The 57,671-nt window shown below is 71.9% G+C and carries 43 protein-coding genes, 1 pseudogene and 1 riboswitch (2 of these 45 running past the window's edge); of the genes and pseudogenes, 19 read left to right on the top strand and 25 right to left on the bottom strand.

All coding sequences use genetic code 11. The features are described from left to right. Nucleotides 1–943 (bottom strand): annotated as a pseudogene (locus WMF45_RS05055) (IS4 family transposase) (it extends 217 nt beyond the left edge of the window). A 498-nt stretch (nt 944–1,441) separates the two neighbouring features. On the opposite strand from WMF45_RS05055, the gene WMF45_RS05060 reads away from it, so the two are divergent. The 3 genes from WMF45_RS05060 (at nt 1,442) to WMF45_RS05070 (ending at nt 6,380) form a co-directional block, all read left to right on the top strand. After that, the gene (locus WMF45_RS05060) at nt 1,442–2,758 is read left to right on the top strand and encodes a sigma 54-interacting transcriptional regulator (RefSeq protein ID WP_437715826.1); all 1,317 of its coding nucleotides are present in this window, start codon (nt 1,442–1,444) and stop codon (nt 2,756–2,758) included. A 136-nt stretch (nt 2,759–2,894) separates the two neighbouring features. Further along, entirely contained in the window at nt 2,895–3,668 is a 774-nt protein-coding gene (locus WMF45_RS05065) for a hypothetical protein (RefSeq protein WP_437715827.1), read from the top strand. A 90-nt stretch (nt 3,669–3,758) separates the two neighbouring features. Beyond that, nucleotides 3,759–6,380 (top strand): protein kinase domain-containing protein, encoded by a 2,622-nt coding sequence (locus WMF45_RS05070; protein WP_437715828.1) that lies wholly within the window; start codon nt 3,759–3,761, stop codon nt 6,378–6,380. A gap of 661 nt (nt 6,381–7,041) precedes the next feature. Here the strand turns inward: WMF45_RS05070 and WMF45_RS05075 are convergent. Continuing rightward, entirely contained in the window at nt 7,042–7,902 is an 861-nt protein-coding gene (locus tag WMF45_RS05075) for an MBL fold metallo-hydrolase (protein WP_437715829.1), read from the bottom strand. A 143-nt stretch (nt 7,903–8,045) separates the two neighbouring features. On the opposite strand from WMF45_RS05075, the gene WMF45_RS05080 reads away from it, so the two are divergent. From WMF45_RS05080 to WMF45_RS05090, 3 genes are all read left to right on the top strand, one after another. Then, the gene (locus WMF45_RS05080; protein ID WP_437715830.1) at nt 8,046–9,269 is read left to right on the top strand and encodes an MFS transporter; all 1,224 of its coding nucleotides are present in this window, start codon (nt 8,046–8,048) and stop codon (nt 9,267–9,269) included. A gap of 678 nt (nt 9,270–9,947) precedes the next feature. Then, nucleotides 9,948–11,198 (top strand): DNRLRE domain-containing protein, encoded by a 1,251-nt coding sequence (locus tag WMF45_RS05085; RefSeq protein ID WP_437715831.1) that lies wholly within the window; start codon nt 9,948–9,950, stop codon nt 11,196–11,198. Nucleotides 11,199–11,362: 164 nt separating this feature from the next. Then, entirely contained in the window at nt 11,363–12,256 is an 894-nt protein-coding gene (locus tag WMF45_RS05090) for an N-acetylmuramoyl-L-alanine amidase family protein (RefSeq protein WP_437715832.1), read from the top strand. Nucleotides 12,257–12,262: 6 nt separating this feature from the next. Here the strand turns inward: WMF45_RS05090 and lon are convergent, their stop codons facing one another. Further along, nucleotides 12,263–14,674 carry an endopeptidase La gene (gene lon, locus WMF45_RS05095; protein ID WP_437715833.1) on the bottom strand — a complete coding sequence of 804 codons (2,412 nt, stop codon included), beginning with the start codon at nt 14,672–14,674 and terminating at the stop codon, nt 12,263–12,265. Between the two features lie 117 nt (nt 14,675–14,791). Between lon and WMF45_RS05100 the strand changes: the two genes are divergently transcribed. Continuing rightward, nucleotides 14,792–15,787, top strand: coding sequence for a lysophospholipase (locus WMF45_RS05100; protein WP_437715834.1), 996 nt, complete (start codon nt 14,792–14,794; stop codon nt 15,785–15,787). Between the two features lie 13 nt (nt 15,788–15,800). Then, nucleotides 15,801–16,187 (top strand): NFACT RNA binding domain-containing protein, encoded by a 387-nt coding sequence (locus WMF45_RS05105; protein ID WP_437549763.1) that lies wholly within the window; start codon nt 15,801–15,803, stop codon nt 16,185–16,187. Nucleotides 16,188–16,278: 91 nt separating this feature from the next. Here WMF45_RS05105 and WMF45_RS05110 read toward each other — a convergent pair whose 3' ends face one another. Continuing rightward, on the bottom strand, nt 16,279–16,737 hold the full coding sequence (locus WMF45_RS05110; RefSeq protein WP_437715835.1) for a hypothetical protein: 459 nt from the start codon (nt 16,735–16,737) through the stop codon (nt 16,279–16,281). Between the two features lie 218 nt (nt 16,738–16,955). Between WMF45_RS05110 and WMF45_RS05115 the strand changes: the two genes are divergently transcribed. Next, nucleotides 16,956–17,312 carry a hypothetical protein gene (locus tag WMF45_RS05115; protein WP_437715836.1) on the top strand — a complete coding sequence of 119 codons (357 nt, stop codon included), beginning with the start codon at nt 16,956–16,958 and terminating at the stop codon, nt 17,310–17,312. Between the two features lie 48 nt (nt 17,313–17,360). On the opposite strand, the gene WMF45_RS05120 is transcribed toward WMF45_RS05115, so the two are convergent. Next, nucleotides 17,361–18,008, bottom strand: coding sequence for a hypothetical protein (locus WMF45_RS05120; protein ID WP_437715837.1), 648 nt, complete (start codon nt 18,006–18,008; stop codon nt 17,361–17,363). Nucleotides 18,009–18,587: 579 nt separating this feature from the next. Between WMF45_RS05120 and WMF45_RS05125 the strand changes: the two genes are divergently transcribed. The 4 genes from WMF45_RS05125 (at nt 18,588) to WMF45_RS05140 (ending at nt 25,656) form a co-directional block, all read left to right on the top strand. Further along, nucleotides 18,588–19,877, top strand: coding sequence for a glycoside hydrolase family 5 protein (locus WMF45_RS05125; protein ID WP_437715838.1), 1,290 nt, complete (start codon nt 18,588–18,590; stop codon nt 19,875–19,877). Between the two features lie 167 nt (nt 19,878–20,044). Then, entirely contained in the window at nt 20,045–21,901 is a 1,857-nt protein-coding gene (locus WMF45_RS05130; protein WP_437715839.1) for a hypothetical protein, read from the top strand. 413 nt (nt 21,902–22,314) lie between these two features. After that, nucleotides 22,315–24,111 (top strand): AMP-dependent synthetase/ligase, encoded by a 1,797-nt coding sequence (locus WMF45_RS05135; protein WP_437715840.1) that lies wholly within the window; start codon nt 22,315–22,317, stop codon nt 24,109–24,111. A gap of 54 nt (nt 24,112–24,165) precedes the next feature. Continuing rightward, nucleotides 24,166–25,656, top strand: a complete 1,491-nt coding sequence (locus WMF45_RS05140; protein WP_437715841.1) for a hypothetical protein — start codon at nt 24,166–24,168, stop codon at nt 25,654–25,656. A gap of 40 nt (nt 25,657–25,696) precedes the next feature. On the opposite strand, the gene WMF45_RS05145 is transcribed toward WMF45_RS05140, so the two are convergent. The 16 genes from WMF45_RS05145 to WMF45_RS05220 all read right to left on the bottom strand — a co-directional run bounded on the left by WMF45_RS05145 (nt 25,697) and on the right by WMF45_RS05220 (nt 43,931). Further along, nucleotides 25,697–26,419: a glutathione peroxidase gene (locus WMF45_RS05145; RefSeq protein ID WP_437715842.1), complete on the bottom strand. Its 723-nt coding sequence runs from the start codon at nt 26,417–26,419 to the stop codon at nt 25,697–25,699. 276 nt (nt 26,420–26,695) lie between these two features. After that, nucleotides 26,696–27,883: a methylated-DNA--[protein]-cysteine S-methyltransferase gene (locus WMF45_RS05150; RefSeq protein ID WP_437715843.1), complete on the bottom strand. Its 1,188-nt coding sequence runs from the start codon at nt 27,881–27,883 to the stop codon at nt 26,696–26,698. A 43-nt stretch (nt 27,884–27,926) separates the two neighbouring features. After that, a complete protein-coding gene (locus tag WMF45_RS05155; RefSeq protein ID WP_437715844.1) occupies nt 27,927–28,769 on the bottom strand; it encodes a helix-turn-helix transcriptional regulator in 843 nt (280 codons plus the stop codon). Nucleotides 28,770–28,932: 163 nt separating this feature from the next. Then, nucleotides 28,933–29,346 (bottom strand): PAAR-like domain-containing protein, encoded by a 414-nt coding sequence (locus WMF45_RS05160; protein WP_437715845.1) that lies wholly within the window; start codon nt 29,344–29,346, stop codon nt 28,933–28,935. Nucleotides 29,347–29,360: 14 nt separating this feature from the next. Continuing rightward, complete coding sequence (locus WMF45_RS05165; protein WP_437715846.1) at nt 29,361–30,236, bottom strand: DUF3540 domain-containing protein; 876 nt, start codon at nt 30,234–30,236, stop codon at nt 29,361–29,363. Nucleotides 30,237–30,256: 20 nt separating this feature from the next. Beyond that, nucleotides 30,257–32,251 (bottom strand): pentapeptide repeat-containing protein, encoded by a 1,995-nt coding sequence (locus WMF45_RS05170; protein WP_437715847.1) that lies wholly within the window; start codon nt 32,249–32,251, stop codon nt 30,257–30,259. After that, complete coding sequence (locus WMF45_RS05175) at nt 32,248–34,674, bottom strand: DUF2169 family type VI secretion system accessory protein (protein WP_437715848.1); 2,427 nt, start codon at nt 34,672–34,674, stop codon at nt 32,248–32,250. The genes WMF45_RS05170 and WMF45_RS05175 overlap by 4 nt, the downstream gene beginning before the upstream one ends. Before the next feature lie 7 nt (nt 34,675–34,681). After that, the gene (locus WMF45_RS05180; RefSeq protein ID WP_437715849.1) at nt 34,682–36,466 is read right to left on the bottom strand and encodes a hypothetical protein; all 1,785 of its coding nucleotides are present in this window, start codon (nt 36,464–36,466) and stop codon (nt 34,682–34,684) included. A gap of 37 nt (nt 36,467–36,503) precedes the next feature. Further along, the gene (locus WMF45_RS05185; protein ID WP_437715850.1) at nt 36,504–37,172 is read right to left on the bottom strand and encodes a COMM domain-containing protein; all 669 of its coding nucleotides are present in this window, start codon (nt 37,170–37,172) and stop codon (nt 36,504–36,506) included. 21 nt (nt 37,173–37,193) lie between these two features. Beyond that, entirely contained in the window at nt 37,194–38,630 is a 1,437-nt protein-coding gene (locus WMF45_RS05190; protein WP_437715851.1) for a type VI secretion system Vgr family protein, read from the bottom strand. Nucleotides 38,631–38,670: 40 nt separating this feature from the next. Next, nucleotides 38,671–40,206 carry a DUF2169 family type VI secretion system accessory protein gene (locus tag WMF45_RS05195; RefSeq protein WP_437715852.1) on the bottom strand — a complete coding sequence of 512 codons (1,536 nt, stop codon included), beginning with the start codon at nt 40,204–40,206 and terminating at the stop codon, nt 38,671–38,673. Nucleotides 40,207–40,486: 280 nt separating this feature from the next. Further along, a complete protein-coding gene (locus WMF45_RS05200) occupies nt 40,487–41,329 on the bottom strand; it encodes a nucleotide-binding enzyme (RefSeq protein WP_437715853.1) in 843 nt (280 codons plus the stop codon). Then, nucleotides 41,326–41,778: an RNA polymerase sigma factor gene (locus WMF45_RS05205; RefSeq protein ID WP_437715854.1), complete on the bottom strand. Its 453-nt coding sequence runs from the start codon at nt 41,776–41,778 to the stop codon at nt 41,326–41,328. The genes WMF45_RS05200 and WMF45_RS05205 overlap by 4 nt, the downstream gene beginning before the upstream one ends. Next, nucleotides 41,750–42,247 carry an HD domain-containing protein gene (locus tag WMF45_RS05210; RefSeq protein ID WP_437715855.1) on the bottom strand — a complete coding sequence of 166 codons (498 nt, stop codon included), beginning with the start codon at nt 42,245–42,247 and terminating at the stop codon, nt 41,750–41,752. The genes WMF45_RS05205 and WMF45_RS05210 overlap by 29 nt, the downstream gene beginning before the upstream one ends. 137 nt (nt 42,248–42,384) lie before the next feature. Next, on the bottom strand, nt 42,385–43,566 hold the full coding sequence (locus WMF45_RS05215; RefSeq protein WP_437715856.1) for a caspase, EACC1-associated type: 1,182 nt from the start codon (nt 43,564–43,566) through the stop codon (nt 42,385–42,387). 5 nt (nt 43,567–43,571) lie between these two features. Continuing rightward, nucleotides 43,572–43,931 (bottom strand): hypothetical protein, encoded by a 360-nt coding sequence (locus WMF45_RS05220; protein WP_437549783.1) that lies wholly within the window; start codon nt 43,929–43,931, stop codon nt 43,572–43,574. A gap of 296 nt (nt 43,932–44,227) precedes the next feature. Between WMF45_RS05220 and WMF45_RS05225 the strand changes: the two genes are divergently transcribed. Continuing rightward, on the top strand, nt 44,228–44,827 hold the full coding sequence (locus tag WMF45_RS05225) for a DUF1990 family protein (protein ID WP_437715857.1): 600 nt from the start codon (nt 44,228–44,230) through the stop codon (nt 44,825–44,827). Nucleotides 44,828–44,882: 55 nt separating this feature from the next. Here WMF45_RS05225 and WMF45_RS05230 read toward each other — a convergent pair whose 3' ends face one another. Further along, nucleotides 44,883–45,692 (bottom strand): haloacid dehalogenase type II, encoded by an 810-nt coding sequence (locus WMF45_RS05230; RefSeq protein ID WP_437715858.1) that lies wholly within the window; start codon nt 45,690–45,692, stop codon nt 44,883–44,885. A gap of 192 nt (nt 45,693–45,884) precedes the next feature. Here WMF45_RS05230 and WMF45_RS05235 point away from each other — a divergent pair, with 192 nt between their 5' ends. Next, nucleotides 45,885–46,823, top strand: a complete 939-nt coding sequence (locus tag WMF45_RS05235; RefSeq protein WP_437715859.1) for a LysR family transcriptional regulator — start codon at nt 45,885–45,887, stop codon at nt 46,821–46,823. Here the strand turns inward: WMF45_RS05235 and WMF45_RS05240 are convergent. Further along, entirely contained in the window at nt 46,811–47,305 is a 495-nt protein-coding gene (locus WMF45_RS05240; RefSeq protein WP_437715860.1) for a hypothetical protein, read from the bottom strand. The two genes, WMF45_RS05235 and WMF45_RS05240, sit on opposite strands and share 13 nt — an antisense overlap. A gap of 85 nt (nt 47,306–47,390) precedes the next feature. Continuing rightward, the gene (gene typA / locus WMF45_RS05245) at nt 47,391–49,277 is read right to left on the bottom strand and encodes a translational GTPase TypA (RefSeq protein ID WP_373372266.1); all 1,887 of its coding nucleotides are present in this window, start codon (nt 49,275–49,277) and stop codon (nt 47,391–47,393) included. 171 nt (nt 49,278–49,448) lie between these two features. Next, nucleotides 49,449–49,656, top strand: a riboswitch (cobalamin riboswitch). Nucleotides 49,657–49,896: 240 nt separating this feature from the next. Here typA and WMF45_RS05250 point away from each other — a divergent pair. Next, a complete protein-coding gene (locus tag WMF45_RS05250; protein WP_437715861.1) occupies nt 49,897–52,098 on the top strand; it encodes a TonB-dependent receptor in 2,202 nt (733 codons plus the stop codon). Nucleotides 52,099–52,111: 13 nt separating this feature from the next. Here the strand turns inward: WMF45_RS05250 and WMF45_RS05255 are convergent, their stop codons facing one another. Continuing rightward, nucleotides 52,112–52,606: a hypothetical protein gene (locus WMF45_RS05255; protein ID WP_437715862.1), complete on the bottom strand. Its 495-nt coding sequence runs from the start codon at nt 52,604–52,606 to the stop codon at nt 52,112–52,114. A 432-nt stretch (nt 52,607–53,038) separates the two neighbouring features. Between WMF45_RS05255 and WMF45_RS05260 the strand changes: the two genes are divergently transcribed. The 3 genes from WMF45_RS05260 to WMF45_RS05270 all read left to right on the top strand — a co-directional run. Next, nucleotides 53,039–54,943 (top strand): hybrid sensor histidine kinase/response regulator, encoded by a 1,905-nt coding sequence (locus tag WMF45_RS05260; RefSeq protein ID WP_437715863.1) that lies wholly within the window; start codon nt 53,039–53,041, stop codon nt 54,941–54,943. Nucleotides 54,944–55,112: 169 nt separating this feature from the next. Further along, nucleotides 55,113–55,808 carry a DNA-directed RNA polymerase gene (locus tag WMF45_RS05265; RefSeq protein WP_437715864.1) on the top strand — a complete coding sequence of 232 codons (696 nt, stop codon included), beginning with the start codon at nt 55,113–55,115 and terminating at the stop codon, nt 55,806–55,808. A 96-nt stretch (nt 55,809–55,904) separates the two neighbouring features. Beyond that, a protein-coding gene (locus tag WMF45_RS05270) for a sensor histidine kinase (protein WP_437715865.1) crosses the window boundary here: on the top strand, nt 55,905–57,671 show its 5' portion. Its footprint extends 834 nt past the window's final position; only the first 1,767 of its 2,601 coding nucleotides appear in the window; the start codon lies at nt 55,905–55,907; the stop codon falls past the right edge of the window.

The raw sequence follows: 57,671 nt of genomic DNA on the forward strand, positions 1-57,671 counted from the left end.
CAAGAGCGCATGAGCGATGGCCGCGAGCAGCAGCAGGCGATCGCGCCGGCCGGCGTTGTGGATGTGCGTGGCGGAGAGGCCCATCCCGAAGTGGTTGTCCTTGATGTCTCGAAACGTCTCCTCGATCGTGAACCTCTTGCCGTAGAGCTTGACGATGTCGCCCGCCTTGCGATCCGAAAGCGATGTGGCCAGGCACCACGCCTCCTTCATCTTCGGCGCGTAGACAAGGACGACGGCTGGAACCTTGGCGCGGTCGCCCGTGACGCGCACCTCGCGCAGCATCGTGGCGCGGCGGCTCGCCGGCACCCACGCGTCGGCGGGCCTCGCTTCCCCGACCGCGTTCTCGACGGTGATACACCCGCGGAAGCGGATGACAAAGTTCCTGCCGATGAACTCCAAAAAGTCGTAGAGCTTGCGATCGCCGAAGCCCCGGTCGGCGAGCAGAACGACCTCAACAGACTCGTCAATGGCGCCGTGGAGCCACTCGATGAGCTCGTATTCGTGGTCCTTCTGGGTACCTTTCAAGGCGGACTTCTTTACGGGTTTTCCATGCCAGCGGTGTCGCACGGCCATGCCGTGTCACGAGGTAGGCGCAGAGCGTCGTGTGGTCGTCCTTCTCGAAGTCCGTCCAGTCCAACGCGATAACGATCTCTTTGCGGACCCCGATCACGAACTTTACCCACGATCTCAGGGATTGGAATACGTCGATGCCGGTATTGCTCAGCAGCCGGTCGACCTGCTTGACCCCACTCTTCGGTTTGACATTTGCGACCTTCGCATACGCTTGGCCGATGGCATGGATGGCCAGCACCGCCGCGTGCAGGACGCCGAAAACACCGTTTGCGAGCGACAGGACGCGCATCGCGTGCAGGTCATCGCCGAACAGATTCTCGCCGAAGGTCTGGATGTACTTCGGGTCGACCGTCGGACGGCTGGTCCGCACAGACGGCGCAGGCGCGGAGTCATGTGCGGCAGGCTTATGTGCGTTCTTCGCGAGAATCGTCATGATGTCGCTCGGACCAACGGCGCATGTGCCAAGCTCGCTGGTCGCCTCCTACCAATGTATATTCCGGTCAGCGACGACGATTTCTCACTCACATGGCACAACTCTTCACTTCGGGGTCCATGAAGCGCAGGATTTTGGTGACTCCTGTCGCCAATAAACCTACACACGCCGACCATGAGGCGGTTCTATGCGACCATCAATTTCGCCAAATTTTGTCACGAAATGAGGGGATCCCTCAGGTGAAGCCGAGCTGGAGCGAGCCTCCGCGCAGGCGCACGCGCGCGAGGAGGTTGACGATGATTACCGAGAGTCTTGCTCGCTCCTCTCCGGAGCCTCGGGCCCCCGCCGGAGGCCTCCGTTCCGCCCAGGAGCGCTCCGGCCAGCGCGGGGCGCGGGCTTCTCGACCTGCGGCTCGATGAGCTAGAATGTGCGACCATGCGCGCCTCCGAGACCCTCGACGACGATGCCGGCGCGGCGTGCGATGCGCAGGGGGAACCTCAGGCCGGGCTCGTTCTCATCTTCTCGGGAGAACAGCCTCGCTTCGAGATGATCCCGCTCGTGGCGGGCGCTGTCGAGCTCGGGCGCGGTGAGGTCGCGGGGGTGCGCATCGACGACAAGCGCATGTCAAGGACGCATGCCAGCGTCGCCTTCGACGGTCACCGCTGGAAGGTGCGGGACGGAGGGAGCCGCAACGGGACGGCGATCGACGGGGAGGCGATCGCCGGCGCGCGCGTGTTCGAGGCGCCGCGGCTCCTGCGCACGGGGGCGTCGCTGTTCCTCCTCGCGACGGACGTGCGCCCCTTCCGGCTCGGGATAGCGCGCGCGGGGGACGTGGTGATGGGGCCGGCGCTCCAGCGGAGCTTCCAGGCCATCGCGCGCGCAGCCAGGTTCGGGCGGGTCCTGCACCTGACGGGGGAGAGCGGCGCGGGCAAAGAGATCGCGGCGCGGGCCTTTCACGACGCCGCGCGCGGCGGGCCGTTCGTCGCGGTCAACGGCGCAACGCTGCCCGAGGGGATGGCGGAGCGCCTGCTCTTCGGGGCGCGCAAGGGGGCGTATACCAGCGCGGTGGACGCCAAGGGGCTCGTGCAGAGCGCCGACGGTGGCACGCTCTTCCTCGACGAGATCGCCGAGCTCTGCCCGGGCGTGCAGGCCAAGCTGCTGCGCGTGCTCGAGACGAAGGAGGTCTCCGCCCTCGGCGCCGAGCGGCCGGAGCGCGTGGACATACGCCTCGTGTCGGCGACGCTCAAAGATCTGCGGTCCGAGGTGGCGGCGGGCCGGATGCGCGCGGATCTGTTCTTCCGGATCGGGATGCCCGCGGTCCCGCTGCCCGCGCTCCGCGACCGGATCGAGGAGATCCCTTGGCTCGTCGAGCGCGCCGTGCGTGCGGTGAGCGAGGCCGCCGGCGGGCTGCGGCTGCACGCCTCGTTCGTCGAGGCCTGCCTGCTCCGGCGCTGGCCCGGCAACGTGCGTGAGCTCGCGGCCGAGGCGCGCTCCGCCGCGCAACTCGCGGTCGACGACGGGGGCGTGGTGCTCGCCCGCCACCTGGCTTCGAACGCCGGCCTGGCCGTGGAGGCCACGTCGCCGCCGCCGAAGATCTCCGACGACGTTATCGAACAGGCCCTGCTCGCCGCTGGCGGGAACGTCTCTCAGGCGGCGCGCGCGCTGGGTATGCACCGCAATCAACTCAACCGCTGGCGGGCCAGGCGCGAAGAAGGCAACGGTACCGGGGGCCCGAGGTCCGAGGAACCCTGAGCTCTGGCACACGCGTTGCTTGACGTATGGGCAAACGCATGGCGAAGGCGGAGCACGCGAAGCGCCTGAACGTGAGAACAGCGCCGCTGCGCCGTCAGGCGGAGCCGCCTTCCGTGGAGGCCAAGGAGAACATATCATGACTGTCAATCCCATGATTGAAGAGGGGGGGACTCGCGTCCTCGACGAGAACGGCAAAACGATCGGATTCGTCTTCACCGAGCCGGTCCGCGGTGCTCCCGAGAGCCAGATCCAGCGGTGGATTCTGTTGGGAACGGAGATGTCGTACCGGTTCGAGAAGTGTACGATCCCGTGCAAGGAGACGTGGAAGAAGATGGTGACCACCCCGGCACCGTCGGGTGAAGGCCCCTCCTGGGGCAAAGATCCGGAGAAGGGGCTCTGGGTGAAACGGGCGCTTTACGTGGTGGCCCAGTCGACGCTGGTGACGAAGTGGCTGCCGGGGCAGGTGCCCTCGCCGACGTACCCGAAGTGTGCGGGAGCACTGTTCCCGCCGTCCAGCGACGCCTGGCCGCGGAAGTGCGACAGCGAGCAGATCATCATCGACAGGGTCGGTATCGTGAACCATCGCGGCAACATCGTGGGGCATTGCTTCGGTGATCTCACCGAAGACGCGCTGAATAAACAGCTCTTCACGAGTGCGGAGTATGTCTTCATCTCGGAACGTGAATCAGAGATGCTTGTCGGCGCGGACACACCGTGGAAGTCGATCAAGCGAGGGAAGGATAAGTGCAAAACTGCGCGTGCATTCCATGATAATTACGTAAAGAACTACGGACAGCCCAATCGGCTCGGTGGAACGCGCTACGACGTCATCGGTTGCTGCTACTACAGAAGCGGGGACAAGCCGCCGCCGGGCAACGATAAAAAGCTGGAGACGTTCTTGTTCGGCTGAGCGCCGTCGGCGCAGCAGCGTATCCCGGCCGTCATGCGCCGTTCGGTGCTCGGTTGTTGCGGAACGCCCGCTCGGGTAGCCTCCGGCTCGATGCCGAGCGTAACGAGCGAGGGGGGGGCAGGCGAGGCGGCGAGCGCCGAGCTGGGGAGTCGGATCGCGCTCGCAGGGCGCTACCGATTGCGCGCGGCGCTCGGGCGCGGCGCGTACGGCGAGGTCTGGGAGGCGGACGACCTCGTGCTCGGCGAGCGGGTGGCCATCAAATGGCTCCTGCACGCCGGCCCCGAGCCGTCGCGGGTGCGCAGCGAGATCGCCACGCTGCGCCTGCTCCGCCTGCCGGGCGTCGCCCGGCTGCTCGACGAGGGCATGGAGGAAGGCCGCCCCTTCTTCGTCATGGAGCGCGTCGACGGCACTCCGTTCCCCGGCCGCTCGGGCATCCACCCGAGCATGGCGACCGTGCGGATGTCCGTGCACCTGAGCGAGACGGTCGCCGGCGACGTCCCGGAGACCGTGGGCGCTTCGGCCACGCTCGCCGCGCCCGGGCCCGTGCGGCAGGCGCTTGCGCCGCGCCTGCCCCGGCGGAGCTGGCTCGAAATTGCCCCATCGACGGAGGCGCTCCTCGAGATCCTGGCGCGCGTGCACGCCGCCAGCATCGTTCACCGCGATCTCAAGCCGGAGAACGTGCTCGTCCGCGCCGATGGCCGCCCCGTCGTGCTCGATTTCGGCATCGCGCTCGGCCGCGCTTCGCCCGCAGGCGCCGCGACGGACGGGCAGATCGCCGGGACGCCGGCCTACATGGCGCCGGAGCAGATCAGCGGTGAAGGGGTCGAGATCGACGCCCGCGCCGATCTCTATGCGCTGGGCGTGATGCTCTACGAGGCGCTCACGGGGAGCCTCCCCCACGAGGCTTCCAACATCTATTCCCTGATGGTGCTCCGCACGACGACGGCGCCCGCGCCGGTGCGCGACCGGGCTCCGGAGGTCCCGCCGCACGTGGCGGCGCTCGTCGATCGCCTGCTCGCGATCGCGCCGGAGGAGCGCCCGCGCTCCGCGGCCGCAGCGCTGGCCGCGCTGCGCGGCCAGTCCGAGGGCCGGGGGGTGGGCTCGGCGCTCCTCGGCGCGCTCGGCCCTGGGCCGATCGCCGAGGCGGCGCTGCGCGAGCTGTTCGTGGGGCCGGATCGGTTCTTCCACCTCCGCGAGGATGGTGCGCGTGCGCTCTGGGCGCGAAGCGCCGGCGTGCCGGCGCGGGTCGCCGCGGAGCTGGACGCGTGGGTGCGCGCCGGCATCGCCCGCTGGGATGGCGATCGGATCGCGATCGATCGCACGACGCTCGACGAGCTCGGGGTGGGCCCGCCCATCGCGGCGACGCTCGCCCCCGGGGGGCCGGCCGATGCGCTCGACGGATCGGAGGACGGGCGGCGCCGGGGCCGCCGCACGCTGGCCGAGACGATGCCGCAGGGGGAGCCCGGGCGCCTGGTCCATCTGGTCGCCGCCGGCGAGGACGCGCTGGTCGCGGCGGAGGCCCTCGCGCTGGCGCGTCGCCTGGCGCAGGAGGGCCGCCTGGGACAGGCGACGACCGCGCTGCACGAGGGCCTGCTGGCGATACGGCAGGGGCCGCTGGATCTGACGGCGTCGGAGGAGCCGCGGCTCCTGTCCCTGTGGGTCGAGGTTGCCTTCGCCGAGCGCCGGCCGCACGCCCTCGACCGGGTGCTCTACGAGATCTGCCGCTCGGTCTCCCGCGCCTCACCGGACGTCGCGCACCTCGAAGGCCTGGTGCGGGTCGCGCTCCTCGTCGACAGTCCGAGCTGGCGAGCGCGCGCCCGCGCGCAGGCGGACGCGCTCGCCGCCTTCGACGATCCGGCGCTCGAGCGCTGGCGCCAGTGGGTGCGGGTTCGCGCAGGCCTCCGCGAGTCGCCCGAGGCGGCGGAGGCTGCCGTCGCCGGGACGCAGGTGTGGGCCGGACGCACGGCGCACCCCGCCGCCCGGGCGTCGGTCGCGGGGGTGCTCGGTCTCGTCCGCTACGAGCAGGGGCGCTTCGATGAGGCCGCGCGGTGTCACGCCGAGGCGGCGGCGAGCGAGGCATGGCTTCCCCTTCAGCTCGCCGCGACGCTGAACGAGGCCGGGGCGCTGCTCGATGCCCTCCGGCCCGAGAGCGCGCTGGCGCGGGCACGCGCCGCCGGCGAGATGGCCGCGCGCTGCCGACACCTCTATTTCGAGGTGCGCGCCGCGTGGATCGCGCGCACGGCCGCGTTCCGCCTGGGAGAGCTTCAGGCGCCCGATCGGGAGCTGGTCGAGGCCTCCGTTCAGTTCAGCACGGCGCTGCTCGCCATGGTGTGCTTCACCGAGGCCGCCGTCGCGTACCGCGCAGGCGCTCTCGAGGCGGCCGGCGAGCTGGTCGATCGCGCCCTCGACGCGTCGCGCCGCGTCGAGCGCCGCTGGCTGGTGATGTTCGGGCGCTGCCTGGCAGCGGCCGTCCGCGGCGTCTCCCGCGACGAAGCCGAGGAGCTCATCCAGTCCGCGTGCGGCTGCCCGATTACCGGCCTCGGCATCCAGGCCCTCGGGCTGCTGCGGCGAGGCTGTCCCTCGCTCCCTCCCTTCCCGGACGACGTGCTCGCGCCGCTCTGCCGCGACGTCCCCGAGGACCGATGGGACGCGCGTCTCGACGTGCTCTCGGTGCGCGAGTCGCTCGCGGCGTGCCGGGCCGTGGCGATCTGAGGCGGCTCACGAGCTCCGCGCGCGGCCGCGCTCGCGACGTCATCGTCACGATCGTCCGCCGCGGCGCCGCGCTGCGTCCCGGGGGCGAAGGGGGCGCGGGCCTGACACGGTGTCGACACGGTGTCAGGCGCTCGACCCCGCACGAACAGGCGGGGCTCCGTTCGCGATGTCCAGCGCTCGACCTCGGCGCCAGTCCGTCTTGGATGAACGGGTGCGCCTGCCAGGTTCGTCGGAGCGTCATGCACGCCGGCGGTCTGGACCCTGAGCACGTTGCCATGACGTGCTCGAGACGACCGAGCCGGACCGAGCGCTCTACCTGGCCGTGAGCCAGACAGCGTCCCTCCCTCTGTGCCAACGTCGCATGAGACAGGCTCCCCCTGGAAATCTGTGGCGAGAGGGCGGAGACTGGACCCCTTGTAGCCCGCGACCCGCCCGTCGTTGCCCTCCGACATGCAGTGAAGCATTTCGGACGTGTCAAAAAGTTATCCATGGCTGCCCCGCACAGGAGACGCCGGATGTCGACGCCCTCGTCTGCTGCGTCTTGGCGCCTCTCTTCTACCGCTGTGGGCAGCTCGCCCGACTCTGGGATTTCCTCGTCCAATCATGCCTCCGCCGGGCGATGGATTCCCGACTCCGTGACGGACGAGCGGATCCCTCAGCCCTAAATCCACACCTCACCGAGCAGCGGCAGCACCCCCATCCTCACATCGCGCGACGCGCGCCCCAGCCTCTCGGCCAGCCGCTCTCCCTGCATCGCGGGGAGCGCGATGGCCGGGCGATCCATGGGAAGGAAGAAGTTGTCCCAGTGCGAGAAGAGCACCGCGCGCGGCGACAGGGCGCGCGCGACGCGCTCGGGGAAGCCGCGGGAGGCGGTCCAGCCGGCCACGCAGAGCAGGAGCAGGTCGGGCTCCCTGCAATCGAGGCCCGCCTCGACGAGCTCCGCGCTGCCCAGGTGGACGATGCGCCGGTCCGCGACCCGGATTTCCACCGCAAAGACGGCGCCGCACCGGTAACGCTCGGCCCGGAGCGGGACCTGGTCGCAATCGGAGATGTCGCCGGGGAAGGGGACCCGGCCGAGCAGCAGGCGGGAGTGAGCGCTCGGGAAGAAGCGCAGCTGGAACGGGCCGACCTCGGCGACCACGGGCTCGCCGCCCGGCGCGCGCTCGACGTCGCGCACGCGCGCCGCGGGGACGCCGGCGGCGCGGCAGAGCGCCGCCGCGGAGCGCGAGCCGAAGACCGTGGCCCCGGTGCGGAGCGCGATCTCCGGGATGTCGAGCGCGTGATCGAAATGGGTGTGGCCCGCGATGACGGCGTCGGCGCGCGGCGCGTGGCGCGCGATGGCGGCCACGTCTGGGGCGAGCCGGCCGGCCACGCAACGGAGGAGCGAAGCGCGCGTGAGATAAGGATCGATGAGCACCACCGCGCCGGCGTGCTCGATCGCGAACCCCGCCGTGCCCAGCCACCGCACCCGGACCGCGCCCGCCGGCGCGAGCGACCGCGGAGAGAAGGTGTCGGCGATCATCGTCGCGGGCTCGTCCGGCCGGCAGACGGGGTGAGTCGGTGCGGCGTGCTCATCGAGATCGAGATCCGATCGAGATCGAAACGTACGTCAGTGTCCGTGTTTCCGGCGACCGAAGCTCGTCCGCTCGGTTACGATTGTCGGTCGTGGCAGACCGAACGCGCGCCGGCACGATCGCCGCCCTCGCCGCGCTGTACTTCGCACAGGGCATCCCGTTCGGCTTCCAGGCGACGGCGCTCCCCGTCTTCCTGCGGGCGAGCGGCGTCTCGCTCTCGGGCGTGGGCTTCGCCGGCGCGCTCGCGCTCCCGTGGGCGGCGAAGGCGCTCTGGGCGCCGCTCGTCGACCGCTACGGGTGGGAGCGGATCGGCAGGCGCCGCTCGTGGATCCTGCCGCTCGGGGTGCTGCTCTCGCTCACGTGCGCGGCCGCCGCGTTCGTCCCGCCGTCGCGCCACCTCGGCGCCCTGCTCGCGCTGGTCTTCCTGATGAACCTGCTCGCGGCCACCCAGGACATCGCGGTCGACGGGCTCGCGATCGACCTGCTCGGGCGCGGTGAGCTCGGCCTGGCGAACGCCGCGCAGGTGGTCGGCTACAAGGTCGGCATGCTCGTCGCCGGCGGGTTGCTCGTCTGGGCGAGCGCCTGGATCGGCTGGGGCGGTCAGTTCGGGGCGATGGCCGCGCTCGTCTTCCTCTCGGCGCTGGCCTCGCTCGCGCTGCGCGAGCCTCCCGCGAGCGAGGTCGAGGCGTACGCGCGCCGGTCGCTCCGCGAGGTGCTCGCGACGGTCCTCGCCGCCCTGCGGGCGCCCGGCGCGCTCTGGGTCGTCGCCTTCCTCGGGACCTACAAGCTCGGCGAGGCGATGGTCGACATGATGTTCAAGCCGTTCCTCGTCGACGCCGGCTTCCCGCCGCACCAGATCGGCCTCTGGGTGGGCACGTACGGCCTGGTCGCGTCGATCGCCGGCTCGCTCGCGGGAGGCCTCCTGTCGCACCGGATCCCGCTGCTCGCCGCCGTCGGGGTGACCTCGGCGCTGCGCACCGTCGCGATGGCGGGCGAGTGGACCCTCGCCGCGGCGGGGGCGCCCACGGCGAATGCCGTCGTCGCGGTCACCGTGGCCGAGCACCTCTTCGGCGGCGCCCTCACGACAGCGGTGTTCGCTTTCATGATGTCGCGTGTCCGGCGGTCGGTCGGCGCGACGCACTACACGCTGCTCGCCAGCGTGGAGGTGCTCGGCAAATCGCCCGCTGTGTGGCTCTCGGGCGCCGCCGCCCAGCGGCTCGGCTATGCAGGCCTGTTCGCCCTGGGGACGGTGATCTCGGTCGTCTTCCTCGGGCTGCTCTTGCCGCTGCGGGAGCGGAGAGCGGGAGAGGGGTGAGCGGACCCCGTCGCCCCATTTTGCCCCGGTGACCAATTTTGCCCCAGTTCCGTGACCTGGCGAAATTGCATCGTAGAAGCAGAGAAGACGCCGGAACGCGGGGGAACGCGGGGGAACGCGGGGGAACGAGGGGGAACGAGGGGGAACGCGGGGGAACGAGGAGAGATGAAGAATTTTTGCTCTCTCCTCTTCCCTCGGCGCCCACGGTGCCCACCATGGCTCCTTTTCTCACGAGATCAGGCGGACAGCCTTTCTCGTCGCGGCGCCGGCTGGTGCGAAAGACGATGATCCGGGCGCCCATTTCATGATATAACCAGACAGCGCTACGGCTGGCCGCTGCAAGAATCGCTCGTGACCGCGCTCGCCCGACTTCATCCATCGCTCGCCCGGCCTGCGACGACCCTCATCCCCCAAGGGGGGTGAGATCCTCCTGGGAGCCAGGGAGGTCGAGGTCGGCCGCGATCCGGGAGGCGAGCGCCTGGTGACGGCCGTCCCATTGTGCCGTCGTGCCGCACGCGCTGCTTGACGAATGACTCCTTCAGCGCTCCGCCTTCGGGCAAATGGAGCACCGTATCCGCATCGCCCAGTTTGGAAGAAGTATTTCTAAATCCACAGCGTGCGGCAGCTCGCCGCACAGCGCGGCGCCGCCATGCCGGCGCCGCAACGAGGAGCTCTCCCATGAGAACCGCCTATCTGTCGATCTCTGCCTCTGCGCTCGCGCTCGCCTCGATGATCTCCGGCTGCATGGCCACGGCCGAGCCGCACGACGATACCGAAGACGCCATCGGCGAGGGCGCGGCGGCGCTCGTCTCCTGCTCGGTGCTCCCCTCCGGCAACATCGTCACGAACGGCAGCTTCGAATCGCCGAACGTGTCGTCCGGCACGTCGTCGATCTACAACGGCTCGATCACCGGCTGGCAGGCCGCCTATGGTCAGATCCAGATCCATGACCACTCGAACGGCATGAGCCCCGCGCACGGCAGCCAGCACGTCGAGCTGGACGCCACGGACTCGAGCGGCATCTATCAGGACCTCACGACTGTCCCGGGAGCGACCTACCAGCTCCGGTTCGCCTTCGCCGCGCGCCCCGGCACGAGCGCGAACCAGAACGTGCTCGGCGTCGTCTGGGGCGGCCAGCAGGTGGCCACGCTCACGACCGCCAGCACCGCATGGGTCAATTACACCTATACCCTCGTGGCCTCCGGCACGACGACGCGCCTCCAGTTCAACGATCTGGGCATCTCGAACGGCCAGGGGACGCTCCTCGATAACGTCACCGTGGTCGCCGCCGATACGGATCAGGACGGGGTGTTCGACTCGTGCGACAACTGCCCGGCGCTGGCCAACCCCTCCCAGGCCGACGCCGACGCCGACGGCATCGGCGACGCCTGCGAGCCCCCCCCGCCCGCCGAGCCCGTGTGCGTGGTCGTGCAGCGCGGCACCTACGGCAGCGTGCAAGACGCGCATATCCAGCCCGGTGTCTCGTGGCCGTACGGCGATTACCCGTACGTCGTCATGAACACGTTCCCGGAGGGCGTGCAGCTGGGCGTGCTGGCCTTCGATCTGTCGTTCATCCCGGCGGGCTCCGACGTCGAATCCGCGACCCTCTCGCTGTCTCACACGTGGAAGGCGAGCGCCAGCACCATCGAGCTGCACCGCGTGAACGGCCCCTGGCAGGAGTCGACCGTGCACGCCGGCAACTTCCCCGGATACAACCCGGCCGTCGAGGCCTCGATCACCACCGTCGGCCAGGCGAGCGCCGTCGTGACCGCCAACGTGGCGGCCCTCGTCCAGTCCTGGGTGGATGGTTCCCCGAACCACGGCGTCGCGCTCCACGACCTGAACGGTCGGACCGATATCCGATCGAGCGAGCAAACGACCATCGCCCCCCGGCCGAAGCTCGAGGTCTGCTACACGCCGGCCCAGTAACGGGGTCCCGGCCGAGGTGCGGAGGGACACGCCGCGTCACGAGCTCCGGACGCCCCGGGCGAGCTCGGGATGTCGCCACGTCATGCCTCCTTCGTCACCCCGGCCACGCTCGCTTGCCGAGAACCTGACGCCGCGCTCCGCCTTTGATAGCAAGCGGAGCCGCGGTGATCTCGCGCAGGAAGCTCGTCCTCGGTCTCGCCGGCGCCGCCGGCGCCGCCGCCCTCTCACGGGCGCTCGCCCCGGGCTCCCCGCGCGAGATCGCGGCACGGCGCGCCCTCAAGCTCCCGATCGCGCCGAGCGGGTGGCCCTTTCCAGGGGCCCGCGTCGTCGCCCCCTCTGCCGTCTTTCCACGGGATTTCGGGGTCCGCCGCATCTACCTCGACGCCGGACATGGCGCCCCCGGCAACACCGGCAACCTCTCCTGCTTCTGCGTCGACGAGCAGGACTTCACCCTCGCCGCGGCGCGCGCCCTCGCCGAGCGGCTCAACGCCACCGGGCGCTTCGAGGCGCGCGTGGGCAGGGCCGGCGACCGCCCGTTGCCGTACGCGGAGCGCGTCGAGGACGCCGCCCGGTGGGGCGCCGACGCCTTCGTCAGCCTGCACTCGGACGTGCGCGGCAGGACCGAGACGTGGTCGCCCGGCCAGGGCCGCCAGTGCCCGCTCAGCCTCGCCGCGCCGGGGTTCGCCGTCCTGTGGTCGGACGAAGGGGATCCCGCCCTCTGCGCCCTCCGGCTCGCGCTCGCGCGCGGCTTCGCGGGGCGCATGGAAGAAGCAGGCCTGTTGCCCTACGACGGCGCCGCGTACAGCGGCCTGTACGAGCCGGACACCGCCCAGCCCGGCGTCTTCCTCGACCGGCGCCCCCCGGGACAGCGCATCTTCGTGCTGCGCCGCCCTTCCATGCCCTCCATCCTCGTCGAGACCCACCACGCGCTCGACGCCCGCGAGGCGACCCGCTGGACCGAGCCCGCCACGCTCGACGCCTTCGCCGCAGCCGCCGCGGCCGCGCTGGCCGATGCGCTCGGCGGCGCCGGCGCGCCGGCCTCCCCGCCGCCCACCTGAGGCGCGTCAGGACGCCCGCGCGTGCGGCATCTCCTCGGGCGCCTCGAGGCGGATCGAGCGGAGCCGCAGGCAGAGCGCGAGCGCCTCGTCGAGCGTGTTCACCAGGTAGAACTCGAGCGAGCTCCTCACCTCGGCCGGCAGATCGTCGAGATCCGCCTCGTTGTCCGCCGGCAGCAGGATCTCGAAGATCCCCGCGCGGTGCGCCCCCAGCACCTTCTCCTTGATCCCCCCGATCGGCAGCACCGTCCCGCGAAGCGTGATCTCCCCCGTCATCGCGATGTCGCTCCTGACCGGCCTGCCCGACAGGGCGCTCACAAGCGCCACCGCCATCGTCACACCCGCGCTCGGCCCGTCCTTCGGCACCGCCCCCGCCGGAACATGGATGTGGACGTCCCGCCGCTGCAGCCGATCGGATGGCACGCCGAGCTCCGCCGCGTGCGCTCGCGCATAACTCAGCGCCGCGCGGCCGCTCTCCTTCATGACGTCGCCCAGCTGCCCCGTGAGGACGAAATCGCCCTTGCCGGGCATCACGCTCGCCTCGACGTGCATGATGTCGCCACCCATCTGCGTGTAATACATGCCGGTCGCGACCCCCGGCTGATCGTACTGGAGCCTCCGCTCAAGGCGCATCCTCGCGCGGCCGAGCAATTCCTTCACGTCGTCGTCGACGCCCACCACAGCCCGCTCGATCTCGCCGGCCGCGATCCGGCGCGCGGCCTTCCGCGCCAGCGAGCCGATCGTCCGTTCCAGCTGCCGCACGCCCGCCTCGCGCGTGTAGCCGCTGATGATCCCGCCGAGCGCCGTGCCCGTCACGCGCAGCTGCTCCTCGCGCAACCCGCACTCCTTTCGCTGCCGGGGGAGCAGGTACTTCCGGGCGATCTCGTGCTTCTCCTGCTCCGTGTACCCGGCGAACAGCGCGGGCTCCATCCGGTCGAACAGGGGAGGGGGGATCGTCTCGCGAAAGTTCGCCGTGCAGATGAACAGCACCTCGGACAGGTCGAACGGCAGTCCGAGGTAGTGGTCGACGAAGCCGTCGTTCTGCGCCGGATCCAGCACCTCGAGCAGCGCAGCGCCAGGATCGCCCTGGTAAGAGGCGCCGAGCTTGTCGACCTCGTCGAGGACGATCACCGGGTTCTTCGAGCCGATCCGCTTGATCCCCTGGAGGATGCGGCCAGGCATCGCGCCGACGTACGTGCGCCGGTGGCCGCGGATGTCCGCCTCGTCGCGCGCCCCGCCCAGCGAGACGCGGACGTACTTGCGCCCGAGCGCCCGCGCGATCGACTCCGCGATGGACGTCTTGCCGGTCCCGGGCGGACCGAGGAAGAGCAGGATCGGCCCGCGGGAGATCGCGCGGCTCCGCTCACCCTCGCTCCTCGCCTGCTCCAGGCGCAGCTTCCGGACGGCCAGGAACTCGAGAACCCGGTCCTTCACGTCGCCCAGGCCGTAGTGATCCTCGTCGAGGATCGCCCGCGCGCGATCGAGATCGACGTGGTCGTCGGTCCGCTGGTTCCAGGGCAGATCCGCCACCCACTCGAGCCACGTCATGAGGACCTGCGCCTCCGGCGATGTCTCCCGCCCCATGCGCCGCAAGCGCGCGAGGTCGCGCCGGGCCTCCTGCAGGATCTCCGCCGGCAGGTTGGCCCGCTGCAGCTTGTGCTCAAGACGTGCGGCGGCGTTCTCGTCGTCCTCCTCGCCGAGCTCCTTCTGGATCGCGCGCAGCTGCTCGCGCAGGTAGATCTCCCGCTGCCGCTCGCCGAGCTCCTCCTCGACGGTCGTCCTGATCTTCTCCTGGGTCTCGACGATGCCGATCTGCCGGTAGAGGTGCAGCGCGAGGCTGCGCATCCGCTCTTCCGTCGAGAGGATCTCGAGCAGCGCCTGCTTCTCGGGGGTCGGGAGGTCCAGGTAGAAGGCGATGTGGTTCACGAGCTCGGCCGGGCCGTACATGCTGCCGACGAACTGCTTGAGCACGTCCTCGGGCGCGCCGCGGTGGCGGCCGTACTCGACGGCCCGCTCGCGCACCTCGCGGGAGAGCGCCTCCAGGGCGCCGTCCTCCTCTGGACGGAGGGGCAGATCGGCGAGCTCGATGACGGGGGCGCGGATCACGCCGTCGACCTCGGTGTAGCGGGGCGCGGCCGCTCGCCGCTCGCAGTAGAGCACGAGCTGAAGGCCCGACCCGAACCGCTGCACCTGGGTGATGCGGGCGATCACGCCGATCGAGAAGAGGCCGCCCGCGGTGGGCTCCTCGGCGGCGTCGCGCTGGGCGACAGCGAAGATGCGCTTGTCTTCTCCCTCGACCCGGAGGGCGGCCTCCACCGCGCGGAGCGTCTTCAGCCGTCCGACCGTGATGGGCGTCGCTATCCCAGGGAAGAGGACGGTGTCGCGCAACGAGAGCACGGGCAACGATCGGCGCTCGGGCATGGCCGGCCTTTGTGCGAACCTCATGCCATGGAGGACCGTACCGAAAACTCCTTTCGGCGCGGAAGCGTCGAGAATCGTGGTCAGACGCGCGCGGAGCGGTGGTACGGTCGGCTGGCGATGCCCGCGGACACCTTCACGTTTCAGGCGGACGATGGCCGGGAGCTCTTCGTGTACCGCTGGCTCCCGGACGGCGGGGCGCGCGGCGTCGTCCACGTCGCTCACGGCATGTCGGAGCACGCGGGCCGCTACGCGCGCCTCGCGCAGGCGCTCTGCGCCGACGGGTGGGCCGTCTACGCGAACGACCACCGCGGCCACGGCGCGACGGCGCGCGGGAGCGACGAGCTCGGCTTCTTCGCGAGCCAGGGCGGCTTCCAGCGGGTCGTCCGCGATCTCGCGCAGCTCCTCGCGCGCGCGCGCGGCGAGCACCCCGGCCTGCCGGTCGTCCTCTTCGGCCACAGCATGGGCGCCGCCCTCGCGCAGGAGATCCTGATCGAGCACGGCGGCTCGATCGACGGCGCGGTGCTCTCCGGCGCGGCGGGCAAGGCGAACGCGCTCGTGGACGCGGGCCGGCTCGTGGCCCGCGCCGAGCGGAGGCGGCTGGGCGAGCGCGGCAAGAGCCAGCTCCTCCAGACGATGAGCTTCGACAGCTTCAACAAGCTGTTCGCGCCGACGCGCACGCCCTTCGACTGGCTCTCTCGCGATCGCGCCGAGGTCGACGTGTACATCGCCGATCCCCGCTGCGGCTTCCCGGCGACGACCTCGCTCTGGGTCGACCTGCTCGACGCGATGGCGGCGCTCGCGCGCCCCGAGCGGCTCTCGCGCATCCCGAAGGACCTGCCCCTCTACGTCTTCTCCGGCTCCCGCGACCCGGTCGGCGGGCTGCTCAAGGGCGTCACCCAGATGATCGAGGCGTACCGCGCCGCCGGTCTCCGCAGGGTGGCGCAGCGGTTCTACCCCGGCGGGCGCCACGAGATGCTGAACGAGATCAACCGCGAGGAGGTCGTGCGGGACCTGCTCGCGTGGCTCGCCGCCGAGGTGGCGGGCGAGGCGAGGGCGCCGGCGAGGCCCGCGCAGTCGGGCGCCGGGCCGCGCGCAGGCGCCGCGCCCGGCTGACGGCGGGGTCGGCATGGGCAGCAAGGGGCGGCCGTACCGCACGCTCACGATCGATGGCTTCGAGGTGCTCGTCGGCCGCGGCGACGAGGACAACGACGCGCTCACCTTCGAGATCGCCGAGCCGCACGATCTCTGGCTGCACGTGGCCGGCGGCACGCCGGGCAGCCACGTGATCGTGCGCAACCCCGAGCGCGTGGAGGTCCCGCGGGAGGTGGTCGAGCGCGCCGCGGCGGCCGCCGCGTGGTACTCGAAGGCGAGGAGCGCCGCCAAGGTGGAGGTCCACGTCTGCCGGGCCGGGGACGTGAGCAAGCCGCGGGGCGCGCCCGCCGGGCTCGTTCAGCTCGCGCGGTGGAAGAGCGTGCGCGTGCGGCCGGAGATCCCCGGGCGCGATCCAGGGTGACCGCCGCTCTAGCGCCGGGGCGTGGTGCGAGGGCGACGGCGAGCCGCGCAGGGGCGAGCGACGGCTCGGTACGCCGTCGTGGGGGCGCGGCTCAGCGCTCGTTCGCGATCACGCACGCTCCGGCCTGGCAGGAAGCGGTGAGGCCGGAACACGGCGCGACGAAACACGCCACCTCGTCTCCCGGGCACTTGGGCGCGGGCGTGCCCGTGGGGACGGCGTCGCAATTGCAGCCTCCACAGTAATTGTCGACGAGGCTGCAGTCGGCGTCGGTCACGCACTGGCGCTTCGGGGCGGGCACGCACGCGGCGCTCCCCTTCCGTTCTTCGCAGACAAACCCGTCCATACAGCGGACGACAGCGCAGGTGCGGCGGCCGCCCGCGGGCCCCGCGAGCTCATCCGTCTGCTCGGAGAGGGTCTCCTCCTCGACGCCATCGAGATCGCCCACGGGCGGGGCGCCGCACGCGGAGAGGAGCGTCGTGAGCGCCGCGGTCGTCGCGAGCAGCGCGCAAAGGTGCATCTTCATCGAACGCAGGTTGGTGTCATGAAACATGATGTCTTCTCCCATCACTGTGGTGAGGGGCGAGCCGCCGCCTCCATCCGAAGGCCGGGCGTCTCGCCGTCGTCGATAGAGGAGTATGCGCGATGCTCGCCACATCTGACATCGCGTATCGATTTCTTCATCGCTTCTTCATCGCCGCATTTCACCATGGCGGCAATCTCGCAGCGACAGCTGCTCGTCAGGCGCTCGCGAACAGCTAGACTGTCGCCATGCAGCTTCGCATCGAAGGGGATCGATTGACGCTCACCCTGGAGGGCGCCGAGCGGCTCTGGGCCGTGAGGCTCCGGCCCATCGTGGTGCCCCGCGAGCACGTGGCGCGGGCGGAGGCGGCGCTGCCGCCCTCCACATGGAAGGAGATCCGCGCGCCCGGGACAGCCTTGCCTGGGGTGATCAAAGCGGGGACCTACTTCACCGCGCACGGCAAGGAGTTCTGGTACTGGGTGCGGAGCCGGAAGGAGCACCCGCTGACCATCGAGCTCGAGGGGGAGCGGTATCGGCGGCTCGTCCTCACCATCGACGGTGCTGCCAGCTGGGCAGCGCGGATCAACGCCTGGGTCAGCGGTTGAGTCCTCCGGGCCCGAGGGCCGAGGCGGCGCGCTGCGAGGCCACCGCGCTCACGCGCAGAGCGAGGCCGCCCTGCTCCGTCCGCCGGGCCCGCTCCGCGCGTGCTCGCCGCCCGCGGCGGCCAGCGCCGCGAACCGCCGCCTGAGGCGGCTGCTCCAGGCCTGCACCGCGCAGGCGCTCATGCCGGTCCGCGCGCAGACCGAGGCGATCGGCTCCTCGTCGATGAGGAGCGCCTCGAGGAGCGAGAGCCCGAGGGGGCTGAGCTCCGCCCGGAGCAGGCCGAGGGGGCGCTCCAGCGCGTCGCGGGCGAGCACCCTGGCCTCCGGATCGTCATCGGACCGGGCGCCCTCCTCCGGGGCGTCGTCGAGCGGCAGCGCCGCGTCGTCGAGCTGCCGCTTCCGGCAGCGGAAGGCCGCCGCCACCCTCTGGTCGGCGATGAGGCCGACCCAGTTGGCGAGGCTCAATCCGCGGGCCGGATCCCAGGCGCGGAGCGCCCGGCTGTCGTCGCGGAACAGCTCGACGAACACGTCCTGCACGAGGTCGTCCATGCGGTCGTCCGCGCCGCCCGCGAACCGCGCGCGGCGCCGGTGGAGCGCCCGGCCGACGCGCGCGTGAATCACCGGCGTGAGCGCGGCGATCACGGATCGGAGGGACCGGATCTCTCCGCCGAGCGCGGAGTTGAGGACGGATGTCGTCATGTTGGCGTCGGGCAAGCGGATCTCCTCGGGGTGTAAGCAGGGGCGTCCTCGCTCGTCTCGCCATCCATCTGCCGCCCTCGCCCGCGTCCGCGGGGGTGCGCGCACGGAAGACAGGAGGCGGCAGAAGAAAGATGCGAGGCGGATGCGGCGGACGTGACCCGCTCCGCGCCCCGCTCCGTCATCGGGTGTTCGAGAACGCTGCGAGGCGCTCGGGCCTTGCCGTCGTAGCAGCCTGCGTGCCTGCGCCGGCGCCGCGGGTGCAGCGCGCTCCAGCGAGCGTGAAGTGTCACCCCTGGCCAACTCGTGCAACTCTTGCACGACCGGGCCAGGTAACTCTTGCCTGATCCCGGTAACTCCTGCACCCGGCGGGCGCCCCGCCCGCCCGCGCGCGGCGGCAGGGCGACGGCGAGCCGCCCCCCTGGTAACGAGCCGCCCCCTGGTCGCGAAGGCCGAGCTCGGGCTCCCTGGAGCCGGCGCGGATCGCGGTCCGGGAGCGTCCGTGCGATTTGTGACGGCTGGCAGGGGCGCAGCGCAACCTGAGAGGGAGACGAGCTTCTTTCCATCACCCGCAGAGGACCCATGACCCACGCGTATCGACTTGCTTTCTTCTCGATTCTCGGCTGGCTGGTCGCTTGCAACTCGACGGATCCCGAGGTCACGTCGGGCGCAGGCGCGGCCTCTGCCGCAGCCACCGGAGGCAGCGGCGGAGGCACCACCACGGGCGACGCCGCGACGGGCGGTGCCGGTACGGGCGACGCCGGCACGGGCGGCGCCGGTGCGGGCGACGCCGGCACGGGCGGCGCCGGCACGGGGGGAGTCGGGGGCTCCGGCGGGACCGGCGGAGCAGAGACGCCGGTGGACGCCGCGGCCATGGTCCCCGACATGGGTATCGGGGCCAACATCGGCAACACGCTGGAGAACACCACCGAGTGGGAGACGGGCTGGGGCCAGCCGCTGATCACGCAGACGTTCATCAACGGCATGGCCAGCCACGGCATCAAGACGGTGCGCGTGCCCGTGGCCTGGGACACCTACGCCGCCAACGGCACGATCGACGCCACCAAGATGGCCCGAGTCAAGGAGGTGGTGGGCTGGATCGAGGCCGCAGGAATGTACTCGATCGTGAACATCCACTGGGACGGGGGCTGGATCTACAACGAGGACAACGCCGATAAATACAAGCTCACCGACGGCGTCAAGACCAGGTTCGCATCCTACTGGACCCAGATCGCCACGGCCTTCAGCGGCGTCGGTCACAAGCTGATCCTCGAGGGGATGAACGAGGAGGGGAACTACTGGGTCAACGGCGTTCACGACGGCGGGACGCCGGACTACGCCGCTCTGAACGAGATGAACCAGCTCTTCGTCACCACCGTGCGCAAGCAGGGCGGATACAACGCGAGCCGCGCCCTGCTCATCTCGGGCTTCGTGACGGACATCGACAGGACGTGTGTGAGCGAATTCAAGGCGCCGACCGATCCGGCCGGCACGAAGAGCCTCTTCCTCTCGATCCATTACTATACGCCCTACACCTTCTGCGGCCTCGACACGGTGGAGAGCTGGGGCTCTCCCAAGACGACGTGGGGCACCGAGCCCGAGAAGGCGGAGCTGAAGAGCAAGTTCGACACGCTCGGCGCGTTCAGCGCGCAGCGGAGCCTCCCGATCATCCTCGGCGAGTTCGGCGTCACGCGGGGCACGAACTACCCCCGTGAGCCGGCGTCGCGGACGCTGTGGATGCGGTCGGTGGTGGAGGCGGCGAAGTCTCGCGGCGTCGTTCCCGTGCTGTGGGACACGGGGACGGACATCAAGCGCACGGACGGCTCGTTCTCGACGGAGTGGCAGGCCGTCGTGAGCGCCGTCAACCGGTAGTCGGCGCCGCTGGCGCTCCGGTGCCGGGAGGGCGCGGCGCGCCCCCGGCCGTCGCTTCGTCCGGCCATCGCGAAACTGGATGGCGGCGCGAAACCACCAACCCTTGCCCGCGTACCTGGGGTGGCTGGACGACATGGAGAGGTCCAGACCACACCAAGGAGAGGGGCATGTCATCGACAACCAACGTCGGGATGGCGAGGATTTCTGCGTCCGCCGTGCTGTTCTTCGCCGCGGGGGCGTTCGCCGCGTGCGCCGTCCCCGAGGGCGCTGAGCCCTCGGGCGATCATGAGGGCTCGGAGCCCTCCGGCGATCCCGCTGAGCCGCAGGCCGAGGCTGAATCGACGGCAGAGGCGGAAAGCGAGCTCAAGGTGAACGACTGCGTGAATCCGCACCCGTTCGCCGGCTGCAACGACGCGGCCGTCCAGAGCTGCGTTTGCGCGGCGGACCCGTTCTGCTGTACCACCCAGTGGGACTCGATCTGCGCCGGAGAGGTGACGAGCCTCCATTGCGTACCGCCGTCCGCGGCCGTCATCGGGCGCCTGCAGTGCGCCGCGCCGGACGGCGCGGGGACGATCACGAGCCCGCTCGCGTTCGTGCCGCTCAGCATTCCCGGCCTCGGGAGCGGCGTGACGGACGCGAACGGCGATTTCAGGATCCCCATCTCGTCGACGGCGAGCGCGAGCGTGCACCTCGACGTGACGTACGACGGCGTCGTGAGCTCGAGCGGCGTGACGACGCCGCTCACGATCATGGACGACCTGCACGCCCCGCGCGGCCAGGGGGCCGACGTCGCCGGCAGCCCGCGCTCGAGCGGCGATCTCGACGTCGACGTGGTCACGCTGAGCGGCGTCGACTGCGAGCTCTGGCGGCTCGGCGTCGATACCCTGCGCGACTTCCACGCTGCCCGCGGGGCCCAGCCGCCCGCGCACGCGCTGCGCATGCTGCGCTGGAGCGGGGTCTACCTGGGCACGCCCTTCACGTTCTACGACTACATCAACGTTCGCACGGACTTCCTCACGAGCACCTGGGGGAGCACGGCCGCGGAGCGCCGGCGGGTCATCACCCACGAGTTCGGGCACAGTGTGCGGCACGTCGCCGACGGGGATCTGAACCACTGGAATGGTGACGACGTGGCCTATGTCTATGGGCGCTCTCATGACGGCTCCGAGATCGCCAACCAGGGGTACGCCTTCAACGAGGGCTTCGCGGACTACTGGGAGCAAGCCCGGGTCGGCGCGCGCGGCCGCCTCTGCGGCGCCGGGGCCGCGTGTCCGTCGAGCCAGTACCGGGACTGGAACGAGAAGCGCATCGCCAACGCGCTGCTCGATCTCTCCGATGTCGTGGGCGACGGCGCGATGATCCAGGTGCTGGAGGCGAACCCCGGCGCGATCCACAGCCTTCACGAGTTCCAGGCGCGCCTCCACGTGCAGAACCCCGCCGTCCCGGCCCCCGCCGCGGTGCCGGCCTGCCCGCCCGGCTTCAGCGATGACGGCGCGACGTGCTCCTCCACCGTGGCAAAACCGAGCTACGGGCGCGGCGTCGGCGCGGCGCCGACGCTCTGCGGCGCGGGCCAGCAGGTCGACGCGGGTCTCTGCTATCCGGCCTGCGCGTCGGGCTACTACGGGGTCGGCCCGGTGTGCTGGCAAAGCTGCCCGGCCGGGTACTCGGACGACGGCCTCACGTGCCGGCGCGACGCGCAGATCATCAACGCCAACAACTCCGCGTGCCCCTGGTATGACGCCTGCGGCCTGACCTTCGCCAAGGGCTGCTCCACCTGCCCGGCGGGGTATAGCAACGACGGCTGCACGTGCCGGCGCGACGCGCACATCTTCGGAAAGAGCTCTTACGGGCGCGGCGCCGGCTCGGTGCCGACGAGCTGCGGCGCGGGCCAGCAGTACGACGCGGGTCTCTGCTATCCGGCCTGCGCCTCCGGCTACAGCGGCGCGGGCCCCGTGTGCTGGGGGAGCTGCCCGGTCGGCTACGTCGACTTCGGCGCGACGTGCACCAAGGTCATCTCGAAGTGATCGACGGACCGCTTGCCTCCTCGAGGGCAGCGGGAGAGCGCTGAGGCCTCCGCGTCGCCGTCGCATCGGGGCATCGGGGCCACGCCCGGCGGCGTCACCGCCTGCGCTTCGCGAGGCCGTAACGGTTCATCTCGAGCACGAAGGTCCGCGGCGGCATGTGGAGCGTCTCCGCCGCCCTCGTCTGCTCCCCTACAACCGGCGCGGTCGGCCCAGGAGCACCACGCCGCTCCGCGGCAGGCGGAGCACCGAGGAGGAGGAGCTCCCCTGCACCACGAGCAGGGTGCGATCCGCCCTCGTCGGCCCCGCGCGGCGCCTCGTTCGAGGGGCTCCTCGACGCTGATTGACAATGCCCCGGCGGCTCCCGCATCCTGGCCACCCCGCGACCCTCGAGGCCTTGAGCCGCAGGAGATGCCATGAGCACCGTCCTCCACCGTCTGGAACAGTGGGCTAACGAATCTCCTGACGCGCCGGCCCAGCGCTTCAAATCTCAAGGCGAGTGGAAGACGCTGACCGCGCGCGACTACCGTGACCGGGTTCACCACCTCGCGCTGTTCCTGGAGTCCAGGGGCTTCGACGCGAGCCAGGTCGGCGCGATCCTCTCGTACAACTGCCCGCAGTGGGTCCACGTCGACCTGGCGGCGCTGCTCGTCGGGGGCAAGTCGGCGGGCCTCTACCCGAACTCCACCGCGAAAGACATCCAGTACATCCTGAACCACACCGAGGCGACGCTGCTCTCGGTGCAAAACAAGGAGTACTTTCACAAGATCTCCGGAGAGAAGGGCGAGTATTCCGTCCCTGACAGCGTGAGTTGGATCCTCGTCTTCGATGGTGACACATCGATCTCTCCCAAGGCGATCTCGTACGAGCAGGCCCTGGCCGAGGGCCGCGCGCTCGCGGGGCAGCCGGGCGCGAAGACGTTCGCCGACTACCTGGCGAAGATCGACCCCAGGGCCGGCGCGTTCCTGATCTACACCTCGGGCACGACGGGCAACCCCAAGGGGGCCATGCTCTCGCACGACAACCTGGCTTACACGGCCGACATGGCCGTGAAGTACTGGAACCTGCCGTTCGCGCGCGGCACGATGTTCTCGTTCCTCCCGCTCTGTCACATCGCCGAGAAGCTGCAGTGCGTCGGGGCGGGCCTTACCCAGCGCTACACCGTCCACTTCTGCTCGAAGTTCGAGAACGTCTCGAGCGAGCTCCCCGAGGTGCAGCCCACGCTGCTGCTCTGCGTGCCGCGGCTCTGGGAGAAGATGATGGAAGGCGTGATGGCGAAGGTGCGCGGCGGCAAGGGCGCCAAGAAGAAGCTGGCCGAGTGGGCGCTCGCCGTGGGAGCCCGCGTGGCCCAGGCGAAGTACGCGCAGCGCGCGCCGAGCGCGCTCGACGCCTTGCAGCTCAAGCTCGCCGACAAGCTCGTGCTGGGCAAGGTGCGCGCGGCGCTCGGCCTGGGCAAGGCCGAGGTGCTCGCCTCGGGCGCGGCGGCGCTCGCGCCGCACATCTCGACGTGGTTCCGCGCGCTGAACCTCGAGATCCTCGAGGACTTCGGCCAGACCGAGTCGACAGGCGTCATCTGCATGACCGAGCCGGGCATCGAGAGCGCGGGCACCGTGGGCAAGCCCGTGCCGGGCGTCGAGTTCAAGCTGGCCGAGGACGGCGAGATCCTGACCCGCGGCCGGCACGTGTTCGTGGGTTATTACAAGGACAAGGCGGCGACGGAGGCCGCGCTCGAGGACGGCTGGCTGCACACGGGCGATCTCGGCGAGTGGAACGACCGCGGACAGCTCAAGATCCGGGGCCGCAAGAAGGAGATCCTCAAGACCTCGGGCGGCAAGATGATCGCGCCGCTCCCGATCGAGGAGAGGCTCAAGGCGGCGGAGATCATCAGCCAGGTGTGCATGGTGGGCGACGGCCGCAAGTACCTCTCGGCGCTGATCACGCTGACCGAGGGCAAGCTCGCCGAGCTGAAGGATCGGGGCGCCCTGAGCAGCGACGCCGCGATCACGAGCGCCGAGGTGGTAAGCCAGGTGAAGGTGCACGTCGACGCCCTGAACGCGGAGCTCGCCAGCTTCGAGCAGATCAAGCGGTTCACTGTCCTCGGCCGCGAGTTCTCGGTGCAGGACGGCGAGATGACGCCGACGCTGAAGATGAAGCGCAACGTGATCGAGCAGCGCTTCCGCGGGACCATCGACGAGATGTATCCCGCCGAGTGAGCCATCGCCGGAAGAAGTGATGCGCGCGGCCGTTTCATGTGGGAGGGAAAAGCCATGAGTTCACCGAGAAGCCACCTCGTGCTCGTGCCGGGTTTCGCGGGGTTCGATATCCTGGGTTCGATCGTCTATTACAGCGGTGTCACGGAGATCCTCCGAAACACCGATACGGGGCCGTATCAAGGCCCGCTCTCGGTGCATTGCTTCGCGAACCTTCCCACGGCGAGCGTGGACACCCGCGCGCACGCGCTCCTCCGCTGGCTCGCGGATCGGTTCAGGCAGGGGGTGTTCTACGGGGGCGCGGGCCGCGGCCAGCGGGACTGCGTCCACCTCGTGGGCCACTCGACCGGCGGGCGGGACATCAAGACGCTGATGCTCCTGCTCCTGGCCGAGACCGAGCAGAAAGGGTCGGTCTACGGCGTCCCGGTGGAGATCATCCTCGAGAGCATCTGCTCGATCCAGTTCCTCTCGACGCCGCACCGCGGGACGAACCTCGCCCACGTCCTCCACCGGAGGCAGCCCCTCCTCACAGGCCTGGCCGGGGCCCTCCACTGGTGGCTCCGCCTGGCTGGCCCGAAGGACGCGAGCTCCGCGGCCCGCCGCGCGAAGACGCTCTTGCAGCTGTTCGGCCAATCGGACGGCATCGTCCGCGCCGCCCTCGACACGATCGAGCGCTTCCACGCGCTGCCGTGCGACGACCTCGCCAGGGCCGAGGCGCGCGGCGAGTACTTCAACGTGCTCCGCTGGCTGCTGCACGTCGCCGAGGACACCGAGGCCTTCGAGGATCTCGATCCCCTGCCGCTTTCAGGCCGGCCGCCGCGCGAGGAGCGCTGGTCCAAGCAGGGTCTGTCCGCGCGCGGTATCGGCGCCTGGCCGCGCGAGCTCGCGGCCTCCGTCAAGAGCGCGAAGCGGACAAGGAAAGCCAGCCTCCTCGGGGCGGAGCTCGAGGAGGAGCTGAGCGCGTATTACGAGCAGCGGGGCATCGCGCTCCGGTCGATCGTCACCCGGGCAAAGCGTGATCCCGGCGGCCCGTTCCTGGGCGCCTTTGGCATCTTTCACGGCATCACGGCCAACATCAAGGAGCCGAAGGTGGTCGAGGCCCTCGGGCCGCCCTGCTCCGTGCCACGGTTCGAGAACCCGACCCAGACAGAGCCGCTCACGCCGGAGATGAACGACGGGATCGTCAACTGCGTATCGATGGTCTATCCGGACACGAAGCGCAGCTTCCTTGTCGACGCCGACCACGCCGACGTGATGGGCCATTATCGGTTCATCGCCCCGGAGGACGGCGACGGAGCGGACCCGAAATACGGCGGATACGACCTGTTCCAGTCCCGGTCGACCTTCGATCAGGCCGAGTTCGACAGGTTATGGAGCAGCATCGGGCAGTTCGCCATGAACAGCGACAGGTGCGCCGCCGCGGCGCGCCGCAGCTCGGCCGTCGCCCCCGTCGAGGTGCCGGCCTCGGCGCCGGCGGTGTCGCCGGCCTCGGCGCCCGCGGTGACCCATTTCCGCGCCGAGCCGTCGGACCCGGAGGGCGGCGCGTAGGCGCCCCCGTCGCCGGGGGCGCCCGGGCCGCCTTCGTGAATCAGGCCTTCGCGAGGTAGGCTTCGAGCTCGTCGGCGCCGCCGATGTGCTTGCCGTCGATGAAGACCTGCGGGGTCGTGCCCTTGCCGCTCACCGCGCGCAGGCGGCGAGGCGAGGACGCCACCTCCTCGTAAGGGATCTTCCGCGCGTCGAGGAGCCGCTTCGCCTTGGTGCAGTAGCCACAGCCCGGCTTCGTGAACAGCAGCACGTCGTGCGGCGCCTTCGACGACGGATCCAGGTACTTCAGCATCGTGTCCGCGTCCGACACATCGAAGGGATCGCCCTCCACCTCGGGCTCGATGAACATCTTCTTGATCACGCCGTCGTCGACAAGCATCGAATAGCGCCACGAGCGCTTGCCGAAGCCGAGGTTCGCCTTGTCGACGAGCATGCCCATCTTCTCGGAGAACTCCCCGTTCCCGTCGGGCAGGAACTGGACCTTGTCCGCCTCCTGCGCCTTGCACCACTCATCCATCACGAACGCGTCGTTCACGGACACACACGCGATCGTGTCCACCCCGCGCCGCTCGAACTCCTCCGCGAGCTCGTTGTAGCGCGGCACGTGGCTGCTCGAGCAGGTCGGCGTGAAGGCGCCCGGCAGCGCGAACACAACCACCTTCTTGCCGGCGAACACGTCCTTGGTTGTCACGTCCTTCCACTGACCGTCGACACGCGTACGAAACGTGACCTCCGGAACGCGCTGCCCTTCGAGGTTCTTCAGCATGACTGTCGTGCTCCTCTCGTGCTCTTCTCGTTGCCATCCGCGACGGCAACCTTGTCCAGCGTCGTGCGGCGCTCCACGCGGCGCTCTCGGGCCGGCGAGAACTTAGCCCCGGGCCTCGACGCCGGCCAGCGCGACGGCGAGCCCGACCGAGGGCCGCGCCGCAATGGCGAGCCCGACCGAGGGACGCGCCGCGAAGGCTGCTCGCCCGGGCGACGGCGACCGCGCCGGAGGAGGCGCCCCGCTGGGCAGCCCCGGCGCCGCCGCGGGGGCGAGGCGTCAGCCGCCCCGCGCCAGATCGACAGCGCGCCAGAGGTACCAGCTCGCCACCGTGCGGTACGGCTTCCACCGCGCGCCGCGCTTCTCGAGGTCCGCGCGCGCCGGCGGCTCGGGCCGCTTGAACGCGATCGCGAAGCCCTTGCGGACGCCGTAGTCGTCCACGGGCAGCACGTCCGGGCGGCCGAGGCGGAACATGAGGAGCATCTCCACCGTCCACCGGCCGATGCCGCGCACCCGCGTGAGGCGCTCGATGATCGCCTCGTCCTCCAGGCCGTGGACCTCGGCGAGCGTGGGGAGCTCGCCGTCCTCCGTCTTCCGCGCGAGGTCGCGCAGCGCGAGGAGCTTCGCCTGCGAGAGGCCGGCGCCGCGGAGCTTCTCGTCGGAGGCGCGCAGGAGCTGCGCGGGCGTGGGGCCCTCGTGCGCTCGCGGGAAGAGCGCGCGCACGCGCGCGAAGATGGTCGCGGCGGCCTTGCCGGTGAGCTGCTGGTAGACGATCGACTCCGCGAGCGCGAGGAAGAGGCTCGACGTCCTGTCGACCCGCATGGCGAACGGCCCGACCGCGTCGATGACGCGCGCGAGCGCCGCGTCGGACGCGCGCAGGTGCTCGACGGCGGCGCCCGGATCGAAGCCGAAGTCGCCGCCGGGCGCGGCCTTCGGGGCGCCGCGCGCCTGGCCGCCCTCGATCGCGAGGAGGCGGAGCTTCGTCGTGACGCCGCCGTTCGCGGAGAAGCCGCCGGCCTTGCCGCCGGCCGCGAGCACGCGGTGGCACGGGACGATGATCGCGAACGGGTTCCGCCCGAGCGCCTGCCCCACGGCGCGCGCCGAGCCGACCGCCCCGAGGCGCGCCGCGACCTCGCCGTAGGTCAGCGTGGCGCCCGGCGGGATGGTGCGCGCGACCTCGTAGACGCGGCGGTGGAACGGCGGCACCCGATCCATGTCGAGCGCGACGGCGGACAGGTCGCTCGCCTCGCCGCGCAGGAGCGCGACGATCGCGTCGACCGCGCGCTGCACCTCGGGCGGCGGCGCCGCCGCCCGGGCGCCCGGCAGGCGCTGGAGCAGGCGCGACCGCGTCTCGGGCTCACGCGCCTCGGGGAGCTGCAAGGCGGCGACGCCGCGCTCGCCCCACGCGATGCCGCAGCGGCCGATCGCCGTATCGAACAGGAGGAAGCCGTGTGCCGTTGCTGTCATGGGGTCCTCGCGGGGAGGCAGGCGCCCGCGTCCGGCGGCCATCCTAGGAGCGCGCGGCGAGGCGATCTTGGAAGATCTTGCGATCCCCCCGCGCCGCCTTCCGGAAGCCGCGGGGCGAGACGCCGGCCGCGCGGTGGAAGGTGCGGACGAAGTTGGAGAGGTCGCCGAACCCGACGTCGAGCGCGATGTCGGTGATCGACCGGGCGCCGTCGGCGAGGAGGCGCGCCGCGCGGCGCAGGCGGGCGCGGACCAGGTACTGGTGCGGGGTCACGCCGACGACCTTCCCGAAGACCCGCAGGAAGTGGAACGGGCTGAGCCCGGCCTCCCGCGCCGCGCCCTCGAGGTCGATCGGCTCGTGCGCGTGCTCGTCCAGCCAGAGCGCCGCCTCGACGGCGCGGCGGCGGTCGCGCACCCCGGTGTCCGGCGGACTTCGCTTCCGGCCGGAGGCGACCTCGACGAAGCGGGCGGCGAGGAGCACCCCCACCTCGTCGACGCCGAGGTCGCTCCTGCCCTCGGCGGCCGCCTGCGCCAGCTCGCCGAGCACCATCAGCTCGGGCACCGGCGGCAGGCCGCCGGCCCGGAACGCGCCGGCGCCGTCGCCGAGGGCCTCGACGAGCGCCGGCGCGAGCTGGAACGACAGGCACTCATCGCCGACGACGTGCTCGTGCGAGCACGTGTACTCGTCGCCGGGGTGGCCGACCAGGAGCGACCCGGCCACGAGCTCGAACGCCTCCCCCCGGACGCGGTAACAGAAGCTGCCCTTGCGCACGTAGGAGACGGAGAAGCCGCGGTGGAGCTCGGCGAACGGGGCGTCCCCAGGTCCGGAGCGGCACCGGTAGTCGACCACCGAGATGGCGTCGCCCCGCACCAGCGTCGTGACGTCCATGGGTCACCGAATGTACTTGCGGCGGCGAGGCCGAGCAACGCGCCCCGCGCCCGTGCTGCGCCGCCGTGCGTCGGCCGCGCCAGGTTCATCGACGATCGAGCGTGCCTGTGCGCCGCCCGGGGAGGGAGCCGAGCGCGAGGCGGCCCAGGGGACCCGCTCCAGCCTACATCGCGACAGACACCTTCGTCTGCGATGGAGACGAGTGCACGCCGGCGGGCATGTTGGCGTTCGTCCCGTTGTGCGCGGTCATGCACGTCTGGAAGACGACCGGCTGCCCCTCCACCTTGACCTTGGCCGACCCCTGCTTGAACTGCACGGGGCCCTTGATCATGCCGGAAACCACGCCGCCCGCCGCGCCGGCCTCGTCGCCGGCGCTCATCGGGATCACCGTCTGCCTGGTGACCACCGGCTGGTTCAACACCTTCACCTTCTTCGCGCAGGTCCCCGGATTGGCCTGCACGAGCTGCGCGGTGTTCGGGTAAGGCACCGGCACGGGCGGGGCCGGCGGCGCCGGGGTCTTGCACGTGTCCGGGAAGGCTTCGCAGGTCCCTCCCTGCTTCGTCGCCATGGGAAACATCGGCCCTCCTCCGCTCATCCGAGGTGGATGCGCTTGCCGTCGATCTTCACGTCGTCCTCGGCCTCGATCGAGGTGTGACCCGCCTTGACCGAGTAGGCGCCGGAGGCGCGCGTGCGCACGCGTCCGGCCAGGAGCTCGTCGAGGTCCTCCACGCGGCGGAAGGAGCGCTTGAGCCGCTGGAGGACGTGGACCGCGACCGTCTCCATCCGGTCCGCCACCACCTTGACCTGCTCGACCGCCGCCGACAGCTGGACGCCTCGATAGCTCGCCTCCGCGAAGAGCACCTCGGCCCGCTCGCCGACGAGCTTCAGCGTGCGGGCGCCGAGGCGCGCCTCGGTCCGCCCCAGCGTGAGCGACGGCCGGGCGCCCGCCTCGCCGTCGCCGGCCTCGAGCGCCACCCCGGCCGCGCCGCGGCATCGGATCGCACCCCCGGCGACGAGATCGATGTTCCCCTGCGGCGCGGAGAGCGCGAGATCGCCCGCAGGTACGGAGAGCAGGCCGCGGCCCAGATCGGGGCGATACTCGAAGACCAGCCGCCCGGCCGGGTCGCGCACCTCGATGCGCTCGCGCTCGCCGTCGGTGGACACGGCCGCCGAGGCGCCGGACCGCGTGGTGAGCCGCCGCTCCGACGCAGGGACCGCCTCGTCGCCGAGCACGCCGACGACGTAGCAGCGATCGAGGTCCTCTCCGGTCACCAGCACATGACCACCGACCTCGAGCCGCGGCGCCGGCGAGATCGCCACCACCGCACCCAGATCGAGGGCGCGGCCCTCGTGCTCGACGCGCACGACGCATCGTCGCTCGCTCTCGACCTCGACCACCGCGGCGCGCCGCACGTAGCTCGTTGTCGCTTCCCTGGGGCTCACGCTGGATACGGCAAGCTTCGACATCGTCCCTCCGCCTCGGGTGACTACGCGCCGGGCGGCTGCCAGTCCTCGGCAGCCGCCAGATCCGGATCGGTGCCCCGGGCCCGCTCGCGGTTCGCGAGCGCCCAGATCGCGCCGGCATCGTCGATCCGGTGCAGGTTGGCGCCCTCCACGTCGGCCTGCGTGAAGTCCGCGCCCGCGAGCCGCGCGTGCGAGAGATCGGCGTAGCCCAGCCGAGCCTCGCGGAAGAGCGCGCGCGGGGCCTCCACGCGCACGAGGATGGCCTCGCGCAGATCGGCCTGGGTCAGGTTCGCGCCGCCGAGCGCCGCCCCCTCGAGGTACGCCATGCGGAGGTTCGCCTCGCGCAGGTCGGCCTGCTGCAGCTGGCTCCCGCTGAAGTTCGTTGCCTCGGCGCCGGCGCCGCTCATCACCGCGCGGCGCAGCGCCGCGCCGCTGGCGTCCGCGCGGGTCAGCGTGGCGCCGCCGAGCCGCGCGCCCGTGAGGTTGGCGCCGGAGAGATCGGCGTCGGTGAGATCGGCCCCCGACAGGTCGACGCCGCGGAGGTCGGCGCCCGCGAGGCGGCAGCGCACGAAGGCGTTGCTCTGGAGCCTGATCTTCGAGAGATCGGCGCCGGAGAGGTCGACGCCCGTGAACCTGGCCCGCCGGAGATCGGCGCCCGCGAGCCGCGCTCCCGCGAGCCTGCTCGCCCGCAGCTGGGCCCCGGCGAGGCTCGCGCCTTCGAGGTCGGCGCCGCTCGCGTCGCACCGATCGAGCGCCGCGCCCGCGAGGCTCGCGCGCGAGAGCTTCGCGCCGATGAGCGTCCCGTCGGCGAGCGCCGTGCGGTCCAGGACCGCGCCCGTCAGGTCGGCCTTCGTGAGATCGACGCCCTCCGCCGAGATCCCGCGCAGCTCGGCGCCGGCGAGGATCGCGCCGGAGAGGTCGGCCCCGTCCAGGATCGCGCCGTCGAGCCTGGCGCGCGAGAGCTTCGCCCCCGACAGCGAGGCCCTGGCCAGCCGCGCCCGCCGGAGATCGGCGCCGCCGAGCTCGCACCCGCGGAGATCGGCGCCGGTGAGATCGACGCCCGCGAGCTTCGCGCCCCCGAGATCGCTCCCCGCGAGCTCGGCGCGGACGAAGCTGCCGCCGGTGAGATCCATGCCGCGGAGGTCGCAGCGCGCGAGCCGGCCGCCGCCGTGATCGCCCGCGAGCGCGCCCAGCGCGGAGAGCGACATGCCCGCGAGCCGGAGGCGGTCGACCCGCGCGCCCGCGAGCGGCGGCGCCGCCGGGGTGACCTCGACGAGGGCCGCGCCGTCGAGGTGCGCCCCGTCGAACGACGCGCCCTCGAGGTCGCAGCGCTCGATCCGCGCCGCGCGGAGGGTCGCGCGGTCGAGGCGCGCCGCGGAGAGGTCGCAGCCCGAGAGGGCGGTCTCCGCGAGGTGCGCGCCCGAGAAATCGGCGCGGGCGAGCTTGCCGTCGTTGACGGACGCCCTGTCGAGCCGCGCTCCCTCGAGCGACGCCCCGGTGAGCGTGCAGCGCTCGAGGATCGCCCCGGTGAGATCGGCGCCCGCGAGCCTCGCCCCGGCGAGATCGACCCCCTCGAGGACGGCCCCCTGGAGCCTCGCGCCCGTGAGATCGGCGCCCCCCAGGTCGAGGAGCCGGCGCTGCAGGCCTCGCACGCCCGCGCCGGCGAGCGCGTCGGTCTGCTCGCGCGACAGCGCGGCGGCGTCGAGCGGGATCTCCACGACGGCCTCGCGATCCACCGCCACGTCGAGCGAGCTGAAGACCGCGCCCGCGAGATCGGCGCCCGCGAGCTTCGCGCCGTGGAGGTCGCACGAGATGAACATCGCCCCTGCGAGCCGCGCCCCCGAGAGATCCGCGCCGGCGAGGCGAACGCGGTGGAGCACCACCTTCTCGAGGGGCGCGCCGCGCAGATCGGCGCCGGCGAGATCGAGCTCCGGCAACACCGGCGGATCGGACGCCGGGCTCGCGCGCAGGCGCTCGAGCAGGCCCGCCACGTCCTTGCCGGTGACGCCCGCGGTCATCCCGCCCCCCGCTTGGCGAGCTTGGTCGCCTTGAGGTTCGCGCCCTCGAGCCGCGTCCCGGCGAAGATCGCGTCGAGCAGCTCGCACCCGTACAGGTTCGCGTCCCGGACGTCGGCCCGGGTCAGGTCGGCCTGCTCCAGCGTGCCCTGGAACAGGTTGACCGCGGTGAGCAGCGCCGAGTCGAGCTTCGCCTTGCTCAGGTTGGCGTTCTTGAGGACGGCGCGGTGCAGGTTCGCGCCCGACAGATCGGCGCCCGACAGATCGGCGCGGATCAGGCTCGCGCCGCGCAGATCGGCCTCGCGCAGCGACGCGCCGGTCCAGCTGGACCCGTCGGCCCTCGCCGCGCGGAGATCGAGGCGCCAGAGCGACGCGCCGTCGACCGCGCGCGCGCCCGTGAGATCGGCCTCCGCCATGGAGACGCGCTCGCCCGAGGCGCCGTAGAGCGAGGCCTCGCGGAGCGACGCGCCGCCGAGCTGCGCGCGATCCAGCGCGCAGCCCGTGAGATCCGCCCCGTCGAGCGAGGCGCCGCGCAGGTCGGCGGCGGTGAGCGTCGCGCCGTGGAGGCGTGCCCCCGCGGCGTTCGCCCCGCGCGCCCGGACCTCCGCGAGGTTCGCGCCGCCGAGCTCGGCCGCGCGGAGCGACGCGCGCTCGAGGTTGGCCTGCGCGAGCGTCGCGCCCGTGAGATCGGCCTCGTCGAGCCTGGCGTCCGGGAGCGCCGCGCCGCGGAGGCCGGCCCCCGAGAGGTTCGCCGCGGAGAGATCCGCGCCCGTCAGGTCGGCGCCGTAGAGCTCGGCCTCGACGGCGACGGCGCGCCCGAGCGACGCGCGCGTGAGATCCGCCCGCTCGAGGCGGGCGCCGGTCAGATCGGCGCCGTCGAGCCGCGCTTCCCGGAGGCGCGCGCGCGTGAGATCCGCGCGCGTGAAGACGAGCCCGCGCAGATCGAGCTCCGACAGATCGAGGCCCGCGAGCTTCGCGCGCGCGAAGCTCCCGCCGGCCTTCGCGCGCGCGGCCACCTCCTCGCGCGTGAGCGCCGGCGCCGCGGACGGGTCCTCGGGCGGCGCCGGCTCGTCGAGCAGCGCGGGATCGTGGCCGTGCTCGATCAGCAAGCGCCGCGTCCGCTCGCGCGAGTCGCGCTCGAGGCGCGCCGCGGCCTCGGGGTCGTGCCGCAGCTCCCCGACCACGATCGCGAGGAACGCGTCGGGCGAGGTGACGCCGCGCAGCCGCTCGATCACGTCGCGCGGGACCCCCGATTTCTCGAGCATCGCGCGCGCCTGCTCGAGCCCGGCGGCGATCTCGGGGTCGACCTCGCCAGGCTTGCCCTGCTCGCCCCCGGGCGCCTTCGCCGCGCTCGGCTTTGCCGCGATCTCGGGGGCCGCCGGGCGCTGCCACCACGCGGGCTCGCGGTAGCGCGCGGCCGGGAGCGGCGCCTCCGCGAGCGGCTCGGTCGCCAGCAGGATCCGCCGGAGCTCCTCGTGGTCGCGCGACGCGATCGGCGTGAGGCCGCGCCAGACGAGCGCGATCCGGCCCGCGTCCGCGTCGATCCAGAGCGTGTCCAGGTGGAGCTGCACCTCGCGGACCTCGGCCTTGCCGCGCGCCGCGGCCTCGACGAAGCAGCGCGCGCGCAGGCCGGGCAGCCGCGACTCGTAGCGCGGGAGCTCGGGGTGGAGGTTCTCGAGCGCGATCGCCTCGTCGCCGCGCAGGTAGCCCGCGATCTGCTGATCGGGCGGGGCGGCGTTGAAATAGCCCCAGTCGAAGTCCTCGGGGAGGCCCGGCCAGCGCTCGTTCAGCCAGCGATCGTCGTAGGTGCCGGCGCCGGCGGCGCGCTGCGCCCACGTCCTGGCGATCGGGCCGAAGCCCGCGGGATCCGGGGTCTGCCGCGGCGAGGTGATCAGGCTGCCCGGAAGCTCCAGGTTGGGCAGCGGCCAGCGCTCGACGCCCGCGGCGGTCTTGACCTTGCCGCGCCCGCGCCCGAGCGGGTTCTTCGCGGAGCCCTCGCCGCCGAAGCTCAGCTCGTACCGGAGCGGCATCGCGCGGAACGGCCGCGGCTCGGTCGCGATCTCGCCTTCCCAGAACCGGTCGCCGATCACCGCGATCCGCTTGCGCAGGCGGCCGACCTCGAGCGCGGCGTACGCGATCGGCTGCGCCTCGCCGCGGGGCGTGCGGCAGGTGCCGACCAGGAGCACGTCGGCGCGCGGCTTGAAGTAGGCGAAGTCGGAGGCGTAGACGAGGCTCTTTCCAGGGGAGTCGTCGAGGTGGCGGTCGCTCTCGAGCAGGAGGCGATCGTCCGGCGCGGCGAGCGCGGCGGGCGCGTTCGGCGCCAGCGTGAAGGTGCCTTTGACGATCACCGTCAGGCTGTGCGCGGGCGGCCGCACCCGGCCCGCGAGCCATCCGAGCTTGAGGCCGGTGTCGTTGAGGATCTCCACGCGCGGCCTACTGGACGGTCAACGCTCGGTTGGCGCCCAGGGTGATTTGTCCGCTGATGTTGGCGCTCGTGCTCTTGAGTTGGATAGTGCCGCCGGTCAACAGCTTCAGGATCGCGCTTCCGTCGTTGGTCTGGAGATTGAGGTTGTTCCCCGCGTTGAGGGTCATGTTTCCGTTGGCCTTGAGCTGGAGCCAGCAGTTCCGGTTGTTCTCGAGCCACACCAATCCTGGCCCGTCGGCTGCCTCGCCCACGTAGAGCTTGCTCTGCATCACGCCCGCCGCGTTGTTCTGCTGGATGAGGACCTTGTCTTTATCCATCTTGATCTCGGCCTGCGAGACCGGAGCCCCGGCCTTGTCCTTCAGCGCGACGACCACCGCGGCGACGAGCCCGGCGGCGAAGACGCCGGCCGCGGTGCCGAGGCACCCGGCCGGGGTGGCCGCAACGCCGCTGCTGTCGACGGTCCCCGCGGCGGTGCACCCCGAGAGGATCGCCACCGGGACGGCGGTCGCGGCGGCGATCCCCGCGAGCACCAGGTTCCGGCCCCCGCCGACGCCCTCGTGATCGGCCTTGATGCGCAGGTGGATCTCCTTGCGCGCCTTGAGCTCGTGATCGCCGGCCGTCTTGATGTCCTTGCCGTCGACGTTCGAGTACTTGAGGCCCATCCCGAACTCGCAGGTGAACCCCATGCTCGCCGTCAGCGCCAGCGCCAGGCTGAGATCGACCTTGCCGCCGAGGAAGACGGTGTTCGTCAGGCCGAACATCGCGTCGAACTTGTAGCCGCCGAAGAAGCTCTCCGTGTCGCCGAACGTGTAGGTGTCGCTGGAGTTGTGCCCCATCTCGCGCTTGCGCCAGCTCTTCTTCCCGGCCGTGAGCACGTCCTGCTCGAAGAACTCGACCCGGTAGACGGGATCGGCGTTGTACACCTCGAGCGTGCCGGCGCCGAGGTTGAGCCGGTACTTGCCCGCGACCGTGTCGGTCTTGTTCCCGCCGATCAGGACCGTCTCGTCCTTCTCGATGCTCTCCCGGTTGTTGCCGCGGACCACCAGCGTCCGGTCGCCGTCGGTGTACTCGAACCAGCCCGGGTAGGTCTTGGCCGGATCTCCGGCGCGGAGATCACCGGCGTTCTGCACGCCCGTGTCGAGCAGCGCGTTCTCGGTGGTCGAGTCCGACGCGCCGATGCGGAGGTAGCTCGTCTGTGTCCCCGTCGCGTCGTCGTAGTCCGGGGTCTTGAGGATGAGCCAGGTCCCGGTGACGCTGAACTGCACGTAGTTGATCGAGGCGCTCACCTCGCTCGACGTGTTCCCCGCGCTGTCCTGGAACTGGGCGCTCACCGTCTTCCGGCCGTAGCCGTCCGAGAGCGTCCACCACACGCTGGCGGTCACGGCCTGCCATTCTCCCCACCCGCCGCTCTCGTTCTTGAGCCGCACCCTCGCGACGGGGGAGCCCGCGTCCGTCGCGTCGAGCGTGAGGGCGACCTGCCGTGTCGCCGTGTCCGCGGCCCCGCCGTTGATCACGATCGACGCGCCCGTCGGGGCCACGGTGTCGAGCGTGATCGTCGCCGTCTCCTCCGCGCCCGCGGCGACGCCGCCCTGGCCGAACTGCACCCGGACCGTCTTCGCGCCGTCGCCCGACGACAGGGTGTGCGCCTTGGTGGCCGACAATGGCTCCCACGGCCCGAACGTCGCGCTGTCGTTGGCGAGCCGCATCTGCGTCGCGCCCGCGGGCGCGGCGAGGGTGAGCGTGACCGACGTCGAGCTCGTGTACCTGGCGCCGTTGTTGATCGTGATGCTCATGGCCATTCTCCGCCGGCGGTCGCCGCCCTCGCGATCGCTATCCCTGCGCTTTCGGCTCGCCGGAGGGCGGCCGCGGCGAGCCGGCGATCATCCGCTCGATCCGGTCGCACGCCTCCTTGATCTGCCCGAGCGCCTGCGGCGCCACGTAGATCGTCGTGCGCTCGTCGCGGCCCCCGTCGCGCAGGCGCAGCGTCAGCACAGCGAGGGGCGCGTCGAGGTGCACGCCCCGGTCCGAGCCGGCGATGCGGTCGACGCGCCAGTCGAGCCCGACAAGCACCTTGCCGTGATCGAAGATCGACTCCTCGAGGATGCCCCGCCGGACGACGGCCTTCGCCGCCTCGTACCACGAGAGCACCGCGACGCCGCCGCGCGCGTCGCCGCCCGAGAGCGCCGCGATGTCCTCGGCGACGTCGGCCGCGGGGAGGTCGAGGCTGCCGGCGCGCGAGAGCACGAAGCGGCACACGCGGAGGCTCGCTTGCAGCTCCGGCGCGGCGAGGTCGTAGAGCCGGCAGAACGCCTCCGCGCGCCTCTCCATCGCCGCGTCGACCGAGCCGGCGAGGCTCGGCGCCAGGATCTCCCAGAGGTTCTGGCGGGCCTTGTCCGGCAGCTCCAGGAACCGCTTCCAGTCGCGGACGACGTCGGCCGGCGCCGGCTGGCCGTCGAGGCAGCGGAGGCGCGCCGCTGAAGGGGCGGGGGCTTGGTTCATGCGGGGATCTTCCATCTCGCTTCAGCGCCGGTCGCGGATCTCGATCATCGCCCCGGTGGCCGTCGTGATCCGGTGGCGATCGGCGGACGCGGTGTTGACGGCCGACGGCGCCGCCGCGTTCGGGACCGAGCCGACGATGAGCGGCCGATCCGGATCGCCGTCGGCGAAGACGAGGAGCACCTCGGCGCCGGGCCGCAGCGGAAAATGCATGTTGTGGTTCGGCCCGGCGAAGGGCTGCGCCATCCGTACCGGGTGCGAGCTCTTCTGCTCCCCCGGCAGCGCCGTGTCGAAATGGAACTGCACGGTGTAGCGGCCGTCGCCGTCGAGGCGCGCGACGCCGCCGGACTCGCCCCCGGGGCCCGGCTGCACGACGCCGGTGACGAACCCGTGGATGCGCGGCCTCGGCGTCCGCCGCGGGGGGCGGTAGCTGACGCTCCCGGGCACCGCCGTGAACGTGTTCGCGTAGGACGCCTGCACGCCCGCCTCGTGGAAGGCCGGCAGCCTCGCGGCGTGCTCGACCTCGACGAGGAGCAGGTCCTCCGGCGCCTCGAACCGCGGGTGCTCCCGCAGGAGGGTGCGGTGCCCTGCGGTGAACGCCGGCAGCGCGCTCTTGCCCTCGTAGACGCGCTGCCCGGAGAGGCGCTCCTCGGCGCGGATCTGGGCGAGCTCCTTCGCCTCCTCGGCCGTCTTGACGTGGCTGCCGAACTCGACGATTCCCCCGCCCGACGCCCCGTCGAGCGTGTGATAGGCGGCGATGTCGAGCAGCGGCCTGCGGTAGTTGTAGTCGTGCACCACGTACGCCGAGGGGATGATCCTGCGCGTCACCTCGAGCGCGAAGACGTCGGACGCCTCGCCCCGCGGCCGGAACTGCGCCTCCGCGGCGCCCTCCGCGGGGCGAAAGCCCGCCGGGTGGTCGGTGAAGACGACGACGTCGCGGTCGACCCGGTGCTCGAAGGTGAAGCTGATCCCGAGGTGCTCGGCGAGGCGGCTGATGAAGGCGAGATCGCTCTCCTTGTACTGCACGACGAGCTCGCGCAGCGGGTATGCCCTGAGGAGGCGGAGCTCGAAGTCGCCAGCGCCGAGGCCGTGCCGCTCGAGCTTGCGCCGGATCACGTCCGGCACGCTCACATCCATGTAGATCTCCTGCGTCTCGACGAGCGCCAGCTTGAACAGGCGCGGGACGACGCGGAGGCGGTAGGCGCCGAGCTCGTCGGCCGGGTCCAGGCGATCGAGGATCTGCTCGAGGATGCCGTGGATGCGGCGGATCTCCTCACCCTCGACGAGGAAGACGACGCTGAGCCGGGCCCCGGGTACGGCGTCCTCGGGCAGGTCCAGCTGCGGATCGCACACCACGTCGAGGTCGAACGAGAAGACCTGGGAGATCGCCTCGCGCCCCGAGAGCACGCGGACGTGGACCCCCTCCCACTGGACGCCGGCGGTTTCGACGCGGATTTCCATGGCTCGGCTGGCCCCCTGGAGCGTGGTGAAGGATCGCCACCTACGGCCGCCCCTTGCTGGACCCGTAGATGACCTGCTGGATGTCGAGCTTCTGCTGCTTCGGGGCCTTGCGAGGCGGCACGGGCTCGATCGCGACGTTGCTCGCGGCGCCGCCCCACGGCGATCGCGGCGCGGGAGCCGCGGCGGGCGGCGCGGGAGCCGCGGCAGCGGGCGGCGGCACGGGAGCCGTGGCTGCGGGCGGCGGAGCGGCAGCCACGGCGGGCGGCGCAGGAGCTTCGGCCGGCGGCGCGGGCGAAAGCCCGGTCCGTCGAAACGGGAGGAGGCTCTGCTGGACGGCGTGATCCTGGTCCTCGTGAGAGATATCGTGGGTCTCCGAGACGGAATGCCGCTTCGGCGGCCGTGGCGCCTGCGGGCTGGGCGCCGGCGCGGCACCCGGGCGGAACGGGAGCGGGGCCGCCGAGCCGACGGGGGCTCGCCTCGTCTGCTCGACGGTCGCATCGAGGCGCCGGGCGGCGCCGCGCCGATCGCGCCCCTCGACGTCTCCATCGGACAGATCGAGCGTCGCCCCGGGCGCATCGGGCGTCGCGGCCGCGCGCGGGGCCGCCATCGCGATCTCGGCAGGAGCCAGCCACGCGGGCGGGGCGCCCGGCACCTCGACGCCGACGACGACACGCACCGCCGCGAGCGCTGCTTCACCCGCGAGAGGGAAGCTGCGTCGCCAGACCAGCGAGCACGACTGCCGGTCGCCGTCGACGTGCACCGTGTCCAGCACGAGATCGAGCGGCTGCCCCTCTCTCACGCCGAACGCGGAGAGGCCATGGACGTGCGCGAGGGCGCGCGCTCCGGGGAGGCGCGTCCGCAGCACGGCGAGCGTCGGGTGAACCCCCGCGAGCACGAGCCATTCGTCGCCGGCCAGGGCTTCGACGCGCTGATCCGGGGGGGCCGCCTGGAAGTAGCTCCAGTCGAAATCGTCGGGGATCTCGAGGATGGGCCCCTCGAGCGCCTTGCGGGTCGTGGGCCCGAGCAGCCGCCTGCGCGACGGCCACACGCTCCCGATCGGCCCGAAGCCCGCGGGGCGGTCACGCCGCGCGGGGTCCAGGACGGTCGGGCGAGCGGTGCCGAACGGGTTGTCGGCCATGCCGATCCCCCCGAATGCGCGCTCGTAGATCAGCGGGACCGCCTTCTCCGCGCTGCCGGGCTCGATCGAGAGCGCCTTGTCGAGGATCGGGCGCTCGCCGGCGAAGAGCGCGAGGCGCACGGAGAAGGGCGCCGCAGGCAGGCCCGGCGGCGCGTGCGCGTGGCCCGTGAAGAACACGTCGATGCGCGCGAGGTACGGCGCGAGGTCGCTCGTCAACCGGACGCTGCGGCCCGGGTTGTTGTGATGGTGGATGTCGGCCTCGACGATCCCCTGCGGCGCGACGGGGATCATCTTTGCGCCGTCGATCAAGGCGAAGGTCGCCTTGGCGATCACCGTGAGGTTGAGCCGCCCCCGCGCCCGCCACACGACGCCCGCTGCTGTCGTTCCGGGAGGCGCCGCGATTGCGCTGGGGGTGGGCGGCGGGGCCTCGGGCTTCACCGCGCCATGAGAGCACCCGGGCGTCGCGAGGGTCAAGCCTCGCCACGCGGCGACACCGGCGCGTCGTCCGACGTTTGCCAGTCCGCGCGGCGAGGAGGTTCGTCGGCCTCGCAGCGCGGGTGAAAGCGGTGGAGTCCAGCGACGACCGCGAGCTCCGGATCCGGCGAGTCGTTCTATCCATCGATCGGAGTTGGACGTCGCGCTCGGCGAGCGACGATATCTCTTCGTGCCGTCGCGGGAGCGCAGGAGCGCCGGGCCCTCCTCACCTGAGGGCGGGGCCTCAGGCCGTGTCCTCGAAGCCGGGGAGCGGCTCGTAGTCTTGAGTTGCGTCGTCCTCCTCGCCGGGCTCGGCGCAGGCCGGCTCGTCGCCGCCCTCTCCGGCGCCGCCGCCGTCGAGCAGCCCATCGAACGGCCCGGGGAGCGGCTCGTCCTCGTCCGCCTCGAGCAGCGCGTCCATGCCCTCCACCTCGCCGGTCTCCAGGTAGCGTTCCCACGCGACGGGGTGATCCCGGGCGCAGAGCGCCGAGAGCGCGGCGACGCCGAGGCGCACGATCGGCTTCCCATCGGTGCTGCTGCGGGGCCGCGCCCTCAGATCGCGCGGGGCGTACACCGTGAGCTCGAGGGGCGCCACGTCCGCCACGTGGTAGTGGACGTACTCCCGGAGCTCTCCGCCCTTCTGGATCGTCACGCGCTCCCGGTCGAACGTCCAGCCGAGCGCCCGCACGTGCCGCTCCAGCGCCTCCTCGTCGGCGGGGAACACGTGCAGATCGACGTCGCTGCCGCGGCGGATATGGCCGGTGGAGACCGAGCCGATGAGCCGCGGCGAGAACGGCGCGAGCGCGCGCATGGCCTCCAGCGCCACGATGCGCAGCGCGAAGAGCCGGCGCGTCCGCTGGCTCCCCTCGGCGCGCTCGGCGAAGAGGAGCAGCGCCTCGCGGATCTCGCCGTTCGAGGGCAGGTCCGCGGGCCGGTAGCGCGCTCGCCGCCCCTCCACCTGGCCGAGGATCCGCTTCGCGGCCATCCGCTTGGCGGTGAAGTACTGGTCCACGCCTTCCTCGTACATGAGGCGCGCGGCCTCCGCGGCGATGCGGGCCCGCAGCCCGCCGAAGCGCTCTGCGCTCATCGGGCCACCCGCGCCGCGCGCGCCCGCGCCGGCGCTTCCGCCGCTTGCGCCGGCCCCGCAGCTGGCGCCGACGCCGCCGCCCGCGCCGGCGCCGCGGCGACCGCCGGCTCGAGGGCTTGGCGCAGCCGGAGCATCGCGCCGCCGACCACCCGGCCGCCCCGCGGCGCCCCGAACAGGCGCTTCTGCACCACCTGCTGCGCCACGCCGAGGCGGCGCGCGATCTCGCCCTGCGAAAGGCCGTCGAAGAAATACGCCTCGACGACCTCCCGCTGCTTCGCCGTCAGCGCGGTCTCGACCGCGTCCCGCACCGCGGCGCAGAGCCGCGCTCGCCCGGGCGGCTCGGCCTCGCCGCCCCAGAGCCGGCGATCGTCGCCCCAGCGGTCGACGTCGTCGCAGAGGACCTCCCGGCGGACCTTGCGCTCAGGCGAGCGGCTCCTTTCGCAGGTCATCGGAGGGGGCGGGCTCGCCGCCGATCGAGAGGAGGGTCCAGTCTGCGCCGTCGAGCAGGAGCTCCACGGCGGCCTCGGGGCGGAGCACGGTCGCCTCGGGCGAGCGGCCGCCGACGTCCCAGCGGCGGAGCCGCGCGAGGTCCGCGAGCGCCTTCGTGCGCCGCAGGCGCCGCTTGGTCGCGCCGGGCGCGCGCAGCAGGTGGAGGTGGTGCCGCACGAGCCAGACGATCCGCGGGCTCACGAGCTCCGCGAGCACGTCGGCCCCCTCCTCGGCGTGGTCGGCGCAGGCGAACGCCTTGCCGACGTCGTGGAGCAGGGCCGCGGCCCAGAGCGAGCGATCCGCTGTCTCGCGGCGGGCCAGGTCGAAGACCTGCAGGGAATGGAAGAGCGCGTCGCCCTCGGGGTGCCAGCGCGGATCCTGCGGCACGCGGTCGAGGGCGAGGAGGAGATCGAGGAGGTCCTTGTGCATCGACGGGAGGGCGGTCAGGCCGCCCGCGGGCTGCGGGCGAGCGGTGCCCCTTCACCCTTGGGCGCGGTCACACCCACCGGGAGGCCCCGCCCGCAGGGCGCGCCGAAGCATAGCGCGGGCGCCCCCCGCGCCAGGGTTCAGGGAGTGAACAGGGTGGCCGATCGCTTCCTCGGCCCGGTTGGCGGGTGCGCGATCGTCTCCGCGGTCTGACGTGTGCCTGGGGCCTCCAGGCGGACCAGCCTGAGCACGGTGCCCCCGACGACGATCTGGCCGTTTTGCGGGAGCAAGGCGCTCGTGATGCGCTGATCGTCGATCTTGGTCCCGTGCGTGCTTCCCTGGTCGATCACGCGCACCTCCTCCGCTCCGACGACGATCGTCGCGTGCTTTCGCGATACCTTCGGATCATCCAGGCGGATGAAGCAGTCGGGCTCTCGCCCTACCGTGAACTCTCCAGGGTGGAGCACGAACCGCCGACCCGCGAGGGGCCCGTTGCACACGAAGAGCTCGTAGGTGATCGCGGTGTTCCCGCCCGACGCCGGGATCGTGGGCCGGAGCGGGGCCTTCGCGATGCGCAGCCGCCCCTCGTACTTCTGCGTCCACATCTGCGGGGTTTGCCGGCCTCCCTCGGCCTTGATGCTCGCTTGCACGTACTCGCAGAGCTCGTGGACATCGACGTATCCGTCTCGGTCCAGATCGGCTGTGCCGGTCGACAGGCCCTCGACGATGTGGCGTGTGAAGATCGACTGCGGGGTCACCCCCACGGGCTGGTCGGCCTGCCACGCCAGCTGGACCGACGTCGTGGCGGAGATCACGACGCGACCCGAGCCGTCTCCCATGAACGTCCCGGCGATGTCGACGCTGTCCTGCTCGCTCTTGGCGGAGTTCTCGTAAGCGCCGCTGTAGCAGCAGTCGAGGATCAGGACGATGCGCTTCGCGGGGCACTGATCGATCTGGCGGCTGATCCACGCCGCGTCGACCGAGGTCGCGCTGAAGAGCTCTTTCTCCGTGTCGTGTGTGGCGAGGTGGAGGTGACCCCAGTCGTCCTTCAGGCCATGACCGGAGTAGTAGAGGACGAGCAGATCCTCCGGGTGGCGGCGATGGAAGAGCGCGCCGATGGCCTTCCGGACCTCGAGCTGGCTGCCATCGACGCAGAGCTGGACGCGAAAATCGCCGATGTCCGGGTTCCCCATCGTGTCGGCGAGCTTCGATGCGTCGAGGGCGGGCGCCTGGAGCGAGCGCAACCTGCCGTCCGCGTACATTCCGTTCGCGATGATGAGCGCGAGGCGGTCCCGTCCGCCCAGCACAGGATCTCTGTCCATGGCTGTCATTTGATTGCGCTGATGCGGCGTGCGAGGTCGAGCACTTCCTTCTCCCCGAGCGGCTTGTCCGAGGTGAACTCGACCTCCAGGCCGTTCTTCCCCCGGATGCGAATGCGGCGCCTCGGCGCGCGGACGACCCACTCATTGACCAGCTGAATCACCTGGGGAAGCACCGCGGGGAGCGCGGCGAGCGCGATCGCGCCGACGGTGAAGGCGTCTCCCTTGGCGTTCCTCGGGAGGTGGCCTTCCACGGCGCGCCGCGGGGTCGCGCCTGCGGTGCCGATGTCTCGCATCAGGCTCTCGAGCATCGCATCCAGCTGATCCGCCTCGACCTCGGCGTCGTGAAAGTTGAACTGCATGTCCATTGGCCATGCACCTCCTCGCTGTTACGAGTCGCCGAGGAGCGTATCAGCGCTCGCCGGGAGGTGCCAGCCGCACACGCGGAGTCGCGTTGTGCACGCGCCGCTGTCCTCGACCTGCGAAGCGCGCCTGAAGCCCGCTTCGCGATCGTCCAGCACATCTCATATCCATGCGGTTCCCTCCGTGAGAGGCGTTTCGGATCCGTGCAGGCCGGTCAGCCGCGAAGGTGCTCCTCGTGCTTCGTCGTGACTGTAAAGCGGTGCGGGAGATCGCGTCTCCGTGATCGGCTATCCTGCCCCTCGTGCTCTCCCGCGCCCGCCCCTCCGATGCCGCGATCCGCGCCTTCCTCGCTCGCCAGGCGGGCCGGCCGCTCTCGTACGCGGAGGTCGGCTGCACCGGCGCCGGCGATGGCCGCCCGCGGCCGCCTGCCGGCTTCAACGTCGACCACCACCGCGCGGTGCTCGGCCAGGGCGCCGCGCTCTTCGACCGCGCCGTCGAGGCGATGCGGCGCTGGGCGCAGTTCCGGCTCGGCTGGGTCGAGCTCTGCTATCCCGACGCTCCCCTCCAGACCGGCGTCACCGTGGCAATCCTCGTCCGCGTGCTCGGGATTCACTGGCTCAACGCGTGCCGGATTGTCTATACCGTCGATGAGACGAGCGGCCCTGTGCGCCGGTTCGGCTTCGCCTACGGGACGCTCGAGGAGCACGGCGAGCGCGGCGAGGAGCGCTTCCTCGTCGAGCACGACGAGCCTTCCGGCGAGGTCGCCTACGACATCTTCGCCGTCTCCCGGCCGAATCACCTCCTCGCCCGGCTCGGCTATCCCTATGCGCGCCGGGTCCAGGGGCGGTTCGCCCGCGACTCCATGCGCGCCATGCGCAGCGCCGTGACCTCGCCGCCGTGAGGCGCGCCGGGAGCCCTGCGACCCGCCGATCGCACAGGCGGCATGGCCCCGCCGGTCACGCCCTCTCCTTCACGAACTCCACGAGATCCGACAGGCTCGCTCCCGTCGCGTCGGCGCTCACGCCCAGCTCCTCGGCCGGCAGGCCCATGCGGTTGACCCAGAACGTGGGATAGCCGAACCACCGGGCCCCCGCGGCGTCCCAGCCGGCGAACGCGACGAACGCGATCTCCTCGCGCGTGAGGCCGAACGCGTCGAGCGCCATCCGGTACGCGCGAGGATCCGGCTTGTACGTCCTCGCCCCGTCCGTGCTGAGCACGTGCTCGAACAGGCCACCCAGACCGGAGCTCTCGATGGCGGCCCCGAGCATCCTCGGCGTGAAGTTCGACAGGAACGAGAGCCGGATCCCAGCGCCCCTCAGCGCCCGGAGCGCCGGCAGCACGTCAGGCCACGCCCGGAGATCCAGGTACGCGCCGAGGAGCCGCGCCCGCTTCTCCTCCCCGAGATCGAGCGCCAGCGCGCGCTCGGCGAACACCAGCGCGTCCGCCGTCACCTGCCAGAAGTCGGCATACTCGTGGGACGCGACCCGGAGCCACGTGTACTCGAATTGACGGGTGCGCCACGCCTCGCTCAGCGATGCCCCCTTGCCCGGACAGAGCTCCTCCGCGAGCGCCGCGATCGGCCGCGGATCGAAGATCGGAAAGGCGTCGAAGGCGACCGCCTTGATCTTCGATCCCGCCGCCGGCCGCGGCGGCGCCGGCCCGTGCTGCGCGGTACAGGAAGCCATCCCGGCCGGCGCCGAGCCCAGGAAGCCCGCCGCGGCCGTGCCGGTCACGCGGTGGAGAAACTCACGACGATTCGTCAGCATGCCAGCCTCCATCAGATCATCCGACGTGAAACACGCGACCTGCGAGTGCGCGAGTCCGCGGGTGCGGGAACGCACGCGGGAGAGCATGCGCGGTCCGCCGTTGCCCGGGGATCCGCCATCGACGTAGACTCGCCATGCACCTTTGCATGGCGCGGAGCGCTCTCCGGCAGCAGCGCCCCGCGCCCCGGAGCCATGCTCGACTGGGACGATCTGCGCTACTTCCTCGCCGTCGCGCGGCACGGCAACCTCTCCGCCGCCGCGCGCGTGCTGAAGGTCACCCAGCCGACCGTGGGGCGGCGCGTCGCGGCGTTCGAGCGGCGCCTCGGGGCGAGGCTCTTCCAGCGCTCGCCGTCGGGGTTCGCGCTCTCGGCCGCGGGCGAGAGCGTGCTCGGCCACGCCGAGCGCATGGAGCAGGACGCGCTCGCGGCCGAGCGCGCCGCCGCCGGACGCGACGCGGGCCTGAGGGGCCACCTCCGTGTCACCGCGTCCGAGTGGCTCGCCACGCGCGTCCTCGGGCCGCTGCTCGTCCCGTTCCTCGCGCGCCACCCCGCCATCTCGGTCGATCTCATCGCGGACGCGCGCTGGCTGAGCCTGCCGCGGCGGGAAGCGGACATCGCCCTTCGCCCCGCCGCGTTCGAGCACCACGAGGTCTTCCAGCGCGAGGTCGCGCGGATCGGGTTCGGGCTGTATGCATCGGAGGCCTACCTCGCCGAGCACGGCCCGCCGGACTGGGGCCGGCAGTGCGAGGGCCACACCCTCGTCACCATGAACGACGAGCCTCCGGCGATCGCCGACCTGTCCTGGGTGCGCGCCGTCGCCGCGAAGGCCCGCGTCGTCGCGCGCACCAACGGCCGCGAGCCCCAGGCGACGATGGGGGCCGCCGGCGTCGGGCTCGTCTGCCTGCCGCGCTACCTGGGCGACGCGACCGCCGGCCTTTGCCTGCTCTCGCCGCCCTCGCCGCCGCCGGGGCGCAAGCTGTGGCTCGGGGTGCACCGCGATACGCGCGGGGTGCCGCGCGTGAAGGCGCTCGTCGCGTTCGTCGCCGACGCCCTCGGGCCGCTCCGGAGCGCCCTCGACCCCGGCGCGCGGCCGCGCGCGTCAGGCGACGAGCGCCCCCGCTACCGGCCCTGATCGCGCTGGCACGCCCTGAGCTCCTCGAACTGCGCGTCGCACGTCGGGGGCAGGAAATCGGTCGTGCATTCCCGAGCGCGCCCGCTCAGGCAATCGAAGAGCGACGCGATCGACGGCGCGAGGAAATCGCAGGGGATCCGGTCCGCGGAGGCGACGGTCTCGCCCACGCAGTCGAAGAAGGGGGCGGTCAGCGCGTTGCAGGGGCGCTGCTCGGAGAGCAGGTCGGCGCAGCGCTCGCTGCACCGGAGCTCCGGGCACGTGACGCCGGCGAAGAGCGAGCAGAAGAAATCGCACGAGGCCCTCTGCTCCTCGACGGAGGCCCCGCCGGAGCTCGCCGATGGCGACCCCACGGCCGCGCCGGCGCCCCCGGCGCCGTCGGAGCTCCCGGGGAGCCCGTCGACGACGACGGCCCCGCCGCAAGCGCCCGCCCCCGAGAGCGCGACGAGCGAAGCCAGGAAAGCGAAGAGCAGCGGCGTTCTCATCAGGGCATCCTAGCGTGCGGCAGGCAAGGCAGGGGCGCGCATCAAACGCCCCGCACGCCCCGCACGTCCGGCGCGCCCCGGCCGCTCACTCCACGGCTTGCGACTGCTCGATCGCGTCCTCGCGGCGCTCCCGGCGGTTGCACGCGAGCACCTTCTTGCGGACGCGCACCGCGTCGGGCGTGACCTCGACGAGCTCGTCGCCGTCGATCCACTCCATCGCCGTCTCGATCGTGAGCAGCCGCGGGCTGGCCAGGAGGACGTTCTCGTCCTTGCCGTGGTTGCGCACGTTCGACAGCTTCTTCTCCTTGATGACGTTGACGTCGGTGTCGTTCGGCCGGTTGTGCTCGCCGATGATCATCCCCTCGTAGACCTCGACGCCGGGGACGATGAAGAACATGCCGCGCGGCTGCAGGTGGTGCAGCGCGTACGGGGTCGCCACGCCGACGCGATCGGCGACGATGGCGCCGGTCGGGCGGCGCATCATCGGGCCGCCCCAGGGCGCCCAGCCGTCGAACATCGTGTTGAGCAGGCCCGTCCCGCGCGTCGCCGTCAGGAACTCGCCGCGGAAGCCGATGAGCCCGCGGGACGGCACCCGGAACTCGAGGCGGGCGCGGCCGAAGCCGGGGTTCGTCATCTTCACCATCCGGCCGCGCCGGGAGCTGAGGCGCTCGGTCACGATGCCGACGTAGGTGTCCGGCACGTCCACGACCACGAGCTCGAGCGGCTCCATCACCTCGCCGTCGATCTCGCGCGTCACCACCTCGGGGTTCGAGAGCTGCATCTCGTACCCCTCGCGCCGCATCGTCTCCACGAGGATCGCCAGCTGGAGCTCGCCGCGGCCGAGCACAACGAACGTGTCGGGCACCTCGGTCGGCTCCACCCGGATCGCGAGGTTCTTCATCGCCTCGCGCTCGAGCCGCTCCTTCAGGTGACGGCTCGTCAGGAACTTCGACTGCTTGCTCTTGCCGGCGAAGGTCGACGTGTTGACGCCGATCTTCATCTTGATCGTCGGCTCCTCGACCACGATGCGCGGCAGCGCCTCGGGGTGCGCCGGATCCGTGATCGTGTCGCCGATCGTGACCGCGTCGAGCCCGGCGATCGCGATCACCTCGCCCGCGACGGCGCTCTCGACCGCGACGCGCTTCAGCCCCTCGTAGGCGTAGAGCATCTTCACGTAGCCGCGCGACTGGCCGCCCTCGCCGAGGAGCGCGACGTCGGCGCCGGACCGGGCGGTGCCGCGGACCACGCGGCCGACCGCGAGCCGGCCCACGTACTCGTCGTGGGTCGTGTTGCAGACGATGACCTGGAGCGGACCGTCGGGGTCGCCGGAGGGGCCGGGGACCCGCTCGAGGATGGTCTCGAAGAGCGGCTCGAGGTCCTTCGCCTCGTGCTCGAGCTCCCGCTTCGCCTGGCCGAACTTCGCGATCGCGTAGAGCGTCGAGAAGTCCATCTGCGCATCGCTGGCCTCGAGGTCGCAGAAGAGGTCGAACACCTCGGAGAGCACCTCGTGGGCGCGCGCGTCGCTCCGGTCGATCTTGTTGATGACCACGATGACCGGGAAGCCGCGCTGGAGGCACTTCGACAGCACGAAGCGCGTCTGCGGCAGCGGGCCCTCGGCGGCGTCGACGAGCAGGAGCGCCCCGTCGGCCATCATGAGCGTGCGCTCGACCTCGCCGCCGAAGTCGGAGTGGCCGGGCGTGTCGACGATGTTGATCTTGACCCCGCGGTACCGGATGCTCGTGTTCTTCGCGAGGATGGTGATGCCGCGCTCCCGCTCGAGGTCGTTCGAGTCCATGACCCGCTCGGCCACGACCTCGTTCTCTCGGAAGGCGCCCGACTGGCGGAGCATGTGATCGACGAGGGTCGTCTTCCCGTGGTCGACGTGGGCGACGATGGCGATGTTGCGGAGATCGTTACGGGGCATATACGGCGGCGGCCGTGTAGCACGCGACCCACGGAGGAGCGAGCCCATCCTCGCTAGAGCCCGAACGTTCGGCCTGCACGGCAGGCGTGCGTCGAGGCGCTCGGATGAAGAGCGGGAGGCGCGCGCGAGGCGCGCGCGTGGCGCGGGCGGCGCAGAGAGCGGCGCGCGACGAGCGGGCGAGCGGAGCGGTAGCGATTGACAGCCGAAGGCGCACGGTCCTAGGGTGCGCGCCGTGCTGGTGCCCGGGCGTTCGCCTGGGCCGAAGAGGGAACCCGGTGAAATTCCGGGGCTGCCCCGCAGCGGTAAGCGAGAACGACCTCCACCCCATGCACTGGCCCGCCGAGGGCTGGGAAGCGGTGGACAGTAGGGAGCCGGTCAGACCGGAGCGCTCGCGAGCCCGAAGACCTGCCAGCGCCCGGCGGCGGGAGACATCCGGCGCCGGTTCGACCTGGGAGCCTCGAGGGAGGCGGTGAGGTCCGAGCCGGTGCAGCTCCACCTCTCTGCGCACGTCCCGGATACCGAACCGCCCCCGCGTCGCCTTCCGGTCGCCCGCGGGGGCGAGAGGTCGGTCCAGCGCACCGTGCGATGGCCAGCCATTTCGTCCTCGCGGAGCTCGACGCGAGCGGCCCGACGCCGCTCCGCGCGATTGCGGCGAAGGAGGACACGAATGCTGCGCGAGACGGTCACGACGAGCCACGGGCACCGCCATCCATTTCATCTGTTCGCCGCACTATCCATGGTGCTGGCCGCCGCGCGGCCCGCGCGCGCCGAGGGCGCCACCCCCGAGGCGCCCGCTGCCCCGCCGGAGGCCGCCGCCGCGGCGCCCACCGGCGAGGGCGCGCCCGCGGGCGACGCCGCGATCGAGGTCACGATCCAGGCGGAGAAGCCGGGCAGCGAGGCCGCGTCGCGCGTCTCCGTCGGACACCGGGAGCTCGAGCTCAGGCCGAGGCTCCGGCCGGGCGACCTCCTCGAGTCGGTCCCCGGGCTCTTCGCCGTGCAGCACGCGGGCGGCGGCAAGGCGAACCAGTACTTCCTCCGCGGATTCGACGCGGATCACGGGACCGACGTCGCCTTCTTCGTCGACGGCGTGCCCGTCAACATGGTCAGCCACGGCCACGGGCACGGCTTCACCGATCTCTACTTCATGATCCCGGAGCTCGTGACAGGGCTCGACGGGTACAAGGGGCCTTATTACGCGAACATCGGCGACTTCGGTACGGCGGGCGCCGTCAACCTGCGCTTCGCCGAGAAGCTCGAGGAGAGCTACGCGCAGGTCAGCCTGGGGCAGTACGGTATCCAGCGCGGTCTCGTCATCGCCTCGCCGGATCTCGGCGACACGTGGCGCGCGGTGGCCGCGGCGGAGATCTACCGGAACGACGGGCCGTTCCTGAGCCCGGAGCGCCTCAAGCGCTTCAATGTGTACCTGCGGGCCACGCACGATCTGGGCAACACGGGGAAGGTCCAGATGACCTGGATGTCGTATGGATCGACCTGGAATGGCTCCGGCCAGATCCCCGCGCGCGCCGTGTGCGGCGAGGGCGAGCAGGGCGGGTTGAACCCGCCGCCCTCGGCGTTCGGACAGCCGTGCATCGACCATTTCGGCGCCGTGGATCCGACCGAGGGCGGGGCGACCGAGCGGCACATGGCGTCCGTCGCGTACTCGACGGCGTGGCGGGACGCCGATCTGAGCGCGCTGGCCTACCTCGTCCGGTACCGCTTCACGCTGTACTCGAACTTCACGTTCTTCAGCGAGGACCCGGTCCACGGCGACCAGATCGAGCAGAACGACGACCGCACGGTCGGGGGCGCCGATCTCCGGTTCCGCAGGCAATACGAGATCGGCGGGGCGAGGTTCACGACCTCGCTCGGCGCGCAGATCCGCGCGGACGCGATCGACAAGTCCCTCCACCACGACGAGGCGCGCGAGCGGATCGAGGAGAAGAGCAGGACCCACGTCGATGAGAGCCAGATCGGCGTCTACGTCGAGCAGGACGCCCGGCTCCGGCGCTGGCTCCGCGTCGTGCTCGGGGCGCGCGCGCAGTGGATCGACGTCAACGTGGACGATCCGGGCGAGGACCTCGAGGCGGCGGGGAACAGGTCGAGCGGCGCCCGGGGACAGATGCAGCTGCTCCCGAAGCTCACGGCGATCGTGTCGCCGGTCGAGGGGGTCGATCTCTTCGCCCACTTCGGGCGGGGCTTCCACTCGAACGACGCGCGGGGCGCGGTGCTGGGGGAGGGGGCGGCGACGCTGATCACGCCGGCGACGGGCTACGAGGTCGGCCTGCGGGTCGCGCCCTTGCGCGGGCTGTCGCTGAACGGGGCCGCGTTCCTGCTCGACCTGGACTCGGAGCTGGTCTGGAGCGGCGACGCGGGCGCGACCGAGGCGTCGGGGCAGACGCGGCGCTACGGGATCGAGATCGGCGGGCGCTACCGGCTCCAAAGCTGGCTCTTCGCCGACGTGGACGCGACCTTCACCCGCGCGCGCTTCCGCGAGAACGCCGGCAACGCGAGCGCTGTCGCCCTCGCGCCGACCCGGACGCTGACCGCGGGCGTCGGCGTCCGCCCGACGTTCGGCGCGTTCACGCCGTTCGCGGCGCTGCGGGTCAAGGCGATCGCCGCGCGGCCCGCGACCGAGGACGAGTCGCTCACCGCCGAGGGGTTCACGGTCGTCGACGCCAACGCCGGGCTGCGGTGGAAGAACGTCGAGGTGGCCGTGGACGTCCAGAACCTCTTCGACACGACGTGGCGCGAGGTCCAGTTCGCGAGCGCGTCGCGGCTGCCGTACGAGCCGGCCCCGGTCACCGGGATCCACTACTCGCCGGGGTGGCCGTTCACCGCGATCGGGCGGGCGACGCTGTACTGGGAGTAGGCGCAGCGCCGGCTCATGTCCGGCGGAGGTCCTCGCGCAGCGCGTCGAGCGATGCCCGGAACGCGGCTTCGCTCACGGCGGCGCCCGTCACCGCGGGCAGGAGCTCTGCGAACATCTGCCAGGCTTCCCCGATGTCACATACCCTGTGCGGATAACGCTGGCGGGCAACGAGCGTGAGCCCTGTCACGACGCTGCGAACCATCGCCGCATGGAACCCCGAGCCCTCGAAGACGACCGCTGAGCACCTGATGGTCGCGCTCGCCTCCGCGAGGAAGCTCGCGATCGCCCTGCGCGCGGGCGCCGATGGCAACGGCGCCCCGCTCTCGACGAGGGTGAGCAGCCCTATGCCGCGCGGGTGCTTCTTCGCGAACTCCGCGCACGCATCCCTCAGGTGGCGCGCGCCGTCCTCGGTCGTCTCGCGGCGCCAGATGACACAGAAGATCTGGTGCCAGGAAGCCAGGATGTAGTCCGGTTGTCTGGTGACCAGGTGCCAGGGGTCAGGATGCATGAGCGTGCTCGTCCTGGAGCGGTCGCAGCGGAGATGCTCGCGGGGGCCTCACGGTACACCGGCCAGGGTACACGGGCGTTGCTTCGCCGGCGATACGCGCGCACACCAACTCGAGCGTGAGCCACCGGGCGTCGGCAACGGATCGGCGGCGCGCGCCCTCGGAGCTGATGGGCAAGACAACCCCGGTGCCCTCGAGGTCGGGTGGCTCGCACTGGACACGTTCGGTGGCTCCACAATCGATGAGTCTGTCTTGACACCCTTGAACCGCTCCAGCGGCCGCCGGCGGGCGCCCTCGACGCGGGCTCATGTGGCCATTGCTGTGCTCGTCACTCGCCGCTGCTGGCCACGATGGCCGCTCGCGGACGCGGAGAGCAGGACAGGAAGGGAGAGCATCGCGTGGCGAACGTGTACCCATGCTGTAGGCTGTGCGGCATGGATCCGACGGGGCTCGGCGCCGATCTGCAATTCCGTCTGCTGGTCGAAGGGGTGAAGGACTACGCCATCTTCATGCTGGACACCGAGGGGCGCGTGACCACGTGGAACGCCGGCGCCGAGCAGATCAAAGGATACTCCGCGCAAGAGGTGATCGGCTCGCATTTCTCGCGCTTCTATCCGGCCGAGGCGATCGAGCGGAAGTGGCCGCAGACAGAGCTCGCCGAAGCGCGGCGCCTGGGCCGCTTCGAGGACGAAGGCTGGCGCGTGCGCAAGGACGGCTCGATGTTCTGGGCGAACGTCATCATCACGGCCCTCCACGGCCCCGACGGCGAGCTGCGCGGCTTCTCCAAGATCACGCGCGATCTGAGCGAGCGCAAGCGCCAGGAAGAGTCGCTGCGGCAGAGCGAGGAGCGCTTCCGCGCGCTGGTCGAAGGCGTGAAGGATTACGCCATCTTCATGCTCGACCCCGACGGCAGGGTGGCCACGTGGAACGCCGGCGCCGAGCGGATCAAGGGATACTCCGCGCAGGAGGTGATCGGCTCGCACTTCTCGCGCTTCTATCCGGCCGAGGCGATCGCGCGCGGCCGGCCAGAGGCGGTGCTCGCCGCCGCGCGGCGCGAAGGCAGCTTCGAGGACGAAGGCTGGCGCGTGCGCAAGGACGGGTCGTCGTTCTGGGCGAGCGTGCTCGTCACGGCCATCCACGGCCCGCGCGGCGAGCTGCGCGGCTTCTCCAAGATCACGCGCGACCTGAGCGAGCGCAAGCGCCTGGAGCAGATGGAGTCCAACGCGCGCCAGATGGAGGAATTCGTGGCGATGCTGGCGCACGAGCTGCGCAATCCGCTGGCGCCGATCGCCAACGCGACCAGCGTCCTCAAGCTCGAAGGGAAGGACAACGCCCAGGTCGTCTGGGCAGCCGGCCTGATGGAACGGCAGCTCGGTCAGCTCGTGCGGCTCGTCGATGACCTGCTCGACGTGAGCCGCATCACGCGCGGGAAGATCGCGCTGGAGTCCAAGCGGATCGATCTCGCCGACGTCGTGACGCGCGCGGCGGAAGCGTCCCGGACCTGGATCGACGCGCGCGAGCAGACCCTGGAGCTGCAGCTGTCCGCCGAGCCGCTCGCCATCGTTTCGGGCGACCTGGCGCGGCTCACGCAGGTGGTGAGCAACCTGCTGCACAACGCGGCCAAGTTCACGCCGCCGCGCGGCTCGATCCGGGTCACCGTGGAGGCGGAGGACGCGCACGCGATCCTCCGTATCCGCGACAGCGGCGTGGGGATATCGACCGAGCTGCTGCCGCAGGTGTTCGATCTGTTCACGCAGGGGGATCGCGGCCTCGATCGCGTCGAGGGCGGGCTGGGCCTCGGATTGACGATCGTGCGCCGGCTGGTCGAGCTGCACGGCGGGACGGTCCAGGCGCTCAGCGAGGGGCCCGGCCGCGGCAGCGAGTTCATCGTGCGATTGCCGCGGCTGACGCGCCCCCTCGCGCCGCCGACGGCGGGCGCTCCCGCGACGAAAGCCGGGCGCACGCTGCGCATCCTCGTCGTCGACGACAACCGCGACTCGGCCGAGAGCATGGCGCTGCTGCTCAAGCGCATGGGCAACGACGTGCACGCCGTGTTCGACGGCCCCTCGGCGCTCGAGCTCGCGGCGCAGCTCCGGCCGGACGTCGTGCTGCTCGATATCGGCATGCCGGGCATGACAGGGGTTGACGTCGCGCGCGCGCTGCGTCGCATTCCGGGCCTCGCGGGCCTATCGCTGTTCGCGATGACCGGTTACGGCCAGGAATCGGACCGCCGCATGACCCGGGAGGCCGGGTTCGACGTGCACCTGGTCAAGCCGATCCGCGCGGAGGTGCTGAAACAGCACCTGGCGGAGATCGCCAATCGTCCTGGACCCGGCTGAGCGCCTCATCCCGTCGCGCGCCCCGGAGGCGGCGGCGACTCCGCCGTGGCGTCGCCAGGCACCCTCGCGGCGAGCGGCTCGTCGGCCCGCTGTAAGCTGCGCCCGGCCGTCCCGTTGCGAAGAGGTGCGCCGCGGCGATCTCGCCGGGGCCTCCTCAACGAGGGCTTCCATGCCGTTCTCCGTCCACACGACCCACGCCGCGGCGCGCTGGCGCCTGTCCACGGCGTCCGCCCCGCTCTTTTTGGCGCTCCTGTCGCTCCTCCTCCTGGGCTGCGGCCCCCGCCTCGTCCCGTTCACGCACGAGCTCCGGGTGCAGCACGACCTGAGCGACAGCGACGTGAAGAACCTGCAATTCTACGTTTCGCATCAGATCGCGCTGCGCCGCGAGCTGACGGCCGAGAGCTCGCAGGTGACGAGCAGCCACAAGCTCCTGCTCGTCTCCGGGAAGGTCATCGAGGAGGTCGTCGTCGAGGAGCGCACGCCCGGCGTCGTGGTCGCAGCTCGCGGCGGCGCCCTGTCGGTGAGCTTCGAGCCCGGCGCGTCGCTCACGTTCTCCGCAGGCCCCGAGCCCTTCGGGCCCGCGCCGCCCGCGCCGTCGTTCCCGGGCTTCGCGACCCCGCCCGATCCGTTCCCCGGCAACGCGGAGCCGCTCCTGGCCAGCCCGAGCGCGGCCGGGGACGGCAGCGGCCCCGGCGGCAACTACTGGCTCGCGGCCGGGCCCGGCCGCGAGATCCGTTACCAGGGCAAGGTGTTCTCGGCCATCGAGGACAGCCTGCGGGCGCACCTCCTGATCGACGCCGACGCGCTCGACGAGGTCGTCGAGCGGCGCACCGTCCTCCCGGGCGTGCGCCTCCCCGCCCGCTGACGCGCGGAGGCGCGCGCCATCGCAACGGCGCGCCGTCGCACGTGGGGGCGCGCCGTTGCGATGGCGCGCGCCCTGCGCTTCCATGCCGCCCGTCCCGTGACCACGCTGCCGCCGCCCCCGCCCGCCGCGCCCCGCGCCCCGCGCGTCCGCGCAGAGCTCGTCGCGACCGGCTGGGAGCTGTTCTCGGCGCTCCTGTTCCTCTCCGCCGTCGTCCCCGCCGCCTTCACCACGCCGTGGCCGGCGATCCTCCTGCTCGCCTCCCTGGCCGCCTCGGCCGCGTTCTCGGGCGCGCTCACCCGCCGCGGCGACCGCGGCTTCGCCGTCGCGGCGGCGATCCGCACCCTCTCGTGGCCGCTCGCTGTCTTGCCGCTCGCGTTCCGGGGCGCCCCGACCGCGCCCCCCTCCTGGCCAGGGCCGCTCGGGATCGGCCGCGCGACGCCGCCGTCGTGGCTCGGCCTCCTGGTGACCGCGGTCGCCTTCGGCGTCATGGCGGGCGGCATGCGCCGCGCGATCTACCGCGCCCTGCTCCGCGAAGGCGCCGTCGACGGCGGCGCCGGAGACGCCGCCTCGGCGCGCGCCCTCGCCGCGGCGCTCCGGCCGAGGCTCGCGGAGTCAGCCGCGACCGCGGGCATCGTCGGCGGGCACGTCATGCTGCTCTTCTGCGTCGCGTTCCTCCGCACCCAGAGCCAGGTCGTGTTCCAGGCGTGGTTCGAGGTCGTCCCCCTCCTCGCCCTCTCCGGCACCCTCGGCTTCACGCTCGCCGTGCGCCCCGCCACGCGCCCGATCCTGGCCGCCCTCGCGGCCGGCCCTTCCGGCGCCCGCGCCCTGCTCGGCCGCGGCCTCGCCCGCGCCGAGCGGCTCCCGGGCGTGCTCGCCTCCTTGAACTTCGCGCTGTGGCTCGGGTGCACCGCGATCGGCATGGCCTACGTGCGCGTCGGCGCCACCTCCAGCGTCGCCGACGCGCTCATGCAGCTCGGCTTCGGCGCCCTCTTCGCCTTCGGCGTCTCGTTCTACCAGCGCGCCTGGCACAAGGACTCCGTCGCCCGCGCGGTGGACCTCCTGCGCGCCTGGACGGGCGCGCCCGAGCACGGCGGCGCGCCCCCGACGCCCCTCCGGCGGCGCATGCTGCGCGACTTCGGGCTGCCCCTTCTGTTCACGGGGCTCCTCTCGCTCTTCTCCTCGATCGGCCTCTACCGCGCGCTCGCCACGGGCTCGTCGTTCGACGAGGACTTCAACGCCATCGCCGCGCTCTTCGCCTCGCTGTCCCTCCTCGTCCTCGCCGCCCTCGGCGTCGTCGCGCGGGCGGCGCGCGAGCTCTCCCGGCCGATGGCGCGGCTCGCGCGCGCCGCGGACGAGGTCGCGCGCGGCGAGCTCGACGCCGCCGTGCCGCGGCTGTCGGGGCCCAAGGAGGTCGTGGGCCTCGGGGAGAGCGTCGAGCGCATGCGGCAGGCGCTGTCCCGCACGATCGCCGAGCTCGAGGCCGAGCGCGCCGGCCTCGAGGAGAACGTCGCCGCGCGCACCGCCGAGCTCACGCGCGCCCTGTCCGAGCTGAAGCGGACGCAGGCCGCGCTCATCCAGGGCGAGCGGCTCGCCTCCATCGGCGAGCTCGTGGCCGGCGTGGCGCACGAGATCTACAACCCGCTGAACGCCATCGCCGGCGCCGCCCAGCCGATCGAGGAGCGCGCCGCGGAGCTCCGCGCCGTCCTCGACGCGTACCGCGAGGCGGAGCGCGATCTCCCGGGCGAGCGCCGCCGCGCGCTCGAGGCGCTCCGCGAGCGGCTCCAGACCGAGGCGGCGCTCGACGATCTCGCCGGCATCTCGACCCTCGTCCACCGCGCGGTCGAGCGCAGCGTCCGCATCGTC

Origin of the sequence: Sorangium sp. So ce448 (genome assembly GCF_051520915.1) — a bacterium.
Classification (GTDB): Bacteria; Myxococcota_A; Polyangia; order Polyangiales; family Polyangiaceae; genus Sorangium; species Sorangium cellulosum_B.

Bases quoted from the DNA above. Each gene is read 5' to 3' on its own strand.
- WMF45_RS05060 (WP_437715826.1), top strand. From the start codon at position 1,442: ATGCGCGCCTCCGAGACCCTCGACGACGATGCCGGCGCGGCGTGCGAT.
- WMF45_RS05065 (WP_437715827.1), top strand. From the start codon at position 2,895: ATGACTGTCAATCCCATGATTGAAGAGGGGGGGACTCGCGTCCTCGAC.
- WMF45_RS05070 (WP_437715828.1), top strand. From the start codon at position 3,759: ATGCCGAGCGTAACGAGCGAGGGGGGGGCAGGCGAGGCGGCGAGCGCC.
- WMF45_RS05075 (WP_437715829.1), bottom strand. From the start codon at position 7,902: ATGATCGCCGACACCTTCTCTCCGCGGTCGCTCGCGCCGGCGGGCGCG.
- WMF45_RS05085 (WP_437715831.1), top strand. From the start codon at position 9,948: ATGAGAACCGCCTATCTGTCGATCTCTGCCTCTGCGCTCGCGCTCGCC.
- lon (WP_437715833.1), bottom strand. From the start codon at position 14,674: ATGCCCGAGCGCCGATCGTTGCCCGTGCTCTCGTTGCGCGACACCGTC.
- WMF45_RS05100 (WP_437715834.1), top strand. From the start codon at position 14,792: ATGCCCGCGGACACCTTCACGTTTCAGGCGGACGATGGCCGGGAGCTC.
- WMF45_RS05105 (WP_437549763.1), top strand. From the start codon at position 15,801: ATGGGCAGCAAGGGGCGGCCGTACCGCACGCTCACGATCGATGGCTTC.
- WMF45_RS05110 (WP_437715835.1), bottom strand. From the start codon at position 16,737: ATGTTTCATGACACCAACCTGCGTTCGATGAAGATGCACCTTTGCGCG.
- WMF45_RS05115 (WP_437715836.1), top strand. From the start codon at position 16,956: ATGCAGCTTCGCATCGAAGGGGATCGATTGACGCTCACCCTGGAGGGC.
- WMF45_RS05120 (WP_437715837.1), bottom strand. From the start codon at position 18,008: ATGACGACATCCGTCCTCAACTCCGCGCTCGGCGGAGAGATCCGGTCC.
- WMF45_RS05125 (WP_437715838.1), top strand. From the start codon at position 18,588: ATGACCCACGCGTATCGACTTGCTTTCTTCTCGATTCTCGGCTGGCTG.
- WMF45_RS05130 (WP_437715839.1), top strand. From the start codon at position 20,045: ATGTCATCGACAACCAACGTCGGGATGGCGAGGATTTCTGCGTCCGCC.
- WMF45_RS05135 (WP_437715840.1), top strand. From the start codon at position 22,315: ATGAGCACCGTCCTCCACCGTCTGGAACAGTGGGCTAACGAATCTCCT.
- WMF45_RS05140 (WP_437715841.1), top strand. From the start codon at position 24,166: ATGAGTTCACCGAGAAGCCACCTCGTGCTCGTGCCGGGTTTCGCGGGG.
- WMF45_RS05145 (WP_437715842.1), bottom strand. From the start codon at position 26,419: ATGCTGAAGAACCTCGAAGGGCAGCGCGTTCCGGAGGTCACGTTTCGT.
- WMF45_RS05150 (WP_437715843.1), bottom strand. From the start codon at position 27,883: ATGACAGCAACGGCACACGGCTTCCTCCTGTTCGATACGGCGATCGGC.
- WMF45_RS05155 (WP_437715844.1), bottom strand. From the start codon at position 28,769: ATGGACGTCACGACGCTGGTGCGGGGCGACGCCATCTCGGTGGTCGAC.
- WMF45_RS05160 (WP_437715845.1), bottom strand. From the start codon at position 29,346: ATGTTTCCCATGGCGACGAAGCAGGGAGGGACCTGCGAAGCCTTCCCG.
- WMF45_RS05165 (WP_437715846.1), bottom strand. From the start codon at position 30,236: ATGTCGAAGCTTGCCGTATCCAGCGTGAGCCCCAGGGAAGCGACAACG.
- WMF45_RS05170 (WP_437715847.1), bottom strand. From the start codon at position 32,251: ATGACCGCGGGCGTCACCGGCAAGGACGTGGCGGGCCTGCTCGAGCGC.
- WMF45_RS05180 (WP_437715849.1), bottom strand. From the start codon at position 36,466: ATGAGCATCACGATCAACAACGGCGCCAGGTACACGAGCTCGACGTCG.
- WMF45_RS05185 (WP_437715850.1), bottom strand. From the start codon at position 37,172: ATGAACCAAGCCCCCGCCCCTTCAGCGGCGCGCCTCCGCTGCCTCGAC.
- WMF45_RS05190 (WP_437715851.1), bottom strand. From the start codon at position 38,630: ATGGAAATCCGCGTCGAAACCGCCGGCGTCCAGTGGGAGGGGGTCCAC.
- WMF45_RS05200 (WP_437715853.1), bottom strand. From the start codon at position 41,329: ATGAGCGCAGAGCGCTTCGGCGGGCTGCGGGCCCGCATCGCCGCGGAG.
- WMF45_RS05205 (WP_437715854.1), bottom strand. From the start codon at position 41,778: ATGACCTGCGAAAGGAGCCGCTCGCCTGAGCGCAAGGTCCGCCGGGAG.
- WMF45_RS05210 (WP_437715855.1), bottom strand. From the start codon at position 42,247: ATGCACAAGGACCTCCTCGATCTCCTCCTCGCCCTCGACCGCGTGCCG.
- WMF45_RS05215 (WP_437715856.1), bottom strand. From the start codon at position 43,566: ATGGACAGAGATCCTGTGCTGGGCGGACGGGACCGCCTCGCGCTCATC.
- WMF45_RS05220 (WP_437549783.1), bottom strand. From the start codon at position 43,931: ATGGACATGCAGTTCAACTTTCACGACGCCGAGGTCGAGGCGGATCAG.
- WMF45_RS05230 (WP_437715858.1), bottom strand. From the start codon at position 45,692: ATGCTGACGAATCGTCGTGAGTTTCTCCACCGCGTGACCGGCACGGCC.
- WMF45_RS05235 (WP_437715859.1), top strand. From the start codon at position 45,885: ATGCTCGACTGGGACGATCTGCGCTACTTCCTCGCCGTCGCGCGGCAC.
- WMF45_RS05240 (WP_437715860.1), bottom strand. From the start codon at position 47,305: ATGAGAACGCCGCTGCTCTTCGCTTTCCTGGCTTCGCTCGTCGCGCTC.
- typA (WP_373372266.1), bottom strand. From the start codon at position 49,277: ATGGGCTCGCTCCTCCGTGGGTCGCGTGCTACACGGCCGCCGCCGTAT.
- WMF45_RS05250 (WP_437715861.1), top strand. From the start codon at position 49,897: ATGCTGCGCGAGACGGTCACGACGAGCCACGGGCACCGCCATCCATTT.
- WMF45_RS05255 (WP_437715862.1), bottom strand. From the start codon at position 52,606: ATGCATCCTGACCCCTGGCACCTGGTCACCAGACAACCGGACTACATC.
- WMF45_RS05260 (WP_437715863.1), top strand. From the start codon at position 53,039: ATGGATCCGACGGGGCTCGGCGCCGATCTGCAATTCCGTCTGCTGGTC.
- WMF45_RS05265 (WP_437715864.1), top strand. From the start codon at position 55,113: ATGCCGTTCTCCGTCCACACGACCCACGCCGCGGCGCGCTGGCGCCTG.